The 57,671-nt window shown below is 59.2% G+C and carries 48 protein-coding genes and 4 pseudogenes (2 of these 52 running past the window's edge); 26 read left to right on the top strand and 26 right to left on the bottom strand.

The window, feature by feature from the left end:
- The 5 genes and pseudogenes from ACM110_RS07375 to moaA all read right to left on the bottom strand — a co-directional run.
- A protein-coding gene (locus ACM110_RS07375; protein WP_416127238.1) for a glutamine synthetase family protein crosses the window boundary here: on the bottom strand, window positions 1-903 show its 5' portion. It extends 462 nt beyond the left edge of the window; only the first 903 of its 1,365 coding nucleotides appear in the window; its start codon is at window positions 901-903; the stop codon falls past the left edge of the window.
- 322 nt (window positions 904-1,225) lie between these two features.
- Window positions 1,226-2,572, bottom strand: coding sequence for a chromate efflux transporter (gene chrA, locus ACM110_RS07370; RefSeq protein ID WP_416127237.1), 1,347 nt, complete (start codon window positions 2,570-2,572; stop codon window positions 1,226-1,228).
- Between the two features lie 78 nt (window positions 2,573-2,650).
- Window positions 2,651-2,710, bottom strand: a pseudogene (locus ACM110_RS07365) (MoaD/ThiS family protein); the annotation flags it as partial.
- 157 nt (window positions 2,711-2,867) lie between these two features.
- The gene (locus ACM110_RS07360; protein WP_416127236.1) at window positions 2,868-3,767 is read right to left on the bottom strand and encodes a bestrophin family protein; all 900 of its coding nucleotides are present in this window, start codon (window positions 3,765-3,767) and stop codon (window positions 2,868-2,870) included.
- Window positions 3,768-3,772: 5 nt separating this feature from the next.
- Window positions 3,773-4,771 carry a GTP 3',8-cyclase MoaA gene (moaA, locus tag ACM110_RS07355; protein ID WP_416127235.1) on the bottom strand — a complete coding sequence of 333 codons (999 nt, stop codon included), beginning with the start codon at window positions 4,769-4,771 and terminating at the stop codon, window positions 3,773-3,775.
- 240 nt (window positions 4,772-5,011) lie between these two features.
- Between moaA and ACM110_RS07350 the strand changes: the two are divergent.
- Window positions 5,012-5,119, top strand: a pseudogene (locus tag ACM110_RS07350) (DUF2474 domain-containing protein); the annotation flags it as partial.
- Window positions 5,120-5,249: 130 nt separating this feature from the next.
- Here ACM110_RS07350 and ACM110_RS07345 read toward each other — a convergent pair.
- On the bottom strand, window positions 5,250-6,107 hold the full coding sequence (locus ACM110_RS07345) for a CAP domain-containing protein (protein WP_416127234.1): 858 nt from the start codon (window positions 6,105-6,107) through the stop codon (window positions 5,250-5,252).
- A gap of 142 nt (window positions 6,108-6,249) precedes the next feature.
- Between ACM110_RS07345 and ACM110_RS07340 the strand changes: the two genes are divergently transcribed.
- The 15 genes and pseudogenes from ACM110_RS07340 to ACM110_RS07270 all read left to right on the top strand — a co-directional run bounded on the left by ACM110_RS07340 (window position 6,250) and on the right by ACM110_RS07270 (window position 22,582).
- A complete protein-coding gene (locus ACM110_RS07340) occupies window positions 6,250-6,870 on the top strand; it encodes a cell wall hydrolase (RefSeq protein WP_416127233.1) in 621 nt (206 codons plus the stop codon).
- Window positions 6,871-7,056: 186 nt separating this feature from the next.
- Window positions 7,057-8,019, top strand: coding sequence for an NAD-dependent epimerase/dehydratase family protein (locus ACM110_RS07335; RefSeq protein WP_416127232.1), 963 nt, complete (start codon window positions 7,057-7,059; stop codon window positions 8,017-8,019).
- A 47-nt stretch (window positions 8,020-8,066) separates the two neighbouring features.
- Entirely contained in the window at window positions 8,067-8,807 is a 741-nt protein-coding gene (locus ACM110_RS07330; RefSeq protein WP_416127231.1) for a glycosyltransferase family 2 protein, read from the top strand.
- Window positions 8,804-9,082 (top strand): lipid-A-disaccharide synthase N-terminal domain-containing protein, encoded by a 279-nt coding sequence (locus ACM110_RS07325; protein WP_338586357.1) that lies wholly within the window; start codon window positions 8,804-8,806, stop codon window positions 9,080-9,082. The genes ACM110_RS07330 and ACM110_RS07325 overlap by 4 nt, the downstream gene beginning before the upstream one ends.
- Before the next feature lie 3 nt (window positions 9,083-9,085).
- Window positions 9,086-10,609: an ArnT family glycosyltransferase gene (locus tag ACM110_RS07320; RefSeq protein ID WP_416127230.1), complete on the top strand. Its 1,524-nt coding sequence runs from the start codon at window positions 9,086-9,088 to the stop codon at window positions 10,607-10,609.
- Between the two features lie 257 nt (window positions 10,610-10,866).
- Window positions 10,867-11,916, top strand: a complete 1,050-nt coding sequence (locus ACM110_RS07315) for an isopenicillin N synthase family dioxygenase (protein ID WP_416127229.1) — start codon at window positions 10,867-10,869, stop codon at window positions 11,914-11,916.
- A 1-nt stretch (window position 11,917) separates the two neighbouring features.
- On the top strand, window positions 11,918-12,865 hold the full coding sequence (locus ACM110_RS07310) for a hypothetical protein (RefSeq protein WP_416127228.1): 948 nt from the start codon (window positions 11,918-11,920) through the stop codon (window positions 12,863-12,865).
- Between the two features lie 39 nt (window positions 12,866-12,904).
- Window positions 12,905-13,984, top strand: coding sequence for a putative urea ABC transporter substrate-binding protein (locus tag ACM110_RS07305; RefSeq protein ID WP_416127227.1), 1,080 nt, complete (start codon window positions 12,905-12,907; stop codon window positions 13,982-13,984).
- Between the two features lie 77 nt (window positions 13,985-14,061).
- On the top strand, window positions 14,062-14,994 hold the full coding sequence (locus tag ACM110_RS07300; protein ID WP_416127226.1) for a GlxA family transcriptional regulator: 933 nt from the start codon (window positions 14,062-14,064) through the stop codon (window positions 14,992-14,994).
- A gap of 95 nt (window positions 14,995-15,089) precedes the next feature.
- Window positions 15,090-16,064 carry a nitrilase-related carbon-nitrogen hydrolase gene (locus tag ACM110_RS07295; protein ID WP_416127225.1) on the top strand — a complete coding sequence of 325 codons (975 nt, stop codon included), beginning with the start codon at window positions 15,090-15,092 and terminating at the stop codon, window positions 16,062-16,064.
- Window positions 16,065-16,154: 90 nt separating this feature from the next.
- On the top strand, window positions 16,155-16,496 hold the full coding sequence (locus ACM110_RS07290; protein WP_416127224.1) for a hypothetical protein: 342 nt from the start codon (window positions 16,155-16,157) through the stop codon (window positions 16,494-16,496).
- Window positions 16,497-16,591: 95 nt separating this feature from the next.
- Complete coding sequence (locus ACM110_RS07285) at window positions 16,592-17,848, top strand: TolC family protein (protein ID WP_416127223.1); 1,257 nt, start codon at window positions 16,592-16,594, stop codon at window positions 17,846-17,848.
- Window positions 17,845-19,053: pseudogene (locus ACM110_RS07280) on the top strand (efflux RND transporter periplasmic adaptor subunit); the annotation flags it as partial. The gene ACM110_RS07285 and the pseudogene ACM110_RS07280, both read left to right, overlap by 4 nt.
- 11 nt (window positions 19,054-19,064) lie before the next feature.
- The gene (locus ACM110_RS07275; RefSeq protein ID WP_416127222.1) at window positions 19,065-22,223 is read left to right on the top strand and encodes an efflux RND transporter permease subunit; all 3,159 of its coding nucleotides are present in this window, start codon (window positions 19,065-19,067) and stop codon (window positions 22,221-22,223) included.
- A complete protein-coding gene (locus ACM110_RS07270; RefSeq protein ID WP_416127221.1) occupies window positions 22,220-22,582 on the top strand; it encodes a copper-binding protein in 363 nt (120 codons plus the stop codon). Before ACM110_RS07275 ends, ACM110_RS07270 begins: the two co-directional genes overlap by 4 nt.
- Before the next feature lie 61 nt (window positions 22,583-22,643).
- On the opposite strand, the gene ACM110_RS07265 is transcribed toward ACM110_RS07270, so the two are convergent.
- Window positions 22,644-23,159, bottom strand: a complete 516-nt coding sequence (locus ACM110_RS07265) for a DoxX family protein (protein ID WP_416127220.1) — start codon at window positions 23,157-23,159, stop codon at window positions 22,644-22,646.
- A 394-nt stretch (window positions 23,160-23,553) separates the two neighbouring features.
- Between ACM110_RS07265 and ACM110_RS07260 the strand changes: the two are divergent.
- From ACM110_RS07260 to ACM110_RS07250, 3 genes and pseudogenes are all read left to right on the top strand, one after another.
- A pseudogene (locus tag ACM110_RS07260) lies at window positions 23,554-24,204 on the top strand (methyl-accepting chemotaxis protein); the annotation flags it as partial.
- A 6-nt stretch (window positions 24,205-24,210) separates the two neighbouring features.
- Window positions 24,211-24,627 carry a CZB domain-containing protein gene (locus ACM110_RS07255; protein WP_416127297.1) on the top strand — a complete coding sequence of 139 codons (417 nt, stop codon included), beginning with the start codon at window positions 24,211-24,213 and terminating at the stop codon, window positions 24,625-24,627.
- A gap of 83 nt (window positions 24,628-24,710) precedes the next feature.
- Window positions 24,711-26,213 (top strand): aldehyde dehydrogenase family protein, encoded by a 1,503-nt coding sequence (locus ACM110_RS07250; protein ID WP_416127219.1) that lies wholly within the window; start codon window positions 24,711-24,713, stop codon window positions 26,211-26,213.
- Between the two features lie 115 nt (window positions 26,214-26,328).
- On the opposite strand, the gene ACM110_RS07245 is transcribed toward ACM110_RS07250, so the two are convergent.
- The 3 genes from ACM110_RS07245 to ACM110_RS07235 form a co-directional block, all read right to left on the bottom strand.
- Window positions 26,329-26,658, bottom strand: a complete 330-nt coding sequence (locus ACM110_RS07245) for a hypothetical protein (RefSeq protein ID WP_416127218.1) — start codon at window positions 26,656-26,658, stop codon at window positions 26,329-26,331.
- A 521-nt stretch (window positions 26,659-27,179) separates the two neighbouring features.
- The gene (locus ACM110_RS07240) at window positions 27,180-27,683 is read right to left on the bottom strand and encodes a GNAT family N-acetyltransferase (protein ID WP_416127217.1); all 504 of its coding nucleotides are present in this window, start codon (window positions 27,681-27,683) and stop codon (window positions 27,180-27,182) included.
- A gap of 41 nt (window positions 27,684-27,724) precedes the next feature.
- A complete protein-coding gene (locus ACM110_RS07235; protein WP_416127216.1) occupies window positions 27,725-29,674 on the bottom strand; it encodes a DNA topoisomerase III in 1,950 nt (649 codons plus the stop codon).
- A 266-nt stretch (window positions 29,675-29,940) separates the two neighbouring features.
- Between ACM110_RS07235 and ACM110_RS07230 the strand changes: the two genes are divergently transcribed.
- The gene (locus ACM110_RS07230; protein WP_416127215.1) at window positions 29,941-30,309 is read left to right on the top strand and encodes a DUF427 domain-containing protein; all 369 of its coding nucleotides are present in this window, start codon (window positions 29,941-29,943) and stop codon (window positions 30,307-30,309) included.
- A gap of 51 nt (window positions 30,310-30,360) precedes the next feature.
- On the opposite strand, the gene lldD is transcribed toward ACM110_RS07230, so the two are convergent.
- From lldD to ACM110_RS07215, 3 genes are all read right to left on the bottom strand, one after another.
- Window positions 30,361-31,512, bottom strand: coding sequence for an FMN-dependent L-lactate dehydrogenase LldD (gene lldD / locus ACM110_RS07225; protein ID WP_416127214.1), 1,152 nt, complete (start codon window positions 31,510-31,512; stop codon window positions 30,361-30,363).
- Between the two features lie 165 nt (window positions 31,513-31,677).
- A complete protein-coding gene (locus ACM110_RS07220; RefSeq protein ID WP_416127213.1) occupies window positions 31,678-33,300 on the bottom strand; it encodes an MFS transporter in 1,623 nt (540 codons plus the stop codon).
- A gap of 174 nt (window positions 33,301-33,474) precedes the next feature.
- Entirely contained in the window at window positions 33,475-35,121 is a 1,647-nt protein-coding gene (locus tag ACM110_RS07215; protein WP_416127212.1) for a GMC family oxidoreductase, read from the bottom strand.
- A gap of 121 nt (window positions 35,122-35,242) precedes the next feature.
- Here ACM110_RS07215 and ACM110_RS07210 point away from each other — a divergent pair, with 121 nt between their 5' ends.
- Window positions 35,243-36,133 (top strand): LysR family transcriptional regulator, encoded by an 891-nt coding sequence (locus tag ACM110_RS07210; RefSeq protein WP_416127211.1) that lies wholly within the window; start codon window positions 35,243-35,245, stop codon window positions 36,131-36,133.
- Window positions 36,134-36,241: 108 nt separating this feature from the next.
- Here ACM110_RS07210 and ACM110_RS07205 read toward each other — a convergent pair whose 3' ends face one another.
- Window positions 36,242-37,342, bottom strand: coding sequence for a DNA alkylation repair protein (locus ACM110_RS07205; protein ID WP_416127210.1), 1,101 nt, complete (start codon window positions 37,340-37,342; stop codon window positions 36,242-36,244).
- A 236-nt stretch (window positions 37,343-37,578) separates the two neighbouring features.
- On the opposite strand from ACM110_RS07205, the gene ACM110_RS07200 reads away from it, so the two are divergent.
- Window positions 37,579-38,328: a hypothetical protein gene (locus tag ACM110_RS07200; protein WP_416127209.1), complete on the top strand. Its 750-nt coding sequence runs from the start codon at window positions 37,579-37,581 to the stop codon at window positions 38,326-38,328.
- Window positions 38,295-41,438, top strand: coding sequence for a fibronectin type III domain-containing protein (locus ACM110_RS07195; RefSeq protein ID WP_416127208.1), 3,144 nt, complete (start codon window positions 38,295-38,297; stop codon window positions 41,436-41,438). The genes ACM110_RS07200 and ACM110_RS07195 overlap by 34 nt, the downstream gene beginning before the upstream one ends.
- An 85-nt stretch (window positions 41,439-41,523) precedes the next feature.
- Here the strand turns inward: ACM110_RS07195 and ACM110_RS07190 are convergent, their stop codons facing one another.
- Window positions 41,524-43,332 (bottom strand): monovalent cation:proton antiporter-2 (CPA2) family protein, encoded by a 1,809-nt coding sequence (locus tag ACM110_RS07190; RefSeq protein ID WP_416127207.1) that lies wholly within the window; start codon window positions 43,330-43,332, stop codon window positions 41,524-41,526.
- 160 nt (window positions 43,333-43,492) lie between these two features.
- Between ACM110_RS07190 and ACM110_RS07185 the strand changes: the two genes are divergently transcribed.
- On the top strand, window positions 43,493-44,407 hold the full coding sequence (locus tag ACM110_RS07185; protein ID WP_416127206.1) for a LysR family transcriptional regulator: 915 nt from the start codon (window positions 43,493-43,495) through the stop codon (window positions 44,405-44,407).
- Here ACM110_RS07185 and ACM110_RS07180 read toward each other — a convergent pair.
- The 3 genes from ACM110_RS07180 to ACM110_RS07170 all read right to left on the bottom strand — a co-directional run bounded on the left by ACM110_RS07180 (window position 44,397) and on the right by ACM110_RS07170 (window position 47,722).
- Window positions 44,397-45,173 (bottom strand): substrate-binding domain-containing protein, encoded by a 777-nt coding sequence (locus ACM110_RS07180; RefSeq protein ID WP_416127205.1) that lies wholly within the window; start codon window positions 45,171-45,173, stop codon window positions 44,397-44,399. The genes ACM110_RS07185 and ACM110_RS07180 overlap by 11 nt on opposite strands.
- Before the next feature lie 25 nt (window positions 45,174-45,198).
- On the bottom strand, window positions 45,199-46,491 hold the full coding sequence (locus ACM110_RS07175; RefSeq protein ID WP_416127204.1) for an MFS transporter: 1,293 nt from the start codon (window positions 46,489-46,491) through the stop codon (window positions 45,199-45,201).
- Window positions 46,492-46,654: 163 nt separating this feature from the next.
- Window positions 46,655-47,722 carry a diguanylate cyclase domain-containing protein gene (locus ACM110_RS07170; protein WP_416127203.1) on the bottom strand — a complete coding sequence of 356 codons (1,068 nt, stop codon included), beginning with the start codon at window positions 47,720-47,722 and terminating at the stop codon, window positions 46,655-46,657.
- Between the two features lie 182 nt (window positions 47,723-47,904).
- Here ACM110_RS07170 and ACM110_RS07165 point away from each other — a divergent pair, with 182 nt between their 5' ends.
- Entirely contained in the window at window positions 47,905-48,243 is a 339-nt protein-coding gene (locus ACM110_RS07165; protein WP_416127296.1) for an FKBP-type peptidyl-prolyl cis-trans isomerase, read from the top strand.
- 71 nt (window positions 48,244-48,314) lie between these two features.
- Here ACM110_RS07165 and ACM110_RS07160 read toward each other — a convergent pair whose 3' ends face one another.
- The 3 genes from ACM110_RS07160 to ACM110_RS07150 all read right to left on the bottom strand — a co-directional run bounded on the left by ACM110_RS07160 (window position 48,315) and on the right by ACM110_RS07150 (window position 50,875).
- Window positions 48,315-48,650 (bottom strand): hypothetical protein, encoded by a 336-nt coding sequence (locus tag ACM110_RS07160; RefSeq protein ID WP_416127202.1) that lies wholly within the window; start codon window positions 48,648-48,650, stop codon window positions 48,315-48,317.
- Window positions 48,647-49,882 (bottom strand): S-type pyocin domain-containing protein, encoded by a 1,236-nt coding sequence (locus ACM110_RS07155; protein ID WP_416127201.1) that lies wholly within the window; start codon window positions 49,880-49,882, stop codon window positions 48,647-48,649. Before ACM110_RS07155 ends, ACM110_RS07160 begins: the two co-directional genes overlap by 4 nt.
- A gap of 249 nt (window positions 49,883-50,131) precedes the next feature.
- The gene (locus ACM110_RS07150) at window positions 50,132-50,875 is read right to left on the bottom strand and encodes an SDR family NAD(P)-dependent oxidoreductase (RefSeq protein ID WP_416127200.1); all 744 of its coding nucleotides are present in this window, start codon (window positions 50,873-50,875) and stop codon (window positions 50,132-50,134) included.
- Window positions 50,876-51,171: 296 nt separating this feature from the next.
- Here ACM110_RS07150 and ACM110_RS07145 point away from each other — a divergent pair, with 296 nt between their 5' ends.
- Window positions 51,172-51,648, top strand: coding sequence for an MEKHLA domain-containing protein (locus ACM110_RS07145; RefSeq protein ID WP_416127199.1), 477 nt, complete (start codon window positions 51,172-51,174; stop codon window positions 51,646-51,648).
- 81 nt (window positions 51,649-51,729) lie between these two features.
- Here ACM110_RS07145 and ACM110_RS07140 read toward each other — a convergent pair whose 3' ends face one another.
- From ACM110_RS07140 to ACM110_RS07120, 5 genes are all read right to left on the bottom strand, one after another.
- Complete coding sequence (locus ACM110_RS07140) at window positions 51,730-52,749, bottom strand: branched-chain amino acid aminotransferase (protein ID WP_416127198.1); 1,020 nt, start codon at window positions 52,747-52,749, stop codon at window positions 51,730-51,732.
- Window positions 52,750-52,990: 241 nt separating this feature from the next.
- Window positions 52,991-54,373 (bottom strand): dihydrolipoyl dehydrogenase, encoded by a 1,383-nt coding sequence (gene lpdA / locus ACM110_RS07135; protein WP_416127197.1) that lies wholly within the window; start codon window positions 54,371-54,373, stop codon window positions 52,991-52,993.
- Window positions 54,374-54,376: 3 nt separating this feature from the next.
- A complete protein-coding gene (locus tag ACM110_RS07130) occupies window positions 54,377-55,648 on the bottom strand; it encodes a dihydrolipoamide acetyltransferase family protein (protein WP_416127196.1) in 1,272 nt (423 codons plus the stop codon).
- Window positions 55,649-56,707, bottom strand: a complete 1,059-nt coding sequence (locus tag ACM110_RS07125; RefSeq protein WP_338586402.1) for an alpha-ketoacid dehydrogenase subunit beta — start codon at window positions 56,705-56,707, stop codon at window positions 55,649-55,651.
- Window position 56,708: 1 nt separating this feature from the next.
- Window positions 56,709-57,671, bottom strand: partial view of a 3-methyl-2-oxobutanoate dehydrogenase (2-methylpropanoyl-transferring) subunit alpha gene (locus ACM110_RS07120; RefSeq protein WP_338586403.1) — the 3' portion only. 273 nt of this gene lie beyond the right edge of the window; the window shows 963 of its 1,236 coding nt (coding positions 274-1,236); the start codon falls outside the window, past its right edge — the gene reads right to left on this strand; the stop codon is at window positions 56,709-56,711.

Genomic DNA, 57,671 nt, shown 5'->3' with positions numbered 1-57,671 from the left:
GAGCAAGGAGGCAAGCATGCCGCCGATGGCCGTGCGCAGCAGCGGCGTGCCCGCTGGGTCCTCGGACGCAAACAGGTTGCGCCCTTCGGCATCGGCGATGCTGACGTGCATGTGCATGCCGGTGCCCGCCAGATGATCGAACGGTTTGGCCATGAATGTCGCCTGCATGCCGTGCTTGTGGGCGACGGCTTTCACCAGGCGTTTGTAGCGGACGGCCTGGTCCATCGCCTGCAACGCATCGCCGTGTTCCAACGTGATTTCCACCTGGCCCGGCGCGTATTCAGAGATCGCCGTGCGTGCTGGAATGTTGTGGAGTTTGCACGCCGCATACAGGTCGGCGAGGAACGGTTCGATCTGCTCCAGTTCACGCAGGCCATAGACCTGCGTGTGTCGCGGTCGACCGCCGTCGGCGTCCAGCGCCGGTTGCGGGCGGCCGTGGTGATCGCGCTTGGCGTCGAGCAAGTAGAACTCCAGCTCGCAGGCCATTACCGGGTGATAACCCTCGGCCTTCAGGCGGTCGATCACGCTGATCAGCAGGTGACGCGGGTCGGCGATGCTGGCGGGCATGCCTTCTTGCGGGTGCATGCTGACTTGCACGGCGGCCGTCGGAATCTGCCGCCACGGCAAACGCACCAGACTGCCTTCGAGCGGGTAGGCGCGGCAGTCGATATCGCCGACATCCCAGACCAGCCCGGAGTTCTCGACGTCATCGCCCTGCAAGGTCAGGCCGAGGATGGTGCTGGGCAGCGGACGACCGCTTTCATACACCGCCAACAGTTCTTCGCGATGCAACAGCTTGCCGCGCGGCACGCCGTTGGCATCGAGAATGAACAGCTCGATCATGTCGATATCAGGGTTGTTCGCCAGAAAAGTCTGGGCGTCTTCAAGGGCTGCGAATTTCATGGTTCGTCACTCACGTTGGCGTCCTGCGGACGTACGGATTCAGGCCTCGGCACGACGACGGATTCAAAGACCCGGGGCATGCAGGCAAAGGATTAGCGAGGGAGGGGGGCTCTACGCGTTTGGGGCGCGATCAGGCGAGCAGGGTGCTATCCGGCGGACGTGCGGAGTGACGGAGTTTGGAACGGCTCAAGGCCATGGGCAGGTTGACAATGCGGTTCATAACGGATGTTTCCGGCATTGGAAGTCGTCGGTGGCAGGTGTGACCCGCCATCCGGGCGTGACTGGATACTAGGGGTGAATTCGGCGTGTGTAAATGTTTCATTCAGCGCATCAGGTGCACACCCAGGCCGATCAGCCCACAACCGATCAACACTTCGATCACGCCACGCTTGAAGCGAAACAGGGCAACGGCCGCCGCGATCGCGATCAGCAGCGAGGGCCAGTCGAGAGGGTTGTCGAAGCCTTTGGGCCAGAGTACGTGGTAGCCGAAGAAGCACGCCAGATTGAGAATTACCCCGACCACCGCTGCGGTAATCGCCGTCAGCGGCGCGGTGAATCTGAGTTCGTTGTGCGTCGATTCCACCAGCGGCCCGCCGGCGAGGATGAACAGGAACGAAGGCAGGAAGGTGAACCAGGTGACCAGTGTCGCGGCAACGGCGCCGGCGACAAATGCCTGATCCGGGCCGAACACCTGAAGCACATAACCGCCGATAAACCCGACGAACGCCACCACCATGATCAACGGGCCGGGGGTGGTTTCACCGAGCGCCAGGCCGTCGATCATCTGCGTCGGCGTCAGCCAACCGTAATGACCGACCGCGCCCTGATACACATACGGCAGCACAGCGTAGGCGCCGCCGAATGTCAGCAGCGCAGCCTTGGTGAAGAACCAGGCCATTTGCGTCAGCGTGCCGTCCCAACCAAACAGCGCGGTGAGTGTGGCCATGGGCAGTGCCCACAAAATCGCCCCGATAGCGGCCAGACGCGCCAGTTTCCATCCGCTGAATCGGGCGTGTTCAGGCGTCGGTGTGTCATCGTCGATCACGGCCGGGCCGAAGGAATTTTTCGCAGTGCCATGGCCGCTGGTCCTGAATTTTTCCGGTGCCAGTCGCCCGCCGAAATAACCGATCACCGCCGCGCCCAGCACGATCAACGGAAACGGCACGTTCAGCGCAAAGATCGCCACGAATGACGCCGCCGCAATCGCCCACATCCAGCCATTCTTCAACGCCCGCGAGCCGATCCGATGAGCGGCCTGCACCACGATGGCCGTCACCGCAGGCTTGATCCCATAGAACAAACCGGCCACCACCGGCACATCACCGAAGGCGATATACATCCAGGACAACGCGATCAGGATGAACAGCGATGGCAGCACAAACAGCACGCCAGCAATCACGCCGCCCCAGGTTCGGTGCATCAGCCAGCCGATGTAGGTCGCCAGTTGCTGGGCCTCGGGGCCGGGCAGCAACATGCAATAGTTCAGCGCATGCAAAAAGCGTCGCTCGGAGATCCAGCGCCGGCGCTCCACCAGTTCCTGGTGCATGATCGAAATCTGTCCCGCCGGCCCGCCAAAACTGATGAAGCCGAGCTTGAGCCAGAAAGCAAAGGCTTCGCGCAGGCTGATGGCTTCAGGTTTGGTTTGTTCCGGTGCGGGTGAGACGCTCAAGCCTGTGCTCCTTGTGCAGATGCCTTGAGCCGATGACAGTAGCCATGCCTGATTGATTTGGATAGCAGGTGTCGCGTTTTAGCCCCCGGTGACCGGAGGAAAAAAGGCGATCTCGTCGAATTCCTCGATCGCTCGATCCGTTTGGCATACACAGTTTTGATCTTCAGTGAATGCGAATTCTGTGGCCGGTCACAACACCCTGTAGGAGCGAGCCTGCTCGCGATGGCGTCGGCAAATCCAGCATAGAAGCTGGCTGACAGACCGCTATCGCGAGCAAGACCGCTCCCACAGGTTTTTAATTCAGGACAAAATCCACCGGCTCAAGCTGTGGCGGCAGTTCTGTCACGCCCAATGCATCCAGAATGTCGCGCTCGATATTGCGCACGATGGCGTCGGTGGGCAGGTCGTTTTCGTCGCGGCCGAACGGGTCTTCCAGTTCATCGGCAATCGCGTCCAGGCCGAAAAAGGTGTAGCTGACAATCGCGGTGAAAACCGGTGTCAGCCAGCCCAGCGGTTCGGCCATGGCGAACGGCAACAGGATGCAGAACAGGTAGATGGTGCGGTGCAGCAACAGGGTGTAGGGGAAGGGCAGCGGGGTGTTTTTGATCCGTTCACAGACCGCTTGCGAGCGGGTCAGGTTGGCCAGATGGTTGGCCATGATCGTATAGCGCCAGTCGCTGATGGTTCCGGATTCGTTAAGTGTCGAGCACTGTTGACCGACGTTCAGCAGGATTTGCCCGGTGACGTCCGGGGTGCTGCCCTTGGGCATCGGTTGCAGCCAGTCACCGCTGGCGGCCAATTCGTTTTCCTTGCGCAACCGGGCGTTGAGCGCGTGGGCGAAGCCGCACAGATTGCTGAGGATCTGATGCCGCACACCGGCGTCCTTGATGATCAGCGTTTCGCGAACCATCGAACGGGTCTCAACGATCACATCGCCCCACGCCTTGCGCGCTTCATACCAGCGGTCATAGCAGGCGTTGTTGCGAAAGCTCATGAAGATCGACAGCGACAGACCGAGCAGGGTGAAAGGCGTGGCACTGACTTTGGAAAAATAGCTCGGGTGCAACGTCTCGATCAGCACGATCGCCGAGGCGAGCAGCGTCACCATCAGGCTGCGCCGGGCGATGCGCTTGGCGATCGAGCCCTTGAGGGAAGTCAGTACGCCGATCAGGTTGGGTTTGGGTCTGACGATCATGGTGTTCAGCCACCGGTCATGTTCATGAAGCGAACAACCTGGACTTCGTCGTTCACTTCGAAATTGTGTCGATAAGGCTTGAGTTTCATGGCCTCGATGATGGCTTTCTCCAGGCGTTCGGGCTGCCCCGGATGGCTGCGCAATACGGCCTTCAGATCCACGGAATGCTCATTGCCCAGGCACAGCAGCAGGCGACCTTCCACGGTCAGCCGCACCCGGTTGCAGGTGCCACAGAAGTTGTGGCTGTGGGGCGAAATGAACCCCAGGCGAATCTGCGGCGCTTCGGCCAGGCGCCAGTAGCGCGACGGACCCTGGGTCGACTCGGCGGAATCAATCAGAGTGTAGCGTTCGGCGATCTTTTCACGGACCTCGGCGCTGGAATAAAACGATTCGGCGCGGCTGTGTTCGTGGATCGTGCCCAAGGGCATTTCTTCGATGAAGGAAATGTCGAGGTTGCGGTCGATGGCGAAGCTCACCAGATCGTTGATCTCGTGATCGTTGCGGCCCTTCATCACTACGCAGTTGAGCTTTGTGTTGCGGAAACCGGCCTGGTTGGCGGCGTCGATGCCCTTGATGACCTGCGCCAGATCACCGGTGCGGGTCAGCTCGCGAAAGCGTTGCGGGTCCAGGCAGTCGAGGCTGATGTTGAGGCGCTTGACTCCGGCGTCGAACAAGGGCTGCGCCAGTTTGGCCAACTGCGAGCCGTTGGTGGTCATGCACAACTCCCGCAGGCCGGGCAGGGCGGCGATCTTTTCGCACAACTGCACCACGCCCGGACGGATCAGCGGCTCGCCCCCGGTCAGGCGGATCTTGCGGGTGCCCAGTGCGACAAAGCTTTGTGCGACTTGGTAAATCTCTTCCAGGGTCAGCACCCGTTGTCGCGGCAGAAATTGCATGTCTTCGGCCATGCAATACACGCAGCGAAAATCGCAGCGGTCGGTGACCGACATCCGCAGATAATCCACGCGCCGGGAGAATCCATCGATCAAGACTCGTTCTGACATGACACCCTCGCTTGGCGCTTTTTGTACGAATATTCCGTCATTAACGGACTTGTTGAGCGCAGGCTAAGAGCAACTTGTCGGAGCGTCCAATCACTATTAATAACCGGCTGATCGACCGTGTCTATGAGGTCATTAATAGCGTTTACACAATATTTATTCGCCGTTCATATTCTTTCTCCGTCATCGAACAAACACCTGAATCAGGTCAACGCCTGTGTGCATTGTCACGAAGAAGTATTGCGCCTTGGGTGGCTGGTGATGATCTGGCTGGGCAGTGTGGTTGCATTGGGTGTGGTGGCGGGGGCATTGCGGATGTTGATGCAGGCGGCCGGGATGAGTTCGCACTGACAACGTTGAACCTGTAGGAGCACGGCTTGCCGGCGATAGCGACCTCAAGTGCCCCATCGCCGGCAAGCCGTGCTCCTACGAAAAGCAATCAACCCGGAACCCCATGACAGGGCTCCGGGTTTTTGTGTTTTTACTGAGCGCCAAACATCGCCGTCCAGTAAATTCCCGCATCACTCTTCGGATCAACCGCATACGCCGCACCCAAATCGCGAAATTGCGGGTTCATCAGATTCGCGCAGTGGCCGGGGCTGGCCAGCCAGCCGTCGACCACTTTGCGTACGCTGTCCTGGCCGGCGGCGATGTTCTCGCCAATCTGCTGGAAGTCGTAGCCTGCCAGCTCCGCGCGGTCGCCCGGCGTGCGGCCATCACGGTCCTTGTGATCGAAATAGTTGTTGTTGGCCATGCTGCGCGACTGGGTTTCGGCGGCGGTCGCCAGCGTGGCGTTCCAGGTCAGTGGCGTGGTCGCGTTGAAGGCTTGAGTGCCGCACTGGCGCGGTTTGCTTCGTGCGGCGTTCAGCTCGATCAACAGCTTCTGGCCTTCAGTCTGCCAATCGCCCAGGCGTGCGCTCAGCAGTGGCCGGGCCACCACGATGCGCCATTGGTTGTCCTGGCGGCTGACGCCGACATCGACGAATTGCGGGTCGAGCACGATCTGGCAAAAACTCTCCTGAATCGCTTTCATCGCCGAGGGTGCATCGCGCGGTCCGGCCAGGCTGATCGCTTGCACGTTCTTCATCGGATAACCGGCGGTGGCCATGGCCTGCTGCAGATTGCCGATGCTGGCGGCGGACAGAACCAGTCGTGGGTCGGCCGCCAGCGGTGGCAGCTCCGACGAGACCTGGTCGGCGCAGCGTTGCAACTGGCTGCGGTAGACGTTGATCGATTCGATCAGTTGCGACTCGTCGCTGGCCAGCGCCGTGGCGGCAAACGACAGACCCAGTGACAACCCGGCAAGGCGCAGAGTGGATGACAGGGACAGGAAATGCATGGAAATCCTCCTTGAGCTGACTGCGCCCATGATGCTTGAAATTACCCCCTCGCAGGCAATGCATTTTTACGGGACGTGGCACCGTGTGTGCAATCATTTCACTACTACAATGAAGCAACACTGCCCATTGAGTTATCCGACCATGCGCTGCAACTGGATAGCAACCTGCCTCGTCCTGACACTCCTCGCCGCCCCGGCATTCGCCACCGACCAGGAGCAGAAACAGAAAGTCGCTGAAGACAAGGCCGAGGTGCTGGAGCAAAAGGCTGCGCAAAACAACAGCCCAGCACCTGCGCCCAAGTCTGAAGCCATCACCCAGCCTGAAGTCCAGGCCGTGGACCCGGCGGGCAAAGCGCCGCTGGATGACGCCATCACGTGCCTCGCCCGTTCGATCTACTGGGAAGCCAAAGGCAAGGATTCGGCCGACATGGAAGCGGTGGCCAACGTGGTCATGAACCGTCTCGGTCACGAAGGTTTTCCCGACACCGTCTGCGGCGTGGTCAAGCAGGGTTCGGAAACCAAGAGCTGCCAGTTTTCCTGGTGGTGCGACGGGCGTCCGGACTCGGTGCAGGAAGAAGTGCAGTATTCAATGGCCAAGGAAATTGCGCGCAAGGCGCTGAACAAGCAATTGCCGGATCGCACGAAAGGCGCGCTGTATTTTCATGACCGCACGGTGAAACCGGATTGGGCCAAGGAGTACACCAATACGGCGAACATCGGCTTGTTCAAGTTCTACAAGCCGATAGGCGGGGATGCGAAGTAGTCGCTGTTAGGCGGGAAAATCCTGGGTGATTTATCCAGACCACCGAAACTGCAATATTTCTGTTCTACAAGCTTCATGACGCAGCAAGGGTCAACAACGTCATGAGCGGAAACAGAACATGAAGCAGGCGTGGTTTTTCAACAGCATCAAGGCTTCGTTCGATGCGTCCTCCAGGCTGAACGCCTCGTGACGGTTCTTGTCACCGGCGCTGCCGGTTTCATCGGCTTTCATTCGGCCAGGCGCTTGTGCCTGGACGGTCATGATGTGGTCGGGATCGACAACCTCAACGACTACTACGACGTAGCGCTCAAGCAGGCGCGGCTCAAGGAACTTGCGTCCTTGCCGGGCTTTCGCTTCCTGAACATGGACATCGTCGACAAACCGGCATTGCTGGAATTGTTCCGGTCGCAGCACTTTACCGAGGTGGTACATCTGGCCGCCCAGGCGGGTGTGCGTTACTCGCTGGACCACCCGGATGTCTATGCCCAATCGAACCTGGTGGGTTTCCTCAATGTGCTGGAAGCTTGTCGGCATTATCGTCCCGAGCATTTGATCTACGCCTCCAGCAGTTCGGTGTACGGCAGCAACAGCAAAATGCCGTTCAGCGTCGAAGACCCTGTCGATCACCCTGTTTCGCTGTACGCGGCCACCAAGCGCGCCAATGAATTGCTGGCCCACAGTTATTGCCACCTGTACGGCCTCAAGGCCAGTGGCCTGCGCTTTTTTACCGTCTACGGACCTTGGGGGCGACCGGACATGGCGCCGTTCAAATTCACCGAGGCGATCCTCAAAGGCCTGCCGATTGACGTATACAACCAGGGCGAAATGGCGCGGGACTTCACCTACATCGACGACATCGTCGAAAGCATTGCACGTCTACGCACGCGCCCGTCCGGCGAGGGCATCAATCGACTGTTCAACATCGGTCGCGGCGAGCCCATGGCGCTGCTGGATTTTATCGAGTGCCTGGAATCGGCATTGGGCAGGCAGGTCCGGCGCAACTTCATGCCGTTGCAGGACGGCGATGTGGTCAAGACCTGGGCCGATTTTTCGGCGCTGCAAGCGTGGGTCGGTTTCCGCCCGCAGGTGTCGGTGGAAACCGGCGTCGGGGAGTTCGTGAAGTGGTATCGGCAGTTTTATCAGGCATGAAGCGTTCGCCTCTGAAAACGCAGCAACCAAAAGGCGAGGGGGACTCCATGCGCCAGGACATTTTTGTATCGGTACTGATTCCAGCAAAAAACGAAGCGAACAACCTCAAGCCATTGCTTGAGGAAATTCGCGTGGCATTGGCCGAAGAGGCCTACGAGATCATCGTCGTCGACGATGGCAGCACCGATGCGACCTTGCACGAACTGCGGCAGATCAGAAATAACGGCCTGACTGCCTTGCGCATCCTGCATCACGAGCGTTCGCTGGGGCAGAGCACCTCGCTCTATCACGCAGCACGCGAAGCTCGGGGACAATGGCTGGCCACGCTCGACGGCGACGGGCAAAACGACCCGGCGGACATTCCCGGCATGCTGGCGCTGGTGCGCAGCGAACGTGCAAACGCCGATGTGCAATTGGTGGCCGGCCACCGCACCAACCGCCGCGATACCGCCAGCAAGCGCTGGGCCTCGCGTTTCGCCAACGGCCTGCGTAGCCGCTTGCTCAAGGACGCGACGCCGGACACCGGCTGCGGCTTGAAGCTGATCGAGCGCGCCGCCTTCTTGCGCCTGCCGTACTTCGACCACATGCACCGCTACATTCCGGCATTGATCCAGCGCCACAACGGCCGAATGATCGTCCACCCGGTCAACCATCGCCCGCGCACGGCGGGGGTGTCCAAGTACGGCAACCTCGACCGCGCGCTGGTGGGCATTCTCGACCTGATCGGCGTCTGGTGGCTGATCAAGCGCACGCGTCTGAACACCCACGCCCAGGAGCTCGAAGGATGATCATGACCCGCGAAGCCTTGTGGCTGGTGATCGGTTTTGCCGGACAGATCGCGTTTACCGGTCGATTCGTCTTGCAATGGCTGTACAGCGAATACAAAAAGCGCAGCGTGATTCCGGTGAGCTTCTGGTACTTGAGCATTGTCGGCAGCACGTTGCTGTTCGCCTACGCCATTTACCGCCAGGACCCGGTGTTCATTGCCGGGCAGGCGTTTGGCTCCATCGTCTACTTGCGCAATCTGCAATTGATCAAAAAAAGCAAAGACCTCAAGGAATAAGTCATGCGCAGATCGCTGTCGCCCAGGGTCGAGTGCCTGGGTCTGATGCTGCTTGCTTTAGTGTTGATCGGCGCAGGGCTGGGCTTGCGTTCGGCGCAGAACGTCGATGAAGAACGTTTCCTCGGCGTGGCGCTGGAAATGCTGCACAACGGTTCGTGGCTGATTCCCCATCGGGCCGGGGAAATCTACGGCGACAAGCCGCCGATCTTTATGTGGACCGTGGCGTTTTTCGTCTGGCTGACCGGCATGCCCAACATCGCGCTCTACATTCCGGGGCTGTTTTCGGCGGTGACGGTCACGGCGATGGTCTACGACCTGGGTCGCAGGCTATGGAATCAACGCATCGGCCGCATTGCAGCGCTGCTGTACCTGGCGACTTACCAGACCTACAGCATCCTGCGCACCGGGCAGATCGACAGCTTTTTGATTCTGTTCACCACGCTGGGCCTGTACGGATTGGCGCGTCATCTGCTGCTCGGACCGGCCTGGCGCTGGTTCTATGTGGGATGCGCGGCGATGGGCATCGGCGTGATCACCAAAGGCGTGGGTTTTCTTCCGGCGTTGATGCTGATCCCGTATGCCTACGCGGTGCGCAAGGGCTGGCCCGGTGTGGCGGCGATGCCGGGTGAGGCGCGCAAATGGCTACTCGGGTTTGCAGTCATGTTGGCCGCCATTGCGATCTGGCTATTGCCCCTGGCCTTGTCCATCGCCCTCAATGGCACGGCAGATGAAATCGCCTATGCCCGGGAAATCCTCCTGCGTCAGACGGCCGGACGCTACGCCGCCGCTTGGCACCATCGCGAACCGTTCTGGTACTTCTTCACCAACGTCATTCCGCAATACTGGCTGCCCTTGGTACTGGTGCTGCCATGGCTGGTGCCGGCCTGGCGCCAACAGCTGCAAAAACGCGACGGCCGCGTGTTGGTGCTGCTCGGTTGGGTGGCGTTGGTGGTGCTGTTTTTCTGCATCAGCAGCGGCAAGCGCAAGTTGTACATCTACCCGGCGCTGCCAGGACTGGTGCTGGTGGCCGCACCGCTGGTGCCGTGGTTGTTGCGGCGTTGGTTCCGTCAGCGACCGCGTTTTCGGCGCGCGTTTCCGGCGCTGGTCGCGACCTGGTTCGTGCTGTGGTTTGCCCGGGGTTTTGTCGAACCGGTCAGGGACGGTATCAACCCCAATCTAACGCTCATGGCGCAGGCCAATAGCATGACTCACGGCGCTGATCTGGTGCTGGTCAACTGGAGCGAAGGGCACTGGTTGTTTGCTCGGCAGCCGATCGTGCATTTCGGCATGCTTGATTCCACCGTTGAGCGGGCGGCGCAATGGTTGCGTGAGCATCCGAAGGATTACGCGTTGGTGCCGGATGAGGTGCTGGGGCGGTGTTTCAAACCTGAGGCGGCGCGCGAACTCGGGGAAAACTCGCGGGCGCAATGGTCGATTGTCGGGGCTGATGCGGATAACGGCCAGTGTCATCCAGGGCCGGCGCCAACGGTCTATCGGTTCAACAGCGCGTCATTTGCTGCGCATTGATCAGGGCTTGAGGGTTCCATTCTGGTGCTTTACGCGCATCGGGATGGAACCGGTCGATTCGCGAGGGTCGCATACTCCTTTTTAAAATCAACGAGATAAACGCAAGTCGGTGTGCCGCCACACGCATGGCACGTACATTGCTGGGCCTCTCATGCGCCTTTTCAGGTGCTGTAAATCCGGGACGACCCGGAGGCCTCCCGGCTTTGTGGGATCTGGACGACCAGGTGACATTTTGACTAATCATCAGGAGGTTACTAATGGCGCCCATGCCTCGAATCACCCCTCATTCAGCCTTCAAGTCGCTGCCCCTTGTGGACATTCGCGGGCTGTTTTCGACGAACCCGGATGATCGGGCCGAAGCAGCTGCCGCTCTGGGGGACGCCGCCTCGCAAGCGGGGTTTCTCTACGTGACCGGGCACGGTATCGATCCGCAGGTTATCAACGCTCTGAAGCAGCGAGCGGCGGAATATTTCGCACAGTCGCTCGAACAGAAGATGCAGGATTACATCGGGTATTCGAGTAATCACAGCGGTTACGTACCCGAGGGAGAGGAGCAGTTCGTCGAGGGCAGCATCGACCACAAAGAAGCGTTCGATGTCGGTTTCGATTACCAGTTGCCCCAAGGCCGTCGGCCGATGCTGGGTGCCAATCGCTGGCCAGCGTTGCCGGGGTTCAAGCAAGACATCAAGGCTTACTACGACGCGGTGTTCAGCCTCAGCCTCACGCTTTTTCGCGGTTTCGCACTGGCACTGGGGTTGCCGGAAGATGCCATCAGCCAATACGTCAAACAGCCGCCGAGCCAGCTCCGGTTGATTCACTATCCCTTCTCGCCGCAGGTACCGACAGATCGCCCCGGCATCGGTGCGCACACGGATTATGAGTGCTTCACCATTCTGCTGCCGACGGCTCCGGGCCTGGAAGTACTGAACGGAGCAGGGCAGTGGATCGACGTGCCGTTGGTGGACGGGGCATTTGTCATCAACATTGGCGACATGCTGGAAGTGCTGAGCAATGGCCGGTACGTCGCGACTTCCCACCGGGTTCGCAAAGTCGCCCAGGAGCGTTTTTCGTTCCCGATGTTCTGTGCCTGTGATTACGACACGGTCATTGAACCCATCGCACAGCTGCTCGATGCGGCAACGCCCGGTCGTTATGGTCCGCTCGTTTGTGGTGATCATCTGTATGCGCAAACCTTGCAGACATTTCGCTACCTCAAGCAGCGGTTGGCCAGTGGTGAACTGAGCTTGCCGGACGGCGCGAAGGGCTTGTCTTCTTTCGGTCGAGCCGCCAACGCGATGGAGGTTTGACATGCACCTCTCAGAACTTGTCGCACGGTTCGCGCAACAGCCTGCTCACGGCGTTCCAGAGTGGATGCTGGGTTTCTACAAGCGCCGGGCGATCAGCTTCGCCGATGGCCTGACCGATACCCAAACCCACGTGTGCTGGTTTCAAAGCCGCAACTTCACCATTGATTTGCGTCTGCCGCTTGAACACCAGCAAGTGCCCGTCAAGCCGCTGGCAGCCTGTAACGTTGAAGAGTTGCAGCAACTGGCCAATTACGAAGGCTGGGAAGCCTTGTGTGTCTGGGAAGGCGACACCCTGAGTTGGCATACCGATACGTCCTTTCAGGTGCATAACCGTTGGCCCGAACCCGGGGTGTTGAAGCGTATCGGCAATTGCATGATCGAGTTCGCGCCCAGTGGTGCGTATGTCGAAGACTGGCGCCTGCAATCGTCTACGCCGGGTGTTTTGATCGGTTTGCGTCTGGTGGAGGACAGGGAGCTGGAGAGTGGTGTCGTGCACCATCGTGGTGGCGGCCTGATCGTCTGTGGAGATTACGCGGCGATGGTGCTGGGCCGGGCACAGCCGCTGGAGAGTGAACAGAAGGGGACGATGCTCCGGGATCTGGTCGCGCGCTTGGGTGATGATCCGCACTGGCTGAGCCGCGCGTTCAACTTTGAAACCTCTGTCGCCGAAGGCTCTTTGGTCGATGGCTACCACGTAACCCTCTCTACCTGCGCCGCGCGCGTCAGCCAGCCGCTGATGCCTCTGGACGGTTTCGATTGGCTGGCTGATGGCGTCCACGTCAGCCAACGGTTGCAGGTCGATGGCATTGCCCGTGAGCGGGTGTTTGCCATCGATACGCTGGAACCCCTTGTCCATTACGCGCAAGCCACCGGGTTCAACGGTGGTGCGGCGCAATGGTATGAGCGTGAAGCCCCAACGTTGAGCCGTTACACCCGGCCAGTCGTTTGAACCCAACGTGTCACCCTATTCATTACCCGTGAGGTTTCCATGAAGGCATTCTCGTGCGTTTTTTTCCGTTTCACCGCTGTGTTGCTGGCGTTGTCGTGTCTTGCTTTCGGCGCATCTGCCGCTGAGAAAAAGCAGGAGTTCAAGGTCGCCTGGTCGATCTACTCCGGCTGGATGCCGTGGGGCTATGCCAGCGAACACGGGATCATCGACAAGTGGGCAAGAAAGTACGGCATCAAAATCGAACTGGTTCAGCTCAATGACTACATCGAATCGATCAACCAGTACGCCGCCGGCGCATTCGATGCCTGCGGCATGACCAACATGGATGCGTTGACCATCCCGAGCGCCAACGGTGTCGATACCACCGGATTGATCCTGGGGGATTACTCCAACGGCAACGATGCCATCGTCCTCAAACACGGCAAGACCTTCGCCGATATCAAGGGCCAGCAAGTCAATCTGGTGGAGCTGTCGGTGTCCGACTACCTGATGTCCAGGGCTTTGGATATTCATGGTCTGAGCCAGCGTGACATCAAGATCATGAACACCTCCGACGCTGATGCCGTGGCTTCATTCTCCACTACTGGCGTCACTGCGGCCGCGCTGTGGAATCCACAGTTGAGCATGGTGATGAAGCAGTCACCCACGGCGACTCAAGTCTTTACCTCCAAAGAAATACCGGGGGAAATCATCGACATGATGGCGGTCAACACCGAGACGCTGGAGGCCAATCCTGAGTTGGGCAAGGCGTTGGTGGGCGCGTGGTTCGAAACCTTGCAATTGATGTCCGGCGACAATGGACAGGCGGTCGCCGCACGCACTTCAATGGCCGAGCGCTCGGGTACTGACCTGAAGGGTTACGAAGATCAACTCACTCAGACCATGCTCTTCTACACACCCGCCACGGCTTTTGAGTTTGCCAATTCCGATGCTATCCGTCACACCATGGACAAGGTTCGTACGTTCTCTTTCGCCAAGGGTTTACTTGGCCAGGCAGCCACCAGCGCCGATGCGGTGGGCATGCAGTTTGCCGATGGTTCGACCCTGGGTGACAAGAACAACATCAAACTGCGATTCGACACGCGGTTTGTGAACATGGCAATGACCAACAAGCTCTGATTGGGCATCGATTGCGTGGCGTATAGTGCAGGAACTTTGGCGCAAAAATTGCCATGCCACGTTTAAGGTCATTAGCAATGCACCACATCGGCCTCATCGTTTACCCCGGTTTCCAGGTCCTGGGCCTGGCCATGTGCGCCACGTTCGAACTGGCGAACACTGCCGCTGACGAGCCGGTGTACAGCATCGAACTGCTGTCCGAAACCGGTGGCCAGGTGCAAACCTCCGCCGGGTTCTCGGTGCAAACCACGGCATTCGACCAGCGTCCGTTCGACACGCTGCTGGTCATGGGCGACAACCTGATCCGTCCGGTATCGGCGGGCATGGTGGAATTTTTGCGTGGTGCCAGTCAGGGCACCCGACGTCTGGGATCGATCTGCACCGGCGCCATTGCCCTGGCCGAGGCCGGGTTACTCGATGGCCGACGGGCGACCACTCACTGGTGTCATGCCGCGTCGTTGCAGCGGGATTATCCGAAGGTGAAGGTCGAGGAGGATCGGATTTTCATCAACGACGGCCACATCTGGACGGCCGCCGGCATGAGCGCCTGTGTCGATCTGGCGCTGGCGCTGGTGGAGATGGATCTGGGCGCCGAGGTCGCGCGGCGGGTGGCGCGACAGTTGGTGGTATATCACCGCCGGGCGGGTGGGCAGTCGCAGTTTTCAGTGATGCTGGAGCTGGAACCCAAGACCGATCGCATTCAGGCGGCACTGACCTACGCCAAGCAAAACCTCAAGTCCGCACTATCGGTGGAGGAGTTGGCCAATGCCGCCAATCTCAGTCCACGTCAGTTCAGTCGGGTGTTCCACGCAGAAACCGGTCAATCGCCGGCCAAGGCCATCGAGAGCCTGCGGGTAGAGTCCGCGCGGTTGATGATGGAAACCGGTCGCCATTCCATTGATGTGGTAGCCACCGACACCGGTTTTGGTGATCGGGAGCGCATGCGCCGGGCGTTTATCCGCGCATTCGGGCAGCCGCCACAGGTGATTCAGCGCGCTAATCGAGGGTGATGGCCTAAAAGGTGGTGTATACGACATTTAAGACTAAATATTATTGCCGTAATCTTGATTTCGTTGAAGCCCATTTCCTCAATGAGATCGCCGCCATGACCCTCGTAAAAGCCGCCGCCGTCCAAATCAGCCCCGTGCTATACAGCCGTGAAGGCACTGTGAATAAAGTCGTGGAGAAGATCCTCGAACTCGGCGAACAAGGTGTGCAGTTCGCCGTGTTTCCGGAAACCATCGTGCCGTACTACCCGTATTTCTCGTTCGTGCAATCGCCGTTCGAAATGGGCGCCGAGCACTACAAGTTGCTGGATCAGGCGGTGACCGTGCCGTCGGATGCCACTGACGCCATCGGTGCCGCCGCCAAACAGGCCGGCATGGTCGTGTCCATCGGCGTCAACGAACGCGATGGCGGCACGCTGTACAACGCGCAGTTGCTGTTCGATGCCGACGGCACCCTGAACCAGCATCGCCGCAAGATTTCCCCGACTTACCACGAACGCATGATCTGGGGCATGGGCGACGGTTCGGGCCTGCGCGCCACCGACAGCGCGGTAGGGCGCATCGGGCAACTGGCGTGCTGGGAGCATTACAACCCGCTGGCCCGTTACGCATTGATGGCCGATGGCGAACAGATCCACGCCTCAATGTATCCGGGTTCGTTTGCCGGTCCGCTGTTCACCTCGCAAATGGAAGTCAACATTCGCCAACATGCGCTGGAAGCCGCCTGCTTCGTGGTCAACTCCACCGCCTGGCTTAACCCGGAGCAACAGGCGCAGATCATGGCCGACACCGGTTGCCCGATCGGCCCGATCTCCGGAGGTTGCTACACCGCGATCATCAGCCCCGATGGCGTGGTACTGGGCGCGTTGACCGAAGGTGAAGGCGAGGTGATCGTCGACCTCGACATGGGCCTGATCGACAAGCGCAAGCGCATGATGGATTCGCGCGGTCACTACAGCCGTCCAGAATTGCTGAGTCTGCTGATCGATCGCACGCCGCATTCCCATGTGCATGAGCGTGGTGCGCATCCGAAGTTGAAGGCAGTCGAATCGATGGACGAAGTTAACGGCTGATACGGCAGAAGCGGGGCCCGGTGTCATATCGGGCCCTCATTTCAGAGGCGTAATTGTCAGTTAATATTTCCACAGCTAGACTCTCGCTTCATGAAACGCTACCTGCGGTTTTGCCTCATTTTCCTGATCAGTCTCGCGCTTCCCCTCAGCGGAATGGCGGGTGTTCAGGCACCTGCGCAACCGTGCCCGATGAAAACCATGGGCATGTCGATGATGGGTGATATGGGCGAGGACTGCTGCCAGGACATGAGCACTCCGTCCGACCACGGCAAGCCCTGCAAACCCGGTCAGGAGTGCAAGACCGGTGGCATGTTGCAAGTCTCCATCGCCAAACCTCCCGTGACCTTGTTCAGCCCGATCATCGCCACCCTCTTTGTCGATGTAATGCCTGTCCCGACCCCGTCCGGGGTATGGCGACCCCCTCGCACCTGATTCCTGTCCCTCTTTGAGCCCCGTTCCGCCTTCGCGGAATGGCGTTGCTGCGCGCTTGTAAAAGCGCGCGGTGGATCATTACAGGAATTTCAGAGATGAACTCCACGTGCTTTCGCACGGGGTGGCCGCTGATGGCTGCCCTGGCGGCGAGCGTATTGGCCTTGCCGTGCGTTGCTGCCCCGTTGACCCTTGATGAAGCCTTGCGCCTGGCGGATGACAGTGCGCCGTCATTGACCGCCCAGTCGGAAAAACTCGAGGCGGCCAGAAGCGCCGCGATTCCTGCCGGTGAGTTGCCCGATCCGAAACTGTTGTTGGGCGTGCAGAATTTTCCGGTGGGAGGTCCTGATCGAGGAACGCTGGATCACGATTTCATGACCATGCAAATGGTCGGCGTGACGCAGGAAATGCCCAATGGCGATAAACGTCGGGCGCGTACCGAAGTGGCAGACGCCGCCGTCGATCTGGCTGCCGCGCAAGGCCGCCTCGAACGCTTGAATGTACGGCAATCCACGGCGCTGGCCTGGATCGGCAGCTATTCAGTGGCGCTGAAACAGGCGCTGTTCCAGGAGTTTTACCGCGAGAACAGCTTGCTGGCCGCGACCGTTCGCGCGCAGATCGCCAGCGGTCGTGCGCAGCCCGCCGACGCAGTCACGCCGAGACAGGAAGCGGCGCAACTGGACGAGCAACAGGACCAATTGATCCTTCAGCGCACCCAGGCCCGAGCGGCGCTCAAGCGCTGGATCGGTCCTGTTGCCAACGAGCAACCCACCGGTAACTGGCCGCAATGGCCGATCGATACATCGGGTTATGCGCACAAGCTTGAGCACCATCCGCAGTTGGCGGCGTTTGTACCAATGACCCGCGAAGCGCGGGCCAGGATCCGTGAAGCCGAAGCCGATAAAAAATCCGATTGGAGTTGGGAACTCGATTACCAGAAACGCGGGCGTGAGTTTGGCGACATGGTCAGCGTGCAATTCACCTTTGACTTGCCGTTGTTCCCCGAGACCCGACAAAACCCGAAGATCGCCGCCAGGCGCTCCGAGCTCAATCAACTTGAGGCCGAGCGTGAGGCGTTGGTGCGTGAGCACAGCGAGCAACTGGAAGCGCAATTGGCCGACTACCAGCGGCTGGAACGGGCAGTACGTCGCACCCAAGAGAGCCTGTTGCCGCTCGCCAAGGAAAAGGCCGAGTTGACCCTGGCCAGCTACCGCGCGGGCAAAAGTGACGTGTCGGCGGTCATCGCCGCCCGGCGCGAATGGATCGAAGCGCGCCTGAAACAGATAGACGTCAACGAACAGAAAGCACTGACCGGCGCCCGGTTGTATTTCGCCTATGGGGAGGCTGGCCAATGAGTATTTTCAAGCGTGTGTTATCGGTCGTTTGCCTGCTTGGGGTGGGTGGTTTTGGCGGTTACTGGCTCGTCCGCCCGCCGGCATCTGTCGATCAAAGCGTCAAGGCCAGCGACGAACGCAAAGTGCTGTACTGGTACGACCCGATGGTCCCGCAACAGAAGTTCGACAAACCCGGCAAATCGCCTTTCATGGAGATGGAACTGGTGCCGCGCTACGCCGATGGGGGCGCAGAAACTGCCTCGGTACAGATCGATCCGGGCATGACGCAGAACATCGGGCTCAGGCTGGCGACGGTCACTCGGGGCCCACTGTCTTCGAGCCTCGATGCGGTGGGCCTGCTGGCCTACAACGAGCGGGATATTGCGGTCGTTCAGACGCGCACGGCGGGTTTCGTCGAACGGGTCTATGACCGTGCACCGGACGATGTGCTCAAGGCCGGTTCACCCTTGGCGGACATACTGGTGCCTGATTGGGCGGCGGCTCAGGAGGAGTTCCTGGCGCTCAAACGCATCGGCGATGCAGGTCTGCTGGACGCGGCACGCCAGCGCCTGCGTTTGATCGGCATGCCCGAGGCCATCGTCGGCCGGGTTGAACGCACGGGCAAAGTGCAGCTCAATCAGACCGTCACCACCCCCATTGCCGGTGCCTTGCAGGTGTTGAATGTGCGGGCCGGCATGACCCTGGCCGCCGGCGAAACCCTGGCGCGGGTCAATGGGCTCGACAGTGTCTGGCTGAGTGTCGCGGTGCCGGAAGCGGTGGCTGGTTCGATCCGGCTCGGGCAAACCGTCGAGGCCCGGCTGCTGACGACGCCGGACGCAGTCCTTCACGGCACGATCAGTGCGATTCTGCCGCAGACCAATCCCGACAGCCGTACGGTCAGCGTGCGGGTTGAATTGCTCAATCCTGATGGACGCTTGCGGCCTGGCCTTACGGCGCAGGTGCGGCTGGAGAGTAGTGCTGGAAAAAGCGTGTTGCAGGTGCCGAGCGAGGCGTTGATTCGCACCGGCAAACGGGTGTTGGTGATGCTGGCCGAAGAGGGTGGGCGCTACCGTCCGGTCGAGGTGCAGGCCGGTGCGGAAAGTTCTGGCCGGACCGCTGTGTTGAAGGGACTGGAGGAGGGGCAGCAGGTCGTCACGTCCGGGCAGTTCCTGCTCGACTCCGAAGCCAGCCTCAAAGGTATCGTCGCCCAACCTCTGGAAATCTCCGGAGGCCGGCCATGATTGCCGCATTGATTCGCTGGTCCGTGGGCAATCGCTTTCTGGTGCTGCTGGCGACGCTGTTCGTCACGGCATGGGGCATTTGGTCGGTGCAGGGCACGCCGGTCGATGCACTGCCGGATCTTTCCGATGTGCAGGTGATCATTCGCACACCCTATGCCGGCCAGGCACCGCAGATTGTCGAAAACCAGGTGACCTATCCATTGGCGACCACCATGTTGTCGGTGCCAGGCGCGAAAACCGTGCGCGGTTATTCCTTCTTCGGCGACAGCTTTGTGTACGTGCTGTTCGAGGATGGCACCGATGTGTATTGGGCGCGCTCGCGGGTGCTGGAATATCTGAGCCAGGTCCAGAGTCGCTTGCCGGCCAGTGCCAAACCGGCGCTGGGGCCGGATGCGACTGGAGTGGGCTGGATCTTCCAGTACGCGCTGGTGGATCGCAGCGGACGGCATGACCTGGCGCAACTGCGAGCCTTGCAGGACTGGTTTCTCAAATTCGAACTCAAGACCCTGCCCAACGTCGCGGAAGTGGCTACCGTCGGCGGCATGGTCAAGCAATATCAGGTCCAGCCTGACCCGCTGAAACTGGCCAGTCTGGGAATCACTCAGGCCCAGGTCACTGAAGCGATCAGCAAGGCCAATCAGGAAACCGGCGGCGCGGTGCTGGAAATGGCCGAGACCGAGTACATCGTGCGCGCATCCGGCTACTTGAAGACCCTTGACGATTTCCGCGCCATTCCTCTGAAACTGGGCGTGGGCAATGTGCCCGTGACCCTCGGTGATGTGGCGACCATTCAGCAGGGACCGGAAATGCGCCGTGGCCTCGCTGAACTCGACGGTGAGGGCGAGGCCGTTGGCGGCGTGGTGATCCTGCGCAGTGGCAAGAATGCCCGGCAAACCATTGCAGCGGTCAAGGCCCGGCTCGATGAACTCAAAAGCAGCCTGCCGGCCGGGGTCGAGATCGTCACCACGTACGATCGCAGCAAACTGATCGATCGCGCCGTGGAAAACCTCAGCCACAAACTGGTCGAAGAGTTCATCGTGGTCGCGCTGGTCTGCGGGATCTTTCTCTGGCACCTGCGTTCGGCGCTGGTGGCGATTATTTCGCTGCCGATCGGCGTTTTGATCGCATTTATTGTGATGCGCCATCAGGGGATCAACGCCAACATCATGTCTCTGGGCGGGATCGCGATTGCGATTGGCGCGATGGTCGATGCCGCCGTAGTGATGATCGAGAACGCGCACAAAAAAATCGAAGCCTGGCACGCCGCGCATCCTGGCGAAGTGCTCAAGGGTGAAAAGCACTGGCAAGTCATGATCGATGCAGCAATCGAGGTGGGGCCTGCGCTGTTTTTCTGCCTGTTGATCATCACCCTGTCGTTCATCCCGGTGTTCACCCTGGAGGCACAGGAGGGACGGCTGTTCGGTCCGCTGGCGTTCACCAAGACCTATGCCATGGCGGCTGCGGCGGGGTTGTCGGTGACGTTGGTGCCGGTGCTGATGGGCTACTGGATTCGCGGCCGGATTCCCGATGAACAACGCAATCCATTGAATCGCGGTTTGATCAGGTTGTATCGCCCGGCGCTGGACGCGGTATTGCGTCGGCCGAAAATCACCTTGTTAGCAGCATTGCTGGTGTTTCTCAGCGCGGGTTTTCCGATGTCGCGGCTTGGAGGTGAGTTTCTGCCGCCGCTGGACGAAGGTGATCTGCTTTACATGCCCTCGGCGCTGCCGGGGTTGTCGGTACAGAAAGCTGCGCAGTTGCTGCAACAGACCGACCGGCTGATCAAAACGGTGCCGGAAGTCGAGCATGTGTTCGGCAAGGCCGGCCGCGCCGAAACCGCGACCGACCCGGCCCCGCTGGAGATGTTTGAAACTACCATCCAATTCAAATCCCACGACCAGTGGCGTCCGGGACTGACCCCGGAAAAACTCGTGGAAGAACTGGACCGGGTGGTTCGCGTACCAGGCTTGACCAACATCTGGATTCCGCCGATCCGCAATCGCATCGACATGCTCGCCACGGGCATCAAAAGCCCGATCGGGGTGAAGGTGGCCGGAAGCGACCTGGCTCAGATCGACGCTGTTACGCAAGGGGTCGAACGCGTCGCCAAAGGTGTACCGGGCGTGAGTTCCGCGCTGGCCGAACGCTTGACGGGCGGGCGCTACATCGATGTGGACATCGACCGCCAGGCCGCCGCCCGCTATGGACTGAACATCGCCGATGTGCAGTCGATCGTGGCCGGTGCGATCGGCGGTGAAACCGTGGGTGAGACCATCGAAGGCCGCGCACGATTCCCTATCAATGTGCGTTATCCGCGGGAGTGGCGTGACTCGCTCGGCGGGCTGGAACAACTGCCGATTTACACCCCGCGAGGTAGTCAGATCACCTTGGGTACGGTGGCGAAAGTCAGGGTTACGGATGGCCCGCCGATGCTCAAGAGCGAAAATGCACGTCCGTCCGGCTGGGTGTACATCGACGTGCGGGGGCGGGACATCGCGTCGGTGGTCGCGGACTTGCGTCAGACTGTGAGCGAGCAGGTCCAGTTGCAACCCGGCATGAGCCTGAGTTACTCCGGCCAGTTCGAGTTTCTGGAGCGGGCCAACGCGCGCCTCAAATTGGTAGTGCCTGCCACGTTGCTGATTATTTTTGTGCTGCTGTACCTGACGTTCGCCCGTTTTGACGAAGCCTTGCTGATCATGGCGACGCTGCCGTTCGCCCTCGCTGGAGGCGCCTGGTTCCTTTACTGGCTGGGATACAACCTGTCGGTGGCTACTGGCGTCGGTTTCATTGCGCTGGCGGGGGTGTCCGCCGAGTTTGGCGTGATCATGCTGTTGTATCTGAAAAACGCCTGGACCGAGCGCATCGAGGCTGGCGACTCCACCGAGTCCGGCCTGATGGCGGCGATTAGTCAAGGCGCGGTGCAGCGTGTTCGCCCCAAAGCCATGACTGTGGCGGTGATCATCGCCGGCCTGTTGCCCATTCTGCTGGGCAGCGGCACCGGTAGCGAAGTCATGAGCCGCATCGCCGCGCCCATGGTCGGCGGCATGATCACCGCGCCGTTGCTCTCGCTGTTTGTCATTCCGTCGGCGTATCGCTTGATGCGCCGCCGCCAATTCTCTACACCCACCTCAAACACCCAAGGAAGCGCCCAATGAAACTGACTCTGATCGCACTCACCAGCAGCCTGATTGCACTGTCTTTCGTCGCTCAGGCTGAAGAGATGCCCGGCATGAAAATGGACGCAATGACCATGGACGCCAAACCGATAGAACAGCCATCGGCAACGGCGCTTGTGGCCGATGCTTCGGGAACCATCAAGGCCATCGACAGCACCCGGCAAAAGGTCACCATCGCCCACGGCGCCGTGCCTGCGCTGCAGTGGCCGCCGATGACCATGGGGTTCAGGGCAACAGAGGCTCAGTTGGCCGCGTTGAAGGTGGGGGATAAGGTGAACTTCAAGTTTCAGCAGCAGGGAGCGGCGGCGACAATCGTATCCATTGATGTAGCGAAGTAGAAAAAACGGCGGTGCGAATTGACTTCGCACCGCCGTTGTCTTGCCATCTCGGTCAGGTGTTTCAGCTGTGACTGCGACGCCAGAAGAACCGCGCCAGCAACGCATCAAGGCTGAACTTGCCAGGCCCCGCGAACACCAGTGGAACCAGCGCGGCAAGGTAAATCAGCGGCAACTTGAAGTTGCCGTAGCCCTTGTTGGTGATCGAGTAACCCTGGGCCAATTCGCTCAAGCTCGACCAGTCGGCCGGCCAGTGCACGGCGGCGGTAGCGACGATGGTGACCACGATCAGGCTGATCGCCGAAAACCGCGTGGCCAGGCCCACCAAGATGAAGAGGGCGCAGATCAGTTCCACCCACATCGACAGCTCCCAGTTCAACGTGGCCGGCAGGTGGTTGAACGGAAACAGGAAGCGATCCTGAATGTCGGCGAACCAGTTTTCGCCGTTGAATTTCTCAAGGCCCGACTCGAAAAACTCCCAAGCGAGGAACACCCGCAAGGTCAGTGGCGCGATCCAGTTGCCGGCGCGGTCAAGGTTCAGGTGCAGGCCTTTGACGGCCGTTGAAATGGAAGTGCTCATGGACGTTGGTCTCCTTCAAGTCAGGGATGTCGGGCAGCGGGGTGCCCGTTTAGCGACAAGTGAATTTCATCAGACGGGTGTATCTGCGATGTGTCGCCAATGGCGGGGATTGAAGGCCGGTTGTGTCAGGGGCGGGTGTGTACACACTTTGATACGTAGCGACACTGCCTATCCCTGTGGGAGCGAGCTTGCTCGCGATAGCGGTCTTACAGTCAACATTGATTTCGCCTGATCGGGCCTCATCGCGAGCAAGCTCGCTCCCACAGGGTTCACCGGTGGTTCTGAAATTGAGTGCGGTCTTTCGTTAATTCGTCGAATTGGATCTTTTACCCGGGCTCGCTCATTCGTATCTTCCGCACTTTGGCGCATTTGCGTCTGGGGCTGGGGAACGGGAATGAATTTCACATGGCGCAGGAAAACCGTCGAACACACCATCGAGCAGCCAGCGCCGGCGCCGGTGATCGTCAACAGCGTGAATGACGCCCAACTGGCCGCACGCAAGGCCGAGCTGCGCGACCGTGATTTTTTCCGCGGCCTGGCGCAGCACTTGCTCACTTGCGGTAACTCGCTGGCGCCGGTCAGTGAATCATTCTCGATGCTCAACCAGCGCCTCAAGCTCAACCATCAGCGGGCGGAAACCGTGGCCAGCTCGGCCATCAGCAACCGCGAGCAGGTCAGTCATCTGCAAGAACAATCGCGGGTTATGGCCGCCGGGTTGGAGGCGCTGGAGGAGGTGATCACGCACCTGGTAGGCCGCGCCAGTGAGATCGACCGCATCGTCGACCTGATCAGCGACATCGCACGCAAGACCAACCTGCTGGCGCTCAATGCCGCCATCGAAGCGGCGCGTGCCGGTGACACCGGGCGCGGCTTTGCGGTGGTGGCCGGTGAAGTGCGGCTGCTGGCGGAAAAAACCGCTGAGGCGACCCGGGAAATCGTCAAGGAAACCTCGGCCATCCAGCAGGAAATCAGCCAGGCCAAACAGGCGATTTCGCAACAGAGCCAGGTCTCCAATGCTTTTGGCGCGGTGATCGACAAAACCGCCGAGGCCATGGCCGGCATGTACGGCGAAGCGCAGCAGATGCAGCGGGAAATCGATCAGTCGCACCTGCTGTCCAACGTCGAACTGGCCAACCTGCAAGAGCTGACGCTCAAGGTGACGGTCTATGATCGCTTGCTCAACCCCAAGCCGCATTCAGCGCTGATCTTGCCGGATGAAACCGAGTGCCTGTTCGGCCAGTGGTACTACGGCGAGCAGAACCAGACCCAACAACGCGACGCGGATTTCCGGCGCATGGAAGTGCCTCATCAAATGGTTCACAGCAGCGGTCAGGCCGCGTTGGAGGCCCATGCCCGAGGTGAACTGGAAGAGGCACTGAAGCAGGTCGGGCAGATGGAGGAGGCGAATGCCGCCGTGATGCGCACGGTCAAGGGGCTGCTGCATTCGCGCCTGCAATCGGCGGTCTGAACCGGGGACGCCTTGGGGCGGATGACGCTCGCGGACTTTTGCTATACATTTTCCGCCCGCCCATTGCATGGTGAAACCGCTTCATGTCTCTCGCGCTCGAACGTCTAGTCGCTGGCACGCCGATCCCTTTCGCCGGTAATCGTGTCACTGTGGTCAGCCCCGAACTGGCGGCACGCTTCCAGCCCGGAGACCACCTGCTGGTGGAACAGGTCAGCGGCGAATTGTTGCTGATTCCGGTGGCCGACCAGCAGGCGGCCGCAGTGGCTATCGAGCGCGCCGAAGCGGCGTTTGGTGCGATGTCGGCAGTGTCGGATCAAGCGATCAGCCATTTCTTCGATCTGTTCGCTCAACGCCTGGAAACTGCGGATTGCTGGGCCTTGATCGAAGCGGCCAACCAGGCCGACATCGAACGAGCCAAGGCCCGAGGCCGGTCGACCACGCGCTTGCTGGCCGATGAGCGCATGCGTGGTGACATGATCGCCGGCCTGCGCGCCTGGCGCGACGCGTCTGCCTCGCGTGGCAAGGTGATCAGTTGCGTCGAGCACGACGGCTGGAAAGTCGAGCAAGTGGTGTCGCCACTGGGCATTGTCGCGTTTGTCTTTGAAGGCCGGCCGAATGTCTTCGCCGATGCCGCTGGCGTGTTGCGCACCGGCAATACGGCCGTGCTGCGTATCGGCAGCGACGCGTTGGGCACCGCCCAAGCCATTGTCAGCCATGCACTGAACCCGGCGCTCGCCGCTGCCGGATTGCCGAATGGCGCGGTGTCGCTGGTGGAAAGCGTCAACCATGCCGCCGGTTGGGCGATGTTCGCCGACCGGCGTCTCTCGCTGGCCGTAGCCCGTGGTTCGGGTCGCGCCGTCAGCCAGTTGGGCAGTATCGCGCAACAGGCCGGCACCGCCGTCAGCCTGCACGGCACCGGTGGCGCCTGGCTGATCGCTGATACCGACGCCGATGCCACCCGCTTCGCCACCGTGGTGCGCAACTCCCTCGACCGCAAAGTCTGCAATACCTTGAACGTCTGCCTGATCCACCGTGATCGCGCAGCGGAACTGGTGCCGCTGTTTCTCGATGCATTGCAACAGGCTGGCAAGGCGCGCGGCCAGGGCTGCAAGTTGCACATCGTCGAAGGCAGCGAGTCATTCCTGCCCGCTGATTGGCAAAACGCAACCGTCGAGGTCTACCGCGCCGAAGGCTACCAGACCGAAGCACTGGCCGAACCGCTACCCGAAGATCAACTGGGCCGCGAGTGGGAATGGGAAGAAACCCCGGAAGTCAGCCTGAAAATCGTCGACGACCTGGACAGCGCCATCGCCTTGTTCAATCGCTACAGTCCGCAGTTCACTGTGTCGTTGATCAGTGAAAACGCGGCGACCCAGGAGCGTTTCTACAACGCGGTCAACGCACCCTTCGTCGGCAACGGCATTACCCGTTGGGTCGACGGCCAGTACGCACTCAACAAGCCCGAACTGGGCCTGTCGAACTGGGAGAGCGGGCGCCTGTTCGCACGCAGCGCAATTCTCTCCGGTGATGGCGTGTTCACCATCCGCAGCCGCATGACCCAGGTCGATCTGGGTGTCAAACGCTAAGGCCTTCCTTGCGAGCAGGCTCGCTCCAACAATGGTTATCTGGAAGACATAAAAAAGACCTGCTCTTATTAGGAGCAGGCCCTTTAATCAATAAGTCGTTAACGACTCATTTCAATTAGTAGAACCGATCAATCACCCGAACTTCGTTGTTGTTCTGCATCGAGCCCCACGCCTGTTTCAGCGTTTGCAGAACATTACCGATGAAGTCCTTGTCGGCCGCGGCTTTCTTGCCGACATAGCCGTGGCCGCGACGATACATCTTCAGTCGGGCCAGCAGGTTCTGGTTGTTCTGGTCGAACTCCGCTTCATGGGCATGCGGCGACAGGCAGTCGATATGAACCTGGCCCGACTTGCTGATCCACAGGATATGGCTGTCGTGGCTGTCTTTTTGCGCCGCGAACATACGAGCCAGTTCTTCGATAGTAGGTTGATTGTTCAGATTCATGATAAAGCCCCCTTGACCATTTGGTGATCTTTCAAAGTTGATTCGCTAATACAAGTAGCCCATCGGTTAGTTGATCCCTGGCACCGAAACCAGGACGTCAGCAGTCGTCCGTCGAAATCGACGAGTCCCGCGTCTGTTGCATGTAGTCGTGTTGAATAACTGCTACGCAATAGCGTCACAACGAAGAGAAGCGGCGATAACCTGTTGGCCCCTGCCGACGTTTTCAGGGTCGGCCACAAGCTTCATGAGGACGGATCGCCAGCGCTTCTCGCCCTTGTACTGGACGTTCAGGCCAGGTCAGCTTCTTCAATCTGCCTTGTGGGCAGCGTGTATCCGGAAAAAACAGCTCGGCGGTCAGACGAGCTTGCTCAAGCGTGTTGCGTGTACTCCCGATCGGGGAGACATCTGCATCATGCAAGGGCAAATCGAAGGCGTCAACGGTTTTGTAGTGATTATTTTAAGGCACTACATATTGTCTGACAAAGCTGTCTGGAATTAAGAAAAGGGGTGGAAAGCGCAGGTCAGGACGACAGCGGCGAAACCTCAAAGCGGTAGAGCGTGCAGGGATGACCCTTGATTCTCTGCTGATGCAAGGTGAATCCGCTGGAGCTGAGCCCCGGCATCACGGTGGCCCAGAACTGTCGCGCTGGCGTGTTCGCATCGAGATGGAAAATTTGCCATTGACCGGGGAATTGGCTCAAGAGGGTGGAAACGACAATTTTTGCGACACCTTGGCCACGAAAGCGTCGACTCACAAACAGGTAGCCCATGTTGAATTGGGCACCGGGCAGATGAGTGTCGTCATCTACGGTCACGAAACCGGCCAGTTCGCCGTCGACCCGGATCAAAAAAGCCCGGGTCGTGGGATTTCGCCAATAGTCGGTCAGGGGCTGGATACTGAAAAAACCATGTTCACCCAACTTCAGCGGCAACCATTCACTGAAGTCATAGGTATAGAACTGCATCAGGCTTTCAATGGTTTCCAGTTCATCGCGCTGTGCGGCGTGCAGCTCAATCAAGGACATGCTGGCTGGCTCCTGTCTTGGTGCACGGTCAGTATGGTCGATCAGCCCTTGTTCGCGGGTTTCGCGCTGCGTTTGGCGCCGGTGGGTGTTTTGCGTTTGGCGGGCTTGCGTTTGTTTTTCCACGGCGTGGCACCACGTCCGGCGGGGCTCGCCGGGCCGCTGATGGTCAGGTTCAGCCCGGCGCAGCGGCTGACTTGTTTGCTCATCCAGGCAGCCTGTTTGGTGACGAACTCTTCGAGGCTCATTTCCCCGCTCTGCACCATGTCCAGCGCCTGTTCCCAGATTGCTGTGGTGCCTGGATCGGCAATCGCCCGGGGCACGGCATCGATCAGGCTGAACGCGGCCGGGGTGGCAGAAAGTGCCTTGCCGTTCTTGATCAGATAACCACGGTCGAGCAAGCCCTGGATGATCGAGGCGCGGGTCGCTTCGGTGCCGATGCCGGTGGTGTCCTTGAGCTTCTGCTTGAGCAGTGGGTCGTCCACCAGTTTGGCGACGTTCTTCATCGCCTTGATCAGGTCGCCTTCGGTGAAGGGTTTGGGCGGTTGAGTCCAGAGGTCCTTGAGTTGCACGTTGGCTACCGCACAATCAATCCCCTCTTTGAGGTTCGGTAGCGTTTGCGGCGCCGGAGCTTCACGGCCCTTGGCCGGAGCAAGGGCTTCGGGCAGGGCGCGCTTCCAGCCAGGTTCGATGATCTGCTTACCGACTGCGCGCAAGCTTTCACCGGCGCAATCAAAGTCAGCCTGGGTGCGATCGTATTCATGATTGGGCAGGAACTGCGCCAGATACCGCGCGCGGATCAGGGTGTAGACCGCACGGTGTTTGCCGGTCAGGCGCTCGAGGTTCTTCGCTGCGGCGGTGGGGATGATGCCGTGGTGGGCGCTGACCTTGGCATCGTTCCACACCCGTGAGCGGCGTTGGGGTTCAAGGTAATCGTGCAAGCCGTTCAATGCCGGATCAGCCTGACGCAGGGCTGCCAGAATGCCTGGCGCTTCGCTGTGCTGGCTGACGGGCAGATAACCACAGTCGCTGCGCGGGTAGGTGATGACCTTGTGGGTTTCGTACAGTGCCTGGGCAACGTCGAGGGTTTCCTGGGCGCCGAGCCCGAGCTTCTTCGAGCAGACTTCCTGCAGGGTGCCCAAATCGAACGGCAGCGGTGCAACTTCGCGCATCCGTTCGGTACGGAGCTTGATCACCCGGGCACTCGCTGCGCCCATCATCGCCGCGGCTGCCTGCTGGGCCAGCGCCTGATTCAGGCAGCGATCCTGATCGTCGCAAACTTCGGACGCCGCTCGCCATTGCGCGGTGAACGCGGTGCCGTTGTGGAGCAACTGCACGTCGATGGCCCAATAAGCGACCGGTACGAAATCGGCAATGCTGCGGTCACGATCCACCACCAGGCGCAGGGTCGGCGTTTGCACCCGACCCACCGGTAACACGCCCTGATACCCGGACTGGCGTCCGAGCAGCGTGAACAGACGGCTCATGTTCATCCCGATCAGCCAATCGGCGCGGCTGCGTCCCAGCGCGGAATGGTAAAGGCTGAAGGTTTCCGCCCCCGGTTTGAGTGCCGCGAGAGCCTTGCGGATCGAGGCGTCGTCCAGTGCCGACAGCCATAAACGCTGGATCGGCCCGCGATAGCGGCAATGCTCCACCAGTTCCCGAGCGATCATCTCGCCCTCACGGTCGGCGTCCGTGGCGATGATCAGTTCCGAGGCTTCGCCGAGCAGGCGTTTGACGGCTTTGTACTGACTGGCCGTGCGCGGCTTGACGGTCATCTTCCATTTGTCCGGAATGATCGGCAGGTCTGCCAATACCCAGCGCTTGTAGCGCGCGTCGTACGCGTCCGGCGGTGCGGTTTCCAGCAGATGGCCGATGCACCAGGTCACCGTGACGCCCGTTCCCAGCCAGCAGCCGTCGCCACGGCGCCTGGCGCCGAGCACGGCCGCAATGTCTTTGGCCTGGGAGGGTTTTTCACAGAGGTACAGCCGCATAACCACCATCGTCGATCATTGTCCGGGAGGTGCACAGAATGGCGGGTGACGAGCGCTGGAGCAATCTTTATCTGTATGGATGTACAGCTTCAGCGTTGCATATGATTTCAGGGGTTTGGGAATCCGTTCGGCTGTGTGGCCGTCATGTTCAGCAAACTTGCGTTATACCTGATACATCGTGGTCTCAGGTTTTGGGGCTGCTGCGCAGCCCATCGCGGGCAAGCCTTGCTCCTACAGGTTCATCACCGTCATGAGGAACGTATTCCATGAAAAGCTCAGGTCCCAGCCCTGTCATCACCATCGCCGAGCAGCCTGGCTGCCTGTTGGTGAAATTTCACGGTATCCAGGTGGCCGCGTCCTCCCGCGCGCTGGTGTTGCTGGAGGCCAATTACCCGCCGGTTTACTACGTGCCGCGCGAGGACATCGACGAGAAATACTACGCTCGCACCGATCACACGAGTTATTGCCCGTACAAGGGCGATGCCAGTTATTTCAGCCTGCAAGTGCCTGGGCATGAAGGCGCCAATGCGGTGTGGAGCTATGAGGAACCCAAGGTGTCGGTGGACCAGATTCGCGGATACCTGGCGTTTTATCCGGATCAGGTGAAATTCGAGATCGTCGAACTTGACGAGTGATTGACGTCCCGACTGACGAGTCGTTTCCGCACACGGCTTGAACGATGGTCGTCAGTCGGTACTTCTAAGTGCCTGCACCAGCGTGTTTTCATCAATCTGACCAATCGACGTCACCCCGGTCAACGTCATCGCCACGCGCATTTCCCTGGCAAAGATGTCCAGCATGTTCTCCACACCGCGTTGGCCGTCCGCGGCCAGCGCATACGCCATCGAGCGTCCCAGCAAAACGCCTTTGGCCCCGAGCGCCAGCATGCGCACAACGTCCAGCCCCGAGCGGATGCCCGAGTCGACCAGCACTGTCAGGTCATCACCGATGGCTTGTTTGATCGGCGGCAAGGCCTTGGTGGTGGAAAGCACGCCGTCCAGCTGCCGGCCGCCATGGTTCGACACGACAATGCCATCGGCGCCGAAGCTCACTGCGTCCTTGGCATCCTGCGGATCGAGAATGCCTTTGATGATCATCGGGCCTTTCCAGAAATCCCGAATCCATTCCAGGTCACTCCAACTGATCGATGGATCGAAATTATTGGCCAGCCAGCCCATGTAGTCTTCGAGCGTCACGGCTTTGCCGAGGTATTTGGAGATGTTACCCAGATCATGCGGGCGGCCCATGAGGCCGACGTTGAACGCCCAGTCGGGTCGGGTCATGGCCTGAAGCATGCGCCGCGAAGAGGCAAACGGCCCGGACATGCCCGAGTGTGCGTCGCGATATCGGGCGCCGGGGGTGGGCATGTCGACGGTGAACACAAGGTTCTTCACCCCGGCAGCCTTCGCCCGCTCCAGGGCATTGCGCATGAAGCCGCGGTCCTTCAACACGTACAGCTGAAACCAGATGGATTGTTCGCTTTGCGCCACGACTTCCTCGATCGAACACACCGATACGGTAGACAGGCACAGGGGAATGCCTTTGTTTTGCGCTGCTCTCACGGCCTGCACCTCACCACGACGAGCGAACATGCCCGTCAGGCCCACTGGCGCGAGGATGATCGGCATTGCGAGGGGTTGATCGAAGAGGGTGGTTTCGAGACTCAGGGTTTCGACGTTTTTCAGAATGCGCTGGCGCAGGCTGATGCCCGTGAGGTCGGCGCTGTTGGCTCGCAGCGTGTGTTCTGCGTAGGCGCCGCCATCAATGTAATCGAACAAAAAACGCGGTAGTTTGCGACGAGCTGCCTCGCGATAGTCGGATGCAGAAGAAATGATCATGCCGGTGCCTCGGTCGGGTGGGGCTTTGCCCTTGAACGCCGCAATTTCTGTGGGAGCGAGCTTGCTCGCGATGGTCGTTAACGATAGCGCGTATTTACTGGCTAAACGCGGCGTTTTCAAGTCCATCGCGAGCAAGCTCGCTCCTACAGGGGGCGTTTTGGGCTGTCAGTTCTTGTCCAGATCCACGTTGCGCGTCTCACGCAAACAGATCATCCCCACCACCAGGCTGACCCCGGTGATCAGCACCGGATACCACAGCCCGTAGAAGATGTCCCCGGTGTACACCACCAAGGCAAACGACACCGTCGGCAGGAACCCGCCAAACCAGCCGTTGCCGATGTGGTACGGCAGCGACATCGAGGTGTAGCGGATGCGGGTCGGGAACAGTTCGACCATCAGTGCCGCCAGCGGGCCGTAGCACATGGCGGAGATGATGATCAGCGCGACGATCAGCGCGACGATCATCGGTTTGTTGATCTGTTGCATGTCAGCCTGTTGCGGGTAACCGCCGAGGGTCACTGCGCCGCGCAGTGCGGCCTCGTCGAAACCGTCGATCTTCACGTCGCCAACGCTGACCTGCACGCCGCTGCCAGCCGGGGCGGCCGCGCTCTGATATGGCAGGCCTTGCTTGACCAGGAAGGTCTTGACCTTGTCGCACGGGCTATCAAATTTCGCCTTGCCCACCGGGTCGAACTGGAAGGTGCAGGTGGCCGGGTCGGCCAGCACAGTGATCGGCGCCTGGCGGCTGGCCAGGTCGATGGCCGGGTTCGCGTAGTGGGCCAGGGTCTTGAAGATCGGGAAGTACAGCGCCGTGGCCAGCAACAGGCCGAGCATCAGCACCGGTTTACGGCCGACCTTGTCCGACAGCCAGCCGAAGAAAATGAAGAACGGCGCGCCAATGGTCACGCTGACAATCAGCAGGCCGTTGGCCACGGCCGGGTCCATTTTCAGGAACTGGGTGAGGAAGAACAGGACGTAGAACTGCGCCGCATAGAAGGTCACGGCTTGGCCGGCGTTAATACTGAACAGGGCGATCAGCACGACCTTGAGGTTTTCCCATTTGCCGAAGGAGTCACGGATCGGCGATTTGCAGAGCTTGCCTTCTTCTTTCATTTTCACGAAGGCGGGGGACTCGTGAAGGCTCAGGCGAATCCAGGTCGAGATGCCCAGCAGAATGATCGAAAACAGGAATGGAATGCGCCAGCCCCAGACTTCGAACTGATCGCCAGTGAAGTAGCGGCAGCCGAGTACCACCAGCAACGACAGCAACAGGCCGAGGGTGGCGGTGGACTGAATCCAGCTGGTGTGGAAACCGCGTTTGCCAATCGGCGCGTGCTCTGCCACGTAAGTCGCAGCGCCGCCGTACTCGCCGCCCAGGGCCAGGCCCTGAAGCATGCGCAGCACCACGAGGATGATTGGCGCGGCGATGCCGATGCTGGCGTAAGTCGGAAGCAAACCGACGCAAAAGGTCGCCAGGCCCATGAGGACGATGGTCGCGAGGAAGGTGTATTTACGCCCGATCATGTCCCCCAGTCGACCGAACACCAGCGCACCAAACGGCCTCACGATGAAGCCGGCGGCGAAGGCCATCAGCGCGAAGATGAACGCCGTGGTGTCGTTGACCCCGGCGAAAAACTGCTTGCTGATCACCGCCGCGAGGGCGCCATAAAGGAAAAAGTCATACCACTCGAACACCGTGCCGAGTGATGAAGCGAAGATGACTTTCTGCGTTTCCTTGCTGGTGCCCGCGCTGCGCACGGCTTCCAGGGGCTGAACATGTTCTGACATATCGGTATCCCTCACAGTGATTGTTTTTGTTGTTCCACTGTCGTCACCCGCCTTGTGGGCGAGTGCCGCGTTATCCATAAATCAGGTGTCACCGCTGCCTGTAGGAGCACGGCTTGCCGGCGATAGCGATCTCAAGGGCGCCATCGCCGGCAAGCCGTGCTCCTACAGTGTGATTCAGGTGCTCGTGAGCAGTTCCTTTTGCGGGGTGATGCTCCTTGTATCGGGGTTGAGGATCAGCTGCGCCGCTTTCTCGGCGATCATCAGCGTAGGTGAACAGGTGTTGCCCGAGGTGATGCGCGGCATGATCGAGGCGTCGGCGATGCGCAGGCCGGGGATGCCGTGCACGCGCAGCTCGGCGTCGACCACGGCATCCGTGTCGTTGCCCATCCGGCAGGTGCCGACCGGGTGGAAAATCGTCGTGCCGATTCGTGCGGCGGCTTCGTGCAAGTCTTCTTCGCTTTGCAAGCTGTCACCGGGCAGGTACTCGACCGGTTTGAACGCCTTCAGGGCCGGCGCGGCAACGATGCGCCGGGTTAGGCGGATGGCATCGGCGGCGACGCGCAGATCCTCCGGGTGACTCAGGTAATTGGGTTGGATCAACGGCGCTTCTTGCGGATTGGCCGAGCGGATTTCCACCCGGCCACGACTTTGCGGACGCAAGTCGCAGACCGACGCGGTGAACGCCGGGAACGCGTGCAACGGTTCGCCGAAACGCTCGAGCGACAGGGGTTGCACGTGGTATTCAAGATTGGCTGAGGTCTGCTCCGGCCCGGATCGGGCGAACGCACCGAGCTGACTCGGCGCCATCGACAGCGGGCCACTGCGGTCATACAGATAACGCAAGCCCATGCCCATTTTGCCCCACACGCTGCCAGCGATCTGATTGAGCGTGCGGGCGTTTTCCAGTTTGTAGATCAGTCGCAGTTGCAGGTGATCCTGCAAGTTAGCGCCGACGCCGGACAGTTCATGGACGACGCCGATGCCCAGACGTTGCAGCAGCGGCCGAGGGCCGATGCCGGAGCGTTGCAGGATGCTCGGTGAACCGACGGAACCGGCACAGAGGACGATTTCCTTGCGTGCCTTGAAGGTTTTCGCCTGATTTTGCCAGCGGGCGCTGACCGCTGACGCTCGGCCGTTTTCCAGCAATACGCGGTCGACTTCGACGCCGGTCAACACGGTGAGATTGGGGCGGTTGCGGACAGGTTTGAGAAACGCTTTCGCTGCATTCCAGCGAATACCGGCCTTCTGGTTGACCTGGAAGTAGCCGCAGCCTTCGTTGTCGCCCTGATTGAAGTCGTCGATGCTGGCGATGCCGCTTTGCTCGGCGGCGCTGCGGAAGGCATCGAGAATCGGCCAGGACAAGCGCTGGCGTTCGACCCGCCAGTTGCCGCTGGCGCCGTGGAACTCCGAGTCGCCGGCAAAGTGGTTTTCGCTTTTCTTGAACAGCGGCAGCACATCCTGCCAGCGCCAGCCGGGATTGCCGTCGGCGGCCCAGCCATCGTAATCGCCAGCCTGGCCGCGCATGTAGATCATGCCGTTGATCGACGAGCAGCCACCCAGCACCTTGCCGCGCGGGTAACTCAGGGTGCGGCCTTGCAGGCCCGGTTGCGCTTCCGTCTTGAAGCACCAGTCGGTGCGCGGGTTGCCGATGCAGAACAGGTACCCCACGGGGATGTGAATCCACGCATAGTTGTCGCGACCACCGGCTTCGAGCAGCAGCACCCGGTGTTGCGGGTTGGCCGACAGTCGATTGGCCAGCAGACAACCGGCCGGCCCGGCGCCGACCACAATGTAGTCGAATTCATCAAGGGAAGACTGCATCCCTGGCCTCGTCTTGTTGTTCTTGTTGTCGGTCATCCTAGTTGTTAGCTTTCGTCAAAAGAATGTTAGTTTTTGCGCAGCTGCTGTGCGTTTTTAAACAACGACGACCTAAGGATGGACGATGTTCGACTGGAATGACCTGCGGTTTTTTCTCGAGCTACAGCGTAGCGGGCGTTTGCTCACCGCTGCCCGCCGTTTGAACACCACTCACGCCACCGTGGCGCGGCATATCGAGGCCGTCGAAAAGAGCCTCGGCACCGCGCTGTTCGTGCAGCATGCCCAGGGTTATGAACTGACCCCGGCCGGCGAAGCGCTGCTCAAGCACGCCGAGGCCATGGAAAACGTTGCGTTGCTGGCTCAGGAAGAAATCACCCAGTCCACGGCGCCGCTCGGCAAGATTCGCGTTGGTGTCACGGAAGGGCTGGGGATCATGTTTCTCGCCAGTCGCATGAACGGTTTGTTCGAGCGCTATCCGGGACTGGAGGTGGAACTGGTCGCAGTGCCGCGCTTTGTCAGCATTCTCAATCGCGAAGCGGAAATCAGCATCCACCTCGAACGGCCGTCCGCCGACATGCTGGTCACGCGCAAACTCACTGACTATCGCCTGGCGCTTTACGCCAGCCAGGATTACCTCGACCGCGCGCCACCGCTGGGCAGTCGCGAGGACCTGGGGCGACACGCGTGGATCGGCTACGTCGACGACTTGCTGTTCAGCCAGGAACTGATGTTCCTCAACAGTTTCTGCCGCAACCCGCAGGTGGTCTTTCACAGCACCAGTGTGATTGCCCAGCAACAGGCTGCGCGCGCGGGTTTGGGGATTGCGGTGTTGCCGTGCTACATGGCCAGCGCCGATCCGGGTCTGGTGCCATTGTTTCCCGATGAAAGCATTCTGCGCAGCTACTGGATCAGTACCCGGCGTGAGTTGCACAAATCCGTACGGTTGCGGGTGATGTGGGATTACGTGGTGGAGTTGTGTGAGCGGGAGCAGGACTTGCTGCTGGGCTCGATTTAACGGTGACCCCCATCCTGGTAGGAGCTGCCGAAGGCTGCGATCTTTTGATTTTGTTTTTCAAGATCAAAAGATCGCAGCCTTCGGCAGCTCCTACATTGAAATCGTGTTTTACGGGAGGATTTCGAAGGCCGTACTGGCCAGCCGCTCGCCATTGACCATCACATGCACCGCATGCTTTCCCGCATAGTGCTTGCGAGTGGTCAGCTCCTTGATGTGCTGCCCACGGCTCAGACGTTCAGTGCTATTGCCCGGCAGCGTCAGGCCCTTGAGCTTGAACACCTTCGCCGAAGTGCTGCCGTTGGCTTTCACGTAATCGATGGCGTAGTCGATCACCAGTCGCTGGCTGTCCGCGACCGTGGATTTGACGGCAAAGGACAGGGTGATTTTCTCTCCCAGACCAATCACCGGCGGGTGGACCCGCACATCGATAATCTCGACTTCAGGCTTGCCGCCCGCACCAATAATCGCCAACGCCCGCTGGTTGCCCTGTTTGATCAGGCTGCGCAACGCATGTCTGGCGATCCACGCGGTATGTTTGTTATCCAGCGACCAGCCCTCGATCAGGTCCAGCACCCACTCGGGATGATCCTTGGTGATGTCGTTGAGGTGGTTGGCTACGGACTTGCGCACATAAAGGCTGGGGTCGGCCTTGAGGTTGTCGAGGATGCTCGCGGCCAGATTCGGGTCGGCCTGAACCTGTTCCAGGCGAAACGACCAGGGCAGGCGCGGGCGGCAACCTTCGCTGGCCAGGCGCCGCACGTGTTCATTGTCGTCCAGCGACCAGTCGTGCATCAGTTTCAGTGAGCGCTCAATGTCGCTGCGCAGGAAATGGCGGATGGCGAATTCCGAAGAGCCGAACGCGGTGAAAAACTTGAGCGCATCCATCGACACTTCGAAACGGTCAGCGCCGTAAGTCGCCACGTAATGCGGCAGGCACATGCTGACAAAACCGCTGTTGAGGCGCGGGGCGAGGGCGCGCAATACCTCAAGCGATGCTTCAAAACCCAGCGGCAGTACCGCGTGCAGGCATTCGCTGACGCGGGCCATGCGCTGCATCACCGACAACTCCGCCAAGTCTGTCTTGGCCAGTTTCAGGAAGGCCTTGGCGTCGAATTCCGGATAGACCGCCGTCATCTCGGTGGCGATGTGCTGGAGGCGTTCGGCGTTGAAGATTTCTTTTAGGGCGGGGGAGGATTGATCAGTTGCCATTGCTGCATCCCTTGAATTGGTGCGTCATCGTTTTCCGTGAGCAGTTTCCCACAGCTCGACGTTCGCCGCAGAGGATCATTTCCAGTACGAACAACCGCCAGGGAGTGTCAAAAAACGCTGTGACCTAACTTGGGTAGCAAAAAAACCGGTCGGCGCAACTAACAGTTCTGATAGTTATGCGAGCTTTAAGTTAAGCGCACAATATTGCTCCTGCCTTTTCTCACAGGAGCACCATCATGAACAACGATTTAACCGCTATTCCCGCCACTTCAGAAACAGATTCATCGGACCCCATCTCACCCAACACCAATTACAGCCGCTGGATGACCGACATGGCGGCGGACATCGCGCATTTGAAATTGCACCAATTGGCTATTCCTGGAGCGCATAATTCTGGAGTTGATATGGCTGGTACTTGGGGTTTAGCAGAGTTGTATGGCGCCTGTCAGAACAATTCATTCTCCCATCAACTGGCCGCAGGCGCTCGATATCTCGATTTGCGCCTAGAGGATAGGAGTTATAGAAAGCAGGTTGGAAATTTCGCACCAGAATACGTCTTTGTGGAAAAACTTGAATTTACACATGGCAACGACAGTTTTTGGTATGAGAATCCTAGCGCAGGGAGAACCCCGGCAGATTTGGTTAGAAGTGTTAAGCACTTCATCGAAAGCAATCCAGGGGAAATATTGATACTTGACGTACGTCAGTTTAAAAGAATGTGGCCAGATAGTGCTGAGCGAGCCCTTCGGCACTTTGAGCCTATCAAGGATTTGCTGATTCCCGAATCGGCTTCCAATCTGACTATTGGCGACATCCGTCAGCAGTATCCCGATCGAGTATCATATTATGCTTCGGTTTCGGACAGTCAGAGAGTCATCTATGGGGGAGTTTCAGCCATCAATGGCGAGAGGACGCTTCGGAAGAAAACATCGAAAATCTCGTTGTCACCTCAATGCGTTCGCCACCTGTTAAATATTGGGTGCTGAGTGCGACCGTCTATGGTGGTTCAGGTCCGAAACATCTTGATACTAGACATGCCATTCGTAGGGAAACATTCAAAGATGGGTTCCAAAATGGCAATATTGTGATGGTCGATTTCATAGAAAGATTCGAAACCAAAATTAGCGTCGTTGATAAATGTATAACGCTTAATAAATTGCGATCATTCGACAATACTCCGCCCAGTATTCCGGCGGGACTTAGTGTCACTAGGGATGAGCAACTCGAGAATTCATTCTGCGTCAAATGGGTTCCCTCAACCGATAATATAGGTGTCGTCCGCTATGAAGTGTACATGGGAGATAAGCTCCTGGTCAGTACAAATGAAAATGAATACCAAATTCCCTATTTACGGCCTCACGTAAATCACGTGTTCAAAGTTCGGTCTTTTGACTTTCTCGGAACTCCCTCGGAGTTCTCACCGCCGTTCAACTTGGAACAAGATGTTACCAGCCCTACGATACCCGGGAATTTTAGATTTTATTTTGTCGGGTTCACTAACGTTAGTCTTAACTGGGACGTCTCATCGGATGATTCAGGAATAGCTGGATACGAACTGCGTCGCAACGGTATATTCATTGGGCTTATAACAGTGCCTCGATATCACTTTGATGATTTGGTCGCGACAGACAAATATACTTTCGACGTTCGAGCAAAAGATAATAACGGGCTCTATTCATCGTGGACGTCACTAACGCTCGAACCGCGTCCTGCACTGAAAAATCCTAAAGTTATCATTACTGAGTATGAGCCAGTGAATGAATACTATCGTGCAGTTCTGATGTGGGACAAAATTGAAGAGCCTCAATTCCCGATAATTTTTACTCATAATTTTAGAGGCTTCACAACTAAACTTCCGCACGTGGAAGGCGTAGCGCCCAACGTCGGCTTTGGCAGTTATGACCCTGGTGAAAAACTTACTTTCAAAAGCTGGATCAGTTTCGACAACGGTTTCGGTAATTCCAGCGAAGATTTCATCTACGACTTTACGTTCGACCCCACACGGCCAGACAATATCACCGATCTAAAATTGACATCGCGCACTCCGGATAATACCTCTATCGCCTGGACTCCCTCAGTCAGTAAAAACGTATCGAATTATGCCATCTCGTTAAATGGGGGGTCACCCAAACTTGTTCCCGCATCGGAGAGTAGTTATGTGTTTGAGCAAATGCCAATTGACGAGGAATTTCTCATCGAAGTCTGGGCGGTGAGTCCCCAAGCATTTCCGTCTATTGTTGAATCCATCACGGCTCTTCGTATTGGATTGCCTGGTAAACCCGGACCGATTCAGGTTGGTTGCATAACTGCAAATTCCGCGGAACTCTACTGGGAGCAATCTACTGGTGATGTTTCAGGCTATGAAATCACCATCAATAACGGGTCGCCCATACTCGTAACGGATAATTCGCACACTATTGTTGAATTGAAAGAGGCGACTACATATGCCGTCGAGTTGAGGGCGTTTAATTCCGTTGGCGACATGTCTGAACCCGAATTTGCTTCATTCACCACAAAGTATTCTCTTCCTGGCAAACCGGGCACTCCCCAAGTTAGCCAAATCACCTCCGCATCGGCGGAGGTTCGTTGGGCTGCATCAAGTGGTTTAGACATCCTTTACCAAGTTTTTCTGAATGGATTTCTCATCGTTAAAACCAGCGAACCACGCTTCACCATTTCCCATTTGAAAAGCCATTTCGACTATCGCGTAGAAGTCCGTGCTTTCAACCCAGGTGGCGTATCCGAGCCTGCCGGTGCAACATTTAAAACTTTGCTCGCTCCTCCCGCCAACCTGAGATTCAGCCATACCAATGGCCTTTGCCGTCTGGCCTGGAATCCTGTTTTCGGAAAACTGCCGTCCCATGAGATTTCAATCAACGGCAGGGTTTTCAACACCGGCCCTGGCCGATGGGGCTACACCTTCAAATTGTCCGATCTGTCACCGGGACCTACCCCACACCGCTTCACGTTCAAGGTTCGCGCTCAGCTTGACGGCGCCAGTTCCGAGGCAAGTTTGCTGGAGAAAACACTGGTGGACGACGTTCCACCCACACAGCCAAGCGCACCCATCGCGAGTGACATCACCGATACGTCGGTAAAGCTGACATGGGAACCTTCCAGTGACAACATCGGTGTAACGGGGTATCGGGTGGTCCTGAACGGGTTTCTGGCGTTCACCACGGAAGACACCAGTTATACGTTCACGAAACTCACTCCAGGCGCCTTCCATTACGTATTCGTACGAGCTCAGGACAAGGATGGAAACCTATCTGCTTCCAGCAAGCCCACAGTATTCAAAACCACAGGGCAGCCTCCGGCCCCACCGCCCAATAAACCAAACGTAAGCATCACTGACGAAACAGACGCCTCACTCACATTGGAGTGGGGGACTCTTGATGGTGCATCTGGTGTGAGGATCTTGCTCAATGATGAGCTCTGGCGCGACGTGTTGCTGCTCCCGGGTGTGACAATGGGCAATCTGACTCCAAGCGTCGAATACACCATCAGTGTGGCTGCCTTTGATGTTTTCGGGCAGTTATCAGAGCCCACTGTCCTTACCCATGAGCTCAAGGACACCACGGCGCCAAGCAGCCCTGGGAACCTGCGCGAAACCACAACCTCAGATTCGGTCACGCTGAACTGGGAGGCGTCGACGGACGACATTGGACTCTGCGACTACGTGATCTACAACAATCATGAGTATTTCGACAGGACGCCGCTCAACCATTACAGCGCCATCGGCTTGATGCCTGGCGACTATGTATTTGAAGTTCGCGCTCTGGATCTATCGGGGAATCTCTCCGAGCCAGCTTCGATCGCTGTGAACATACTGGTTGATGATCCGAACGCTCCAAGCAACTTCCGCCACACCCAATCATCTGACACGACAATCCTCGAATGGGATGCGCCAGATGAGCCTGTAACCGGGTACCGAGTCATACTGATCAACCCGCAAGACAAGGAATTTACCTACTTTCCATCCGCGCCAACCCTGAGGGAGCGACTGCCTTCCAACACCCGTTACCGTGTGAGAATCACGGCTCGTAGCGCCGCTGGGGAATCTACGCCATTAATTGCCGAGCTAACCACAAAGTAAAAATGGTGCACTAATAACCAGCCACCACGCTTAAACACTGAAACACGTGATTGAGCGCGGTGGCTGTTTCTTTGTAACCCCGCCGTCATTTCCTGGCAGCTTGCTCTTCCAACTGATCCGATTCAAACAACCTCGCCAGCTCCGCCCGCGCTTCCTGCGCCGTCTGCTTGACCTTCACCGCGTCGTCATAAATTGCATGCTGGGCTTCGAGCACCTGTTCGTCGTGATGCTTGAAGCGCTTGATCCGCGCATCGGCCTGGGCTTGGGTCAACCCCAGCCCGATCAGCGTTTGCCGGCTCATTTCCAGGCTGGAATAAAAGGTCTCGCGCACGGCGTGGGCACCCACGTCCATCAGGCGATGCACATGCTGGCGGTTACGTGCGCGGGCGATGATCTTGATGTGCGGGTAGAGCTTGTGCACCAGTTCCGCGGTCTTGATGTTGGTGTCTGGATCGTCGGTGGCGATGACGAAGAATTCGGCTTCGCCGACCTTGGCCGCGCTGAGGATTTCCGGGCGCATCGGGTCGCCGTAGAACACCGGCACGCCGCCGAAGCTGCGGGACAGTTCGATGGTTTCCACCGAGGTGTCGAGGGCGACGAACTTGATGTTCTGCGCCCGCAGGATACGGGCGACGATCTGGCCCATGCGACCCATGCCGGCGATCACCACGCGAGGCTCATCGGTATCGATTTCACGGAATTTCTCGGGAACGACCACCGGTTGCACCTTCGGGCTGACCAGACGCGCACAGACCAGCAGCAATAAGGGTGTGAGGGCCATGGACAAGGTGATTGCCAGCACCAGCAAGTCATACAGGCGCGGCTCGAACAGGCTGTGATCACGGCCGATCTTGAACACCACGAAGGCAAACTCACCGCCGGCCGCCAGCACGATGCCGAGGCGAATAGCGCTGACCTTGCTCAAGCCGCCCGCCAGTCGCCCCACGATAAACAGCAGCGGCAACTTGACGGCGATCAGCAGCACCGTCAGCCCCAACACCACGATGGGCTCGCGCAGCAGCAGACTGAGATTCGCGCCCATGCCGACGCTCATGAAAAACAGTCCCAGCAGCAGACCCTTGAACGGTTCGATCTGCGCTTCCAGTTCATGCCGGTACTCGGAGTCCGCCAGCAGCAGACCGGCAAGGAATGCGCCGAGGGCCATGGAAATGCCAGCCAGATCCATCAGCCATGCGGTGCCCATGACCACCAGCAACGCGGTCGCGGTGGACACTTCCGGCAAACCGCTTTTGGTGACGATGCGGAACACCGGACGCAGCAGATAGCGTCCGCCGACCACCACAATCGCAATGCTGACCAGCACCCGCAGCCCCTGGTTCACATCGTCGGCCGCACTGAGGTTTTGATCGCTGCCCGCCAGCAACGGCACCATGGCAATCAACGGGATCGCGGCGATGTCCTGGAACAACAGGATCGCGAACGCCAGACGCCCGTGGGGGCTGGTCAGTTCCTTGCGTTCGGCCAGGCTTTGCAGGCCAAACGCGGTGGACGACAGGGCCAGACCGAGACCCAGCACGATCGCACTGTTCAACGGTTGTCCGAATACAAACAACGCCAGCACGCCGAGCACCGTTCCCGTCAGCAGCACCTGCGCCAGGCCGACGCCGAACACCGACTTGCGCATCACCCACAACCGTCGTGGCGACAACTCAAGACCAATGATGAACAGCAGCAACACAACGCCGAGTTCCGAGATGTGCGCGACGCTTTCCGGGTTACCGATCAGGCCGAGTACCGACGGGCCGATGATCACCCCGGCAAACAGATAACCGAGCACCGCCCCCAGTTGCAGGCGCTTGGCCAGGGGAACGGTGAGCACAGCCGCGAGCAGAAAAACGACTGCGGCTTGCAACAGACTGCCTTCATGGGGCATGGCGAAAACTCCATCAACTCGGTACGGCGGGGGCGACAAGGATAAAGGCTGAGCCCGGCGGCGTCAGCATAGCGTCGGAACTCAGTTGTTACATTTTGCATTAATTGGTTACATTCATAGAATAAACGGATCAATCTGATCCGAGCGCTGAGTTCACCGCATGGCCATCAATTTCGACCTCAACGATCTGCAAGCTTTTCGCGCCGTGGTGGAGCAGGGCAGTTTTCGCAAGGCTGCCGACACGGTACGCATCTCGCAGCCAGCCCTGAGCCGGCGCATCGAAAAGCTCGAAGACGCGCTCGGTGTCAGGTTGTTCGAGCGCACCACCCGCAAGGTGAGCCTGACCCAGGCCGGACGCGGTTTCATGCCCAGCGTTGAACGCTTGCTCGACGACCTGGATGTGGCGCTGCTGGGCATCAGCGAAGTCGCTTCGACCCGACTTGGCCACGTCACCGTCGCCTGCGTGCCCTCGGCGGCGTACTACTTCATGCCGCGGGTCGTCGCGCACTATCACCGGCAATTTCCGCGGATCAAGGTCAAGGTGCTGGACTCCAGCGCCCATGAAGTGTTGAGCGCGGTGGTCAATGGCGAAGCCGATTTCGGCCTGAGCTTCATGGGCACGCTGGAGGCCGAAGTCGATTTCGAGCCGCTGGTGCAGGAAAGCTACGTGGTGGCTTGCCGACGCGATCACCCATTGGCCGGACGCAGCAGTGTGACCTGGGACGAGTTTTATCAGCAGGATTACATCTCGCTGGACAAGACCTCGGGCAACCGGTTTTTGCTCGATCAGGCATTGACCGGTGTGGTGCCGCAGCGGCCGAGCATCTGCGAAACCCGGCATGTGACGACGATGATCGGACTGGTGGAGGCGGGGTTGGGCGTCGCGGCGGTGCCATTGATGGCGATGCCGGCAGCGGATCACCCGATTCTGACGCGGGTGCCACTGACCGATCCGCAAGTGATGCGCAGCGTCGGTCTGATCAAGCGCCGGGGTCGAACCCTGACCCCGGCAGCCCTTGAACTGGAACGGCTGGTGGTGGAAATGAAAGTCCGGCAGCCTGCGCTCAGCGGCTGACTGAATCCAGACCGGTAGCTTTCACGTCCGGTTGCGCCTGGGCCGATGCCATGTATTCCAGCAACGCCTTGGCCTCGGCCGGGTGTTGTGCGCCCACCGGAATACCGGCGGCAAACCGGGTGACCGACTGCACAGACTCCGGAATCTTCGCCACAAAACTCACCCCCGGCACCGGCAACAACTCGCTGACCTGTTGAAAGCCCAATTGATAGTCGCCCGTGGCAACCACCGAGCCCACGGGGATTTTCGGCACCATGGCCGACTTGGCTTTGAGCTGAGCCTCGATGTTCAGGCGCTTGAACAACTGCTGCTCGATGTACACGCCACTGGCGCTATCGGAATAGGCCACGGATTTGGCGTCCAGCAGCGTCTTTTTCAGGCTGTCGACCGAGCTGATGTCCGGCTTTGGCGTACCTTCGCGTACCACCAGACCAATCCGCGAATCGGCCAGTTCTACCCGAGAGGCCGGGTCGACTTTGCCTTGCTTGATCAGATCGTCCAGCGCGTAGCCGACCATGATCACCACGTCGGCTTTTTCTCCGCGCGCCAGGCGATTGGGGATCGCTTCCGGTGCCTTGCCCATCGATGGACCGAGTGCGGTGTCGAGGGTGTTGCCGGTGGACGCCGCGAATTTCGGGCCGAGGATTTTGTAGGCCGCGGTGAAGCCACCCGAGGTCATCACGCGGATTTCTTCGGCCTGCGCCGTAGCACTGAACGCCAGGCTGACGAGCAAGCCAAGGGCTGCAACATTGAATAGCTTTTTCATTGGCGATTTCTCTGAGAGGGCTGATTCACGAAAGGGCAGGTTGCAGGCGCCCGCCGGTGCGGCGATAGAGGTACAGCGTTGCGCACAACGCACAGAGCGCAGCGATACTCATCCAGTAACCGGGTGCCGCCTTGTCGCCGGTGTACTGGATCAGGAAGGTCGACATCGCCGGGGTGAACCCGCCAAACACTGCGGTGGCCAGGCTGTAAGCCAGAGAGAAACCGGCCACTCGGACTTGCACCGGCATGATTTCCGTCAGCGCCGGAATCATCGCGCCGTTGTACAAGCCATAAATGAACGACAGCCACAGCAGCACCAACAGCATGTTGATGAAGCTCGGCGCCTGCACCAGGTACGACAGCGCTGGATAGGTCGAGGCCAGCGCCAGCAGAGCCATGGCGATCAACACCGGACGACGGCCGATACGGTCGGAGAGTGCGCCACCAATCGGCAGCCAGAAGAAATTCGACACACCCACCAGCAAGGTCACCAGTAGCGCATCGGAGGTGCTCAGGTGCAGCACGGTTTTGCCGAAAGTCGGCGCGTACACGGTGATCAGGTAAAACGCGGTGGTGGTCAGGGCGACCATCATCATCCCAGCGAACACGATCACCCAGTTCTGCGCCAGCGTGCGGAACACCTCGCCCATGCTCGGGCGATGCTTGCGGGCGGCGAATTCTTCGGATTCTTCCAGGTTGCGGCGCAGGAAGAAAATGAACGGCACGATCATGCAACCAATGAAGAACGGAATCCGCCAACCCCAGTCGGCAATCATCGCCGGCGCCATCCATTGGTTCAGGCCATAGCCCAACGCCGCAGCGACGATGATCGCCACTTGCTGGCTGCCCGACTGCCAACTGGTGAAAAAGCCTTTATTGCCTGGCGTGGCGATCTCCGAGAGATACACCGAGACACCGCCCAGTTCCGCGCCTGCCGAGAAGCCTTGCAGCAATCGGCCGATCAACACGAGGGCCGGGGCGAACAGGCCGATGGTTTCGTAACCGGGGACCAGCACAATCAGAATCGTGCCGCTGGCCATGATCGACAGCGTAACGATCAACCCTTTGCGCCGGCCGACATCATCGATGTAGGCACCCAACACCACGGCGCCGAGCGGGCGCATCAAGAACCCTGCGCCGAACACGGCAAAGGTCATCATCAGCGAGGCGAACTCGCTGCTGGCGGGGAAGAACACCGAAGCGATCTGCGTGGCGTAGAAGCCGAAAAGGAAGAAGTCGAACTGTTCGAGGAAGTTGCCCGAGGTAACCCGGAAAATGGCGCTGGCGCGAGAGCGTCCGCGCGGAATTGAGGCTGTCATCGATAAATACTCCACCGCTTTTATGACGTGCGCTGCCTGGACGCGGCGCACGGTTCTTATTGGGGCGGATAGTGGAGCAGGGGGATCGATATGTTAATTGCATAGTTGGCATGTATTGATGTGTGAGGTGGATCAATGCTGTGGACGGCGCAGATCCAGCCATTCACTCAGCCCGGCTGACCACCTGCTCACCCAACCGATACTGATTGTTCCCACTACGTTTAGCCTCATACATCGCCAGGTCGGCAATATGGATCAGTCGGTCCATGCTTGGCGCATGGTCCGGGAACACGGCGACCCCGAGGCTGGTGCCGATGTGGCGCTGGTCGTTGCCGATACTCATGGGCGGGGAGAGTTCGACGAAGATTTTCTGGCAGATACTGCGGGCTTCGTCTTGCAGGCTGCCTCCTTGGGGCAGGTTCTGGAGGATGACCACGAACTCGTCGCCGCCGATGCGGGCGACGGTGTCGGTGGCGCGGAGGATTTTTTTCAGCCGTGTGGCGGTGGTGATCAGGACTCGATCGCCGGCCGCGTGTCCGTAATGGTCGTTGATCGCCTTGAAGCCATTGAGGTCGACGAACACCAGCGCCACCCGGGTTGAGCTGACCCGCGCCTGTTCCAGTGCCTCGGATAATCGCTCTTCGAGCACCAGCCTGTTGGGTAACCCGGTCAGCGGGTCAAAATGGGCCAGGTGTCGCAGGTAAGTGGCAGACGCTTTTTCCTCGGTGATATCGCGCACCACGCCCATCATCTTGATCGTTTCATCGTGGTCGTTCTTCACCACATTGCCGGTTTCGCGCAGCCAACGGATGGTGCCGTCGGGCCAGATCACGCGGTATTCCTCGTCGTGGTTTTCGCCGGTGGCCAGGCAACGCAGCTCGCCGGCGCGAACCCTGACCCGATCGTCCGGGTGCACGCAGGAACAGAACAGTGCGTAGGAGGGCGTCACTTCGCCGATCTTGAAACCGAACATGCCGTAGATCGCCTCGGACCAGTAGAGTTTGTCAGTATCGACATCCCAGTCCCAAGTGCCGATGCGTGCGAAGTATTGGCTGCGTTTGAAGCGCTCGACGTCGCCGTCCTGGCGAATGTTCTGGCCTTCGGCGAGGCTGTTGATGATGTCGCGATACTCGGCCAATTGCCTGCGCAACTTGCGCTCGCGCCAGATCAGCATGACGATTACAACGAGCATCACCGAGCCGATGGCGGCGCTGGTCCAGAGCAGGGTCATTCAGGGATGGCCATCATGGCGTCATAAACCCCAGGTGTTGGTAATGGTTAGCTTAGTCCAGGGCAAATTCGGCAAACAGGCGCAAACGGTGGTCAAGCGAGGGCAAAGGTTGCCAATCGCCGGCAAATCTGGGAAAACGGCGCCCATCGGCTTTTGGGCCAACGAGCATACGAGTGAAATTAATGAATGACGAGCTTCAGGTAATCGATCTACAGGTGGGTGACGGTAAAGCCGCCATCAAAGGCGCATTGATCACTACCCAATACCGTGGCTGGCTGGAAGACGGCACTGAATTCGATTCTTCCTACAGCCGGGGCAAGCCTTTCCAGTGTGTGATCGGTACCGGTCGGGTGATTAAAGGTTGGGATCAAGGCCTGATGGGGATGAAGGTCGGTGGCAAGCGCAAGTTGCTGGTGCCGGCGCATCTGGCCTATGGCGAGCGCACGATGGGCAAGATCACGCCGAATTCGAACCTGGTTTTTGAGATTGAGTTGTTGGAAGTGCTGACGCGGGATGATTGAGGGTGATAGCTGAGCTGTTGTGGTGGGCGGTAAGTCCCACCACAGTGTCCTGTATTTGAACGCTCGCCGGGTCAGGTAAATACGTCAATATCATCGAGCGTGTCCGCGATAATTCCTTCCAGAGAAGGAAATTTTTGCTTTACGGTTTCGAGTGCCGGAAGGACCACTTCCCTGTCCAGTTTTCCGTGCCTGCGAGCTATATGACCAAGCGCGGTGACGGCGGATGCTGCAACCGATTCAGTTCCACTTGAGAGGTACTTAAGGCAAGTGTTCTCAGCCCAGGTTCTGTCACCTTCATTCAGACCGATAGAAATCAGCCCCGCACTAACTTTTGTATCCACGCCGCTGGCAAGAAGCAGCGTCGCTTCATCATGGCTCATTGATGGATCTTGATAGAGAAGGCTCACTTCTTTGCTCCCAGGATATTGCCTTTGTTGTTTACTTTCTTAGCTTTAAGCAGCGCGTTTTTCATATCTTGATGGAGTTTGTCCCATGGCCTGACATGGCCGTGGTAGACATCTCCTCCCGTTTGGTCAAAGACAACAAACTCGTTTGTGTCTGGGTCGACGCCAATCCTGCGTGCTGATGTCGGTTTCACCTGTACTGAGTTCTCCAGCGCTACCTGTCCATTGGCGGGACCTTTACTTTTGACTGGTGTATCCGTCTTTCCATGGTAACTGGCCGCATCAAACACTAGGTTCAAAACAATGTAGAGAGGTTTGATACCGGAATCAGCTGGGAATACTAGGATGAAATCCTTGTATTCAGGAGGATGGATCGGATCGACGATGATGTTATCTGCCTGTTTAGTAGGCGGATAAATCCAGATGTGCGGGGTTTGTGGGGCACTTTCCAGTGGTGGAATCCCCGATGCGTCGGAAGGGTCAACGGCAGGTGTCCATATCAACGTTGTCCCGTGGCCAAAGTCAGCCACTTGCTGAGAGCCTTGAGCCACGAACTGCACCACGGGAATCATTTCCCAATCGCGGCGATTCTGGGTGTTGTATCCGTATCCCTTAATGCTGCCATCGGCTTGCTGTTCTACGCGTAGGCGGACACGTGTACGGCCATTCTTAAGTGACTTGAGCTGTTCCTCCGTATAGAGGGAGCTGTCCCCCAAACTCGACGGCCAAAGTAGGGCGACCATTCCCAACAATGCCCCGGTGACAACACCACCCGTCACTACGCCTGCGGTACCGGCTGCGCTGGTGCCAGTGACACTGGCCTTGCCTAACAGAAGCGTTCCCAATGCGGAGGGTAACTGGCTGCCACCGATTTTTTTGAGTGGGATATTTCCCGCTGAATCCCTTTCCCGGCCACCTAACAGGGATAGCTTTCCGTAGTCAGCCAGTTCCTCCACCGGAACAAACCCGGCGCGATTGTCATGATTGATTACGCCGTTGGGGAGTTTGCAGCTTTTGGCGAACACACAACCCATTGGGCTTGGCTGTTCCTGTTGATGAGGTTGCCTGATGAGGCGGTCTTCATATGCCTGTTGTCGCGCCAGCATATCGTCATATGCTTTTTGCCTGGCGTCCCGCTCCGCCAGTTCGGTGGTGGTCATGAAGCGGCTGGAGACGTGGTGTCCGTCGCCTGAGGGTGGGTTTTTAACCCGAGGTATGTCGGTTCTGCGGGCCATGAGCGTCCTTGTTTCATTTTCTGATAGCGATGTGGAAGCTAAATCAGGCTGCACTTTATAGATGTAAGGTGTTTCTGAAACATCTGTGGGAGAGAGCCTGCTCGCGATGAGCGATGAGCGATGACCGCCCTGGGTCGCAAGGAGATCAGCGCGCGGTTTGGGTTGCAGGGCCGATGTCAGAAGAACGCTCGGAAAAAATCTCGAATAACATCATGTTCGTGCTTCTAAGTATTGATATTTATAGGATTATTAACGAATGGTGTATCCGCTATCGACCACCCAGTCCTGGCCGATGACATTGCGGGCGCCGTTGCCGAGCTGGAACAGAATCACGTCGGCGACGGCCCCGGCTTCCAGGAACTGACCGTCCAACAGCCGCAGGTTGACTGCGTTGGCCACATCGCTCAGCTCTTCGCTCTTCAAGCCCAGGGTGGACCAGATCGGCGTGGCGGTAGGGCCGGGCGACACGGTGTTGATGCGAATGCCGTGTGGCGCGAGTTCAACTGCCAAGGTGCGGGCATGGTGAATCAGCGCGGCTTTGGAAGCGATGTAGGCGGCCAACCCGGGGAAGGTCACTTGCGCCAGGAAGGTACCAATGAATACCACCGAGGCGGACGCCGCCAGTTGCCCGCGCAGGCAGGCCAGGGTGTTCAGCGCACCGGCGCCGTTGACCGCCCATTGCCGGTCGAACGCGGTCAGGTCCAGGCCATCGGCCAACTCTGCAATGCCAGCGTTCGGCACCAGATAACTCACCGGGCCCATGGTTGCAGCCTGTTTCGCCAGCCGCGCCAGATCGTCCGGTTGGGTCACATCACCTGCCACCCACGATAGCTGCGTGGTGAAGCGCTCCGCCAATTCACCGAGGCCGCCGATCTGGCGTGACATTGCCAACACGCGGGCACCTTGAGCCAGTAGCCGCTCGGTGACGGCCAGACCGATTCCCGAACTGGCACCGGTGATGACGGCGAGGCGGTCCTGAAAAGTAGTGTTCATAAACGATGTTCCTTTGGTCAGTGAGCGTTTACAGGTCACGTACCAAGAATCAGGCCAATGTGAAGAGGCTTGAAGGGCGGGCGTTTGAGGTGGGTGAGGGTTATTTTGACTCGATGGGGGTGTTGTCATTAAGACCGCTTCTGGTCTTTTTGACTGAATGGAAAATTGAAGGTTTACAGCGGCTTATAGCGCTCTTCAAACCTGTGGTCTGATTAAAACAAACGAAACCGGGTCTGTTTTTTATCGCGAGTTTTCAGTAGCGTCGGTGCGACTCACCTCTCATCAACAGGAAACCCATGTCGCCATTCAATGAATTCCAGGAGATGGTTCAACAGCTGGATGCCGCTTATCGACACTGGACCGGCGCACGCCTGCCTGCACCGGATTCGCTGAGCGAAGACGAGCGCCTGGCCTGGTTGCATGCCCAGGCACCCTACGCCTTGCTGGCCCATGGCACTGAAGCCGATCCGCTGTTTTATTACGCCAACGAGCAGGCGCTCGCCAGTTTCCAGTATCCGCGCGAGCAGTTTATCGGCATGCCGTCGCGTTTCAGCGCTTCACCGCTGAACCGGGAAATGCGCCAGACCCTGCTGGAGCAAGTCACGGCCAAGGGCATTGCCCACGGCTACAGCGGCTATCGGGTGGATCGCATGGGGCAAGCCTTCATGATTCATGAAGGCAGTGTCTGGACGCTGCTGGACGAGCAGGGCGTTCGCTGTGGCCAAGCCGCGTTGTTCTGGCCGGACCCGGAGCGTGTGGGGCAACTCGGCTAGAGCGGTCTTGCGGTCGGGCAAAAAAAATCGCCGCCTTCGAGTACCGAGGGCGGCGATTTTTTATGACGGATGGGCGTCAGGTCAAACCTTGACGATCCAGCCCGCTGGGGCTTCGATGTCGCCGGTCTGCACGCCGGTCAGCTCTTTGTAGAGCTTCTGGGTGATCGGGCCGACTTCGGTTTCGCTGTGGAACACGTGCAGGTGATCGTTGTAGTCGATGCCGCCAATCGGCGTGATCACGGCAGCAGTACCGCAAGCACCGGCTTCCTTGAAGTCCGACAGCTTGTCGATCAGCACGTCACCTTCAACCACTTCCAGGCCCAGACGCGACTTGGCCAGCTCGATCAGCGACAGACGGGTGATGCCCGGCAGTACCGACGGCGAGTTCGGGGTCACGAACTTGTTGTCGTGGGTGATCCCGAAGAAGTTGGCCGAACCGACTTCCTCGATCTTGGTGTGGGTCATCGGATCCAGGTAGATGGCGTCGGCAAAGTTGGCTTTCTTGGCCTTGGAGCCCGGCATCAGGCTGGCGGCGTAGTTGCCACCGACCTTGGCGGCACCGGTGCCTTGTGGTGCGGCACGGTCGTAGCTGGAGATCTGGAAGTTGTGCGGGGTCAGGCCGCCCTTGAAGTAGGCGCCGACCGGAATGCAGAAGATCGAGAAGATGAACTCGGGCGCGGTGCGCACGCCGATGTTGTCACCCACGCCGATCACGAACGGGCGCAGGTACAGCGCGCCGCCGGTGCCGTAAGGCGGGATGAAGCGCTCGTTGGCGCGAACCACGGCTTTACAGGCTTCGATGAACTGCTCGGTGTCGACTGTCGGCATCAACAGGCGCGCGCAGCTGCGTTGCATGCGCAGGGCGTTCTGGTCCGGGCGGAACAGGTTGATCGAGCCGTCCTTGCAACGATAGGCCTTCATGCCCTCGAAGCATTGCTGGCCATAGTGAAGGGCAGTGGAGCCTTCGCTGATGTGCAGCACGTTATCTTCGGTCAGGGTGCCTTTGTCCCACTCGCCATTGCGAAAGTACGACAGATAGCGCTTGTCGGTCTTGATGTAGTCAAAACCCAGCTTGTCCCAATTGATGCTTTCGTTACCCATGACACCCTCTATCACTGAACAACCGTCGAAACGGTTCAAGGCTTCTGACGTTTTTTGGATGGGGACAACAATACTTCATTCTTAGGCTAAATCGCAGCCCAGACTATCGGGTGATCGGTAGATTTCTTAGGTTGCTTATGAAATGTCCCGGTTCATCCTTGAAAAAATCGCAGCCTGCGGCAGCTCCTACATAATCGGCGAACCCCCGTAGGAGCTGCCGAAGGCTGCGATCTTTTGATCTTTACAGATGCAACGCATGCCCCAGAGCACGCAACGCCGCTTCCTGCACTGCTTCACCCAGCGTCGGATGCGCATGGATGGTGCCGCCGATGTCTTCGAGCCGCGCGCCCATTTCCAGGCTTTGCGCGAACGCCGTGGACAATTCGGACACGCCAACGCCCACCGCCTGCCAGCCGACAATCAGATGATTGTCCCGACGGGCGACCACGCGCACGAAGCCGCTTTTCGATTCCAGCGTCATCGCCCGGCCATTGGCGGCGAACGGGAAGCTGGAAACGATGCAGTCCAGGCCGGCAGCCTTGGCTTCATCCGGGGTCTTGCCGACCACCACCAGTTCCGGGTCGGTGAAGCACACGGCGGCGATGGCGGTAGGGTTGAACTCGCGGGACTTGCCGCTGATCAGCTCGGCAACCATCTCGCCCTGGGCCATGGCCCGGTGCGCAAGCATCGGTTCGCCGCTCAGGTCACCGATGGCGTAGACGTTGCGCATGCTGGTCTGGCAGCGGTTGTCGATCTTGATCGACGAACCGTTCATGTCCAGGTTCAGCGCTTCGAGGTTCCAGCCCTGAGTGTTCGGTTTACGGCCCACGGCCACCAGCACCTGATCGGTTTCCAGGTTCAGGGTGTCGCCGCTGGGCTCCAGAACTTGCAAGGTATTGCTAGAAGAATCAAAGCCTTGCACGCTATGTTTCAAGTAAAGCTTCACGCCGAGTTTTTTCAGTTCGTCGTGCACCGGTTGGGTCAGCTCAGCATCGTAGGCTGGCAGGATGCGATCCTGCGCCTCCACCACGCTAACGTCCGCACCGAGCTTGCGATAGGCAATCCCCAGCTCCAGACCGATGTAACCGCCGCCAACCACGATCAGTCGCTTGGGAACCGAAGTCGGTGCCAAAGCTTCGGTGGAGGAGATGATCGGACCACCAATCGGCAGCATCGGCAGGTTCACGCTCTTGGAACCGGTGGCCAGCACCAGATGCTCGCACTGGATTCGTGTATCGCCGACGTCGACGGTTTTACCGTCAACCACCTTCGCCCAACCTTGCACTACCTGGACCTTGTTCTTTTTCAGCAATGCCGCGACGCCGGTGGTCAGGCGATCGACGATGCCGTCCTTCCACTCGACGCTCTTGGTGATGTCGAGGGTTGGTGCCGAAACGCTGATGCCCAGAGCCGAATGCTGGCTGTGTTGTTGCGTCTGATGGAACTGCTCGGCGACGTGAATCAACGCCTTGGACGGAATGCAGCCGATGTTCAGGCAAGTGCCGCCCAGGGATTCGCCTTCCACCAGAATGGTCGGGATGCCCAACTGACCAGCACGGATTGCCGTTACATAACCGCCAGGGCCGCCGCCGATGATCAGCAGCGTGGTGTTCAAAGTTTGCATTCGTTACTCCACAAACAAGGTAGCGGGTTGTTCGAGCAAGCCACGGATGGCCTGGATGAAAAGCGCCGCGTCCATGCCGTCGACCACACGGTGATCGAAGGAGCTGGAGAGGTTCATCATCTTGCGGATCACGATCTGGCCTTTGATGACCATTGGTCGTTCGACGATTTTGTTCACGCCAATGATCGCCACTTCCGGCAGGTTCAGTACCGGCGTGCTGACGATACCGCCCAATGCGCCGAGACTGGTCAGGGTGATGGTCGAGCCGGACAGTTCATCGCGGCTGGCTTTGCCGATGCGCGCAGCGTTGGCCAAGCGAGAGATTTCCGTTGCGCTGTCCCACAGGCTGCGGGCTTCGGCGTGACGCACGACCGGCACCATCAAACCGATGTCGGCCTGGGTGGCGATGCCCACATGCACCGCGCCGAGGCGGGTGATGATCTGGGCTTCGTCGTCGTAACGGGCGTTGATCTGCGGGAAGTCGCGCAGGGCGACGACCATGGCGCGGACCAGGAACGGCAGCAAGGTCAGCTTGCCGCGAGTGGCACCGTGTTTTTCGTTGAGGTGCGCGCGCAGTTCTTCCACGGCGGTGACGTCGATTTCTTCGACATAACTGAAATGGGCGGCACGCTGCGTGGCGTCCTGCATGCGCTGGGCGATCTTGCGGCGCATGCCGATCACCGGGATTTGCTCTTCGTCGGTACGCTGGGTGTAGGCGCTGCTGACCGTCGATGCATTGGACTGGCCCTGCGCCAGGTAGGCGTCGAGGTCTTCATGCAGCACGCGACCGGCCGGGCCGGTGCCACGCACCAGGCGCAGTTGAATGCCCAAGTCCAGCGCATGCTTGCGCACGGCCGGGGAGGCCAGCGGACGCTCATCGGCTTCGCGAGCGACCATCGGACCCTGGCAAACGGCAGCTTTCGGCGCTGCGGCAGCGACCGGTTTGCTTTCCACCACGGCTTCGACTTTGGGTGCTGCGACCGGTGCTTCTTTTACAGGTGCCGGTTGTGCCGACTCCTTAACGTTGCCCGCGCCTTCGACTTCAATGCTGATCAGCACACTGCCGACCGCCATGACTTCACCCGGCTGACCGCCGAGGGCGATGACCTTGCCATGTACCGGCGACGGAATATCCACCATCGCTTTATCGGTCATCACATCGGCCAATACCTGATCTTCGACGACCATGTCGCCGACCTTGACGTGCCACACCGACAATTCAACTTCTGCAATGCCTTCGCCAATGTCCGGCATCTTAATAACGTGCGTGCCCATTCAGACCTCCATGACCCGTTTCAGAGCCGCGCCCACACGGGACGGGCCAGGGAAATACGCCCACTCTTGCGCGTGCGGGTAGGGGGTGTCCCAACCGGTGACGCGTTCGATCGGCGCTTCCAGGTGGTGGAAGCAGTGCTCTTGCACCAGCGACACCAGTTCGGCGCCGAAACCGCAGGTGCGCGTGGCTTCATGGACCACCACGCAGCGGCCGGTCTTCTTCACCGACTTGACGATGGTTTCCAGATCCAGCGGCCACAGGCTGCGCAGGTCGATGACTTCGGCGTCGATGCCGGTTTCTTCAGCGGCCACTTGTGACACGTACACGGTGGTGCCGTAGGTCAGGATGGTCACGTCCTTGCCCGGACGGGTGATGGCGGCGACGTCCAGCGGCACGGTGTAGTAGCCGTCCGGCACTTGCGCGGCTGGGTGTTTCGACCACGGGGTTACCGGGCGATCGTGGTGACCGTCGAACGGGCCGTTGTACAGGCGTTTCGGCTCCAGGAAGATCACCGGGTCATCGTTTTCGATGGAAGCGATCAGCAGGCCCTTGGCGTCATACGGGTTGGATGGCATGACGGTGCGCAGACCGCACACTTGAGTGAACATCGCCTCGATGCTCTGGCTGTGGGTCTGGCCGCCGTAAATGCCGCCGCCGCAAGGCATGCGCAGGGTCATCGGTGCAGTGAACTCGCCGGCCGAGCGATAACGCAGGCGCGCGGCTTCGGAAATGATCTGGTCGGACGCCGGGTACACATAGTCGGCGAACTGGATCTCGGCCACCGGGCGCAGACCGTAGGCGCCCATGCCAACGGCGACGCCAACGATGCCGCTCTCGGAGATCGGCGCGTCGAAAACGCGGGAGGTGCCGTATTTGTTCTGCAGGCCTTCGGTGCAGCGGAATACGCCGCCGAAGTAGCCGACGTCCTGGCCGAACACCACGACGTTGTCGTCACGCTCAAGCATCACATCCATGGCCGAGCGCAGGGCCTGGATCATGGTCATGGTGGTCGTGGTCATGGCGGTGTCCAACTGGATATTGTTGTTGTGATCGTTCATGTCAGATCCCCAGCTCTTGACGCTGGCGCTTCAAGTGCTCCGGCATCTCTTTGTAGACGTCTTCGAACATGGTCGCGGCGCTTGGAATCTGGCCACCGGCCAAGGTGCCGAATTTCTCGGCTTCTTTCTGCGCGGCGATCACTTCGGCTTCCAGTTCGGCGCTGACGGCGGTGTGTTCCTCTTCGGACCACTGACCGACCTTGATCAGGTGCTGCTTGAGGCGCGCGATCGGATCGCCCAACGGGAAGTGGCTCCAGTCGTCGGCCGGACGGTATTTGGATGGATCATCGGAGGTCGAGTGCGGGCCGGCGCGGTAGGTGACCCATTCGATCATGGTCGGACCGAGGTTGCGGCGCGCGCGTTCGGCAGCCCAGGCTGAGGCGGCGTAGACCGCGTAGAAGTCGTTACCGTCGACTCGCAGCGAGGCGATGCCGCAACCGACTCCACGACCGGCGAACGTGGTGGCTTCACCACCGGCAATCGCCTGGAAGGTGGAGATCGCCCACTGGTTGTTGACCACGTTGAGGATCACCGGCGCACGGTATACGTGGGCGAAAGTCAGGGCGGTATGGAAGTCAGATTCAGCGGTGGCGCCGTCGCCGATCCAGGCCGAGGCGATTTTGGTGTCGCCCTTGATCGCCGAGGCCATGCCCCAGCCCACAGCCTGGATGAATTGGGTCGCCAGGTTGCCGGAAATGGTGAAGAAACCGGACTCTTTCACCGAGTACATGATCGGCAACTGACGTCCCTTGAGCGGATCGCGCTCGTTGGACAGCAGTTGGCAGATCAGGTCCACCAGCGGTACGTCGCGGGCCATCAGGATGCTTTGCTGACGGTAGGTCGGGAAGCACATGTCGTCGATGTTCAAGGCCAGGGCCTGAGCGCTGCCGATGGCTTCTTCGCCGAGGCTCTGCATGTAGAACGACATTTTCTTCTGACGCTGGGCGACCACCATGCGGTTGTC

This window comes from Pseudomonas sp. NFX98 (genome assembly GCF_047784845.1).
In the GTDB taxonomy this organism is placed as follows: Bacteria; Pseudomonadota; Gammaproteobacteria; order Pseudomonadales; family Pseudomonadaceae; genus Aquipseudomonas.
This window is presented reverse-complemented; position numbering and strand designations above follow the sequence as displayed.

Excerpts from the sequence above, each read along its gene's own strand:
- ACM110_RS07285 (WP_416127223.1), top strand. The coding sequence starts at position 16,592 with ATGAACTCCACGTGCTTTCGCACGGGGTGGCCGCTGATGGCTGCCCTG.
- ACM110_RS07250 (WP_416127219.1), top strand. The coding sequence starts at position 24,711 with ATGTCTCTCGCGCTCGAACGTCTAGTCGCTGGCACGCCGATCCCTTTC.
- ACM110_RS07235 (WP_416127216.1), bottom strand. The coding sequence starts at position 29,674 with ATGCGGCTGTACCTCTGTGAAAAACCCTCCCAGGCCAAAGACATTGCG.
- ACM110_RS07185 (WP_416127206.1), top strand. The coding sequence starts at position 43,493 with ATGGCCATCAATTTCGACCTCAACGATCTGCAAGCTTTTCGCGCCGTG.
- ACM110_RS07215 (WP_416127212.1), bottom strand. The coding sequence starts at position 35,121 with ATGCAGTCTTCCCTTGATGAATTCGACTACATTGTGGTCGGCGCCGGG.
- ACM110_RS07270 (WP_416127221.1), top strand. The coding sequence starts at position 22,220 with ATGAAACTGACTCTGATCGCACTCACCAGCAGCCTGATTGCACTGTCT.
- ACM110_RS07195 (WP_416127208.1), top strand. The coding sequence starts at position 38,295 with ATGCGTTCGCCACCTGTTAAATATTGGGTGCTGAGTGCGACCGTCTAT.
- ACM110_RS07210 (WP_416127211.1), top strand. The coding sequence starts at position 35,243 with ATGTTCGACTGGAATGACCTGCGGTTTTTTCTCGAGCTACAGCGTAGC.
- ACM110_RS07275 (WP_416127222.1), top strand. The coding sequence starts at position 19,065 with ATGATTGCCGCATTGATTCGCTGGTCCGTGGGCAATCGCTTTCTGGTG.
- ACM110_RS07345 (WP_416127234.1), bottom strand. The coding sequence starts at position 6,107 with ATGCATTTCCTGTCCCTGTCATCCACTCTGCGCCTTGCCGGGTTGTCA.
- ACM110_RS07230 (WP_416127215.1), top strand. The coding sequence starts at position 29,941 with ATGAAAAGCTCAGGTCCCAGCCCTGTCATCACCATCGCCGAGCAGCCT.
- ACM110_RS07240 (WP_416127217.1), bottom strand. The coding sequence starts at position 27,683 with ATGTCCTTGATTGAGCTGCACGCCGCACAGCGCGATGAACTGGAAACC.
- ACM110_RS07200 (WP_416127209.1), top strand. The coding sequence starts at position 37,579 with ATGAACAACGATTTAACCGCTATTCCCGCCACTTCAGAAACAGATTCA.
- ACM110_RS07190 (WP_416127207.1), bottom strand. The coding sequence starts at position 43,332 with ATGCCCCATGAAGGCAGTCTGTTGCAAGCCGCAGTCGTTTTTCTGCTC.
- ACM110_RS07340 (WP_416127233.1), top strand. The coding sequence starts at position 6,250 with ATGCGCTGCAACTGGATAGCAACCTGCCTCGTCCTGACACTCCTCGCC.
- ACM110_RS07180 (WP_416127205.1), bottom strand. The coding sequence starts at position 45,173 with ATGAAAAAGCTATTCAATGTTGCAGCCCTTGGCTTGCTCGTCAGCCTG.
- ACM110_RS07145 (WP_416127199.1), top strand. The coding sequence starts at position 51,172 with ATGTCGCCATTCAATGAATTCCAGGAGATGGTTCAACAGCTGGATGCC.
- ACM110_RS07310 (WP_416127228.1), top strand. The coding sequence starts at position 11,918 with ATGCACCTCTCAGAACTTGTCGCACGGTTCGCGCAACAGCCTGCTCAC.
- lpdA (WP_416127197.1), bottom strand. The coding sequence starts at position 54,373 with ATGCAAACTTTGAACACCACGCTGCTGATCATCGGCGGCGGCCCTGGC.
- ACM110_RS07315 (WP_416127229.1), top strand. The coding sequence starts at position 10,867 with ATGGCGCCCATGCCTCGAATCACCCCTCATTCAGCCTTCAAGTCGCTG.
- ACM110_RS07170 (WP_416127203.1), bottom strand. The coding sequence starts at position 47,722 with ATGACCCTGCTCTGGACCAGCGCCGCCATCGGCTCGGTGATGCTCGTT.
- ACM110_RS07320 (WP_416127230.1), top strand. The coding sequence starts at position 9,086 with ATGCGCAGATCGCTGTCGCCCAGGGTCGAGTGCCTGGGTCTGATGCTG.
- ACM110_RS07360 (WP_416127236.1), bottom strand. The coding sequence starts at position 3,767 with ATGATCGTCAGACCCAAACCCAACCTGATCGGCGTACTGACTTCCCTC.
- ACM110_RS07175 (WP_416127204.1), bottom strand. The coding sequence starts at position 46,491 with ATGACAGCCTCAATTCCGCGCGGACGCTCTCGCGCCAGCGCCATTTTC.
- ACM110_RS07300 (WP_416127226.1), top strand. The coding sequence starts at position 14,062 with ATGCACCACATCGGCCTCATCGTTTACCCCGGTTTCCAGGTCCTGGGC.
- ACM110_RS07330 (WP_416127231.1), top strand. The coding sequence starts at position 8,067 with ATGCGCCAGGACATTTTTGTATCGGTACTGATTCCAGCAAAAAACGAA.
- moaA (WP_416127235.1), bottom strand. The coding sequence starts at position 4,771 with ATGTCAGAACGAGTCTTGATCGATGGATTCTCCCGGCGCGTGGATTAT.
- ACM110_RS07295 (WP_416127225.1), top strand. The coding sequence starts at position 15,090 with ATGACCCTCGTAAAAGCCGCCGCCGTCCAAATCAGCCCCGTGCTATAC.
- ACM110_RS07325 (WP_338586357.1), top strand. The coding sequence starts at position 8,804 with ATGATCATGACCCGCGAAGCCTTGTGGCTGGTGATCGGTTTTGCCGGA.
- ACM110_RS07125 (WP_338586402.1), bottom strand. The coding sequence starts at position 56,707 with ATGAACGATCACAACAACAATATCCAGTTGGACACCGCCATGACCACG.
- ACM110_RS07220 (WP_416127213.1), bottom strand. The coding sequence starts at position 33,300 with ATGTCAGAACATGTTCAGCCCCTGGAAGCCGTGCGCAGCGCGGGCACC.
- ACM110_RS07255 (WP_416127297.1), top strand. The coding sequence starts at position 24,211 with ATGGCCGGCATGTACGGCGAAGCGCAGCAGATGCAGCGGGAAATCGAT.
- ACM110_RS07150 (WP_416127200.1), bottom strand. The coding sequence starts at position 50,875 with ATGAACACTACTTTTCAGGACCGCCTCGCCGTCATCACCGGTGCCAGT.
- ACM110_RS07155 (WP_416127201.1), bottom strand. The coding sequence starts at position 49,882 with ATGGCCCGCAGAACCGACATACCTCGGGTTAAAAACCCACCCTCAGGC.
- ACM110_RS07305 (WP_416127227.1), top strand. The coding sequence starts at position 12,905 with ATGAAGGCATTCTCGTGCGTTTTTTTCCGTTTCACCGCTGTGTTGCTG.
- ACM110_RS07245 (WP_416127218.1), bottom strand. The coding sequence starts at position 26,658 with ATGAATCTGAACAATCAACCTACTATCGAAGAACTGGCTCGTATGTTC.
- ACM110_RS07290 (WP_416127224.1), top strand. The coding sequence starts at position 16,155 with ATGAAACGCTACCTGCGGTTTTGCCTCATTTTCCTGATCAGTCTCGCG.
- ACM110_RS07165 (WP_416127296.1), top strand. The coding sequence starts at position 47,905 with ATGAATGACGAGCTTCAGGTAATCGATCTACAGGTGGGTGACGGTAAA.
- ACM110_RS07205 (WP_416127210.1), bottom strand. The coding sequence starts at position 37,342 with ATGGCAACTGATCAATCCTCCCCCGCCCTAAAAGAAATCTTCAACGCC.
- ACM110_RS07265 (WP_416127220.1), bottom strand. The coding sequence starts at position 23,159 with ATGAGCACTTCCATTTCAACGGCCGTCAAAGGCCTGCACCTGAACCTT.
- lldD (WP_416127214.1), bottom strand. The coding sequence starts at position 31,512 with ATGATCATTTCTTCTGCATCCGACTATCGCGAGGCAGCTCGTCGCAAA.
- ACM110_RS07140 (WP_416127198.1), bottom strand. The coding sequence starts at position 52,749 with ATGGGTAACGAAAGCATCAATTGGGACAAGCTGGGTTTTGACTACATC.
- ACM110_RS07130 (WP_416127196.1), bottom strand. The coding sequence starts at position 55,648 with ATGGGCACGCACGTTATTAAGATGCCGGACATTGGCGAAGGCATTGCA.